This window comes from Amaricoccus tamworthensis, assembly GCF_049800875.1.
Classification (GTDB): domain Bacteria; phylum Pseudomonadota; class Alphaproteobacteria; order Rhodobacterales; family Rhodobacteraceae; genus Amaricoccus; species Amaricoccus tamworthensis.
Window position 1 is genome coordinate 57,672 of the sequence record NZ_JBNAFV010000011.1, and the last position, 56,844, is coordinate 114,515.

A 56,844-nucleotide genomic window follows, 5' to 3' on the forward strand; every position below is an offset into this window, starting at 1 on the left:
CTAACTTCTCGGCCGGTGATGGACGACATCATGGCGGCGTTGCCGGCGACCTTCGAACTGGTGCTGTTCACCATTGTCCTACAGATACTGATCTCGATCCCGTTGGGGGTAGTGGCCGCAATCTATCGCAACAGCTGGGTCGACAATGTCCTGCGAGTGGTGTCGCTGATCGGAGTCGTGACGCCCGGCTTCGTGCTGGCGATCCTTCTGCAACTGGTGGCGGCCCATTACCTTGGCTTCTTCCCGGTCACGGGGCGGCTGGATGGCAGCATCGACTTTGATGCCGATATCACCGGGCTGCTGCTGATCGACGGCACTCTGAAAGGCCGGTTCGACGTGGTTCTGGACGCCGTGCGGCACCTGTTCCTGCCCGCCATCGCGTTGGCCGCGGCGGGCATCGGGCAGGTCATGCGGATCACTCGCACCGCGATGATCGAGGTGTCGGGCCGCGATTTTATCGAGGCCAGCCGCGCTTACGGCATTCCAGAGCGCGTCGTGACGTTCCGCTACATGCTGCGGGTTGCGAGCGTCGCGCCGCTGACCATCCTAGGGCTCGAGTTCGCGTCGCTCATCGGCAACGCCTTCATTGTCGAATTCGTCTTTTCCTGGCCCGGTATCGCCAGCTATGGCGTCCGCACCATCCTGCAAAAGGACCTGAACGCCGTTATCGGGGTCGTGCTGGTGTCGGGCGTGTTCTTCGTGGTGGCGAATCTCGTTATCGACCTTCTTCTCGGTATCCTGGACCCGCGGCATCGCATCCGCGCGGCGCGTGACACCTGATGGCACTGCTTGACGATCCCGACGCCCCGAACCGGGGCCTTAGCGCCCGGCAGATGGCGTTCTACCGGTTCCGCCGCAACCCGTTGGCGGTGGTTGGTGCGTTGATCGTGTTGAGCGTGGTCATTGCCGCGATCTTCGCGCCGGTTCTCGCGCCTTCGCCAGAAAGCGCGGGGTCCTTCGTGGATTTCCGCAATCGCCACGCCCCGCCAAGCTGGGATCACCCCATGGGCACCGACAATGTGGGCCGCGACGTACTGAGCCGGGTTATTTACGGCTACCGCGTGTCGCTGAGCCTTGTGGTCGGCGTGCTGGGGCTGGCCGTGCCGCTGGGCGTCGTGCTGGGCCTTGTGGCGGGCTATTTCGGCGGTTGGACCGAAACCATCATCATGCGCTTTACCGACATCATGCTTGCCCTGCCGCCTTTGGCCATGGCGCTGGCCATTACCGCCGTTCTGTCGCCCAACCTGATCAACGCGATGATCGCCATCACGCTACTTTGGTGGACGTGGCACACGCGGCTGATCTACCGGATCGTCAAGGGCCAGATGAACGAGGACTACGTTGAGGCCGCCCGCGTTGCCGGGGCCAGCCACACCCACATCATTTTTCGCGAACTGCTGCCCAACTGCTTTTCGGCAGTGGCGGTCAAGATCTCTTTGGATGCCGGGTTCGTTATCCTGTTCGGCGCGGCGCTGTCCTTCCTTGGCCTTGGGGTGCAGCCGCCGACGCCGGATCTTGGCACCATGGTCGCCACCGGGTCGGAATACATGCCCGAGATGTGGTGGCAGGCGGTGATGCCCGGCCTCGCTATCCTCTACGCCATCCTCGGCTTCAACCTGTTGGGTGACGGGCTGCGCGACATGCTGGACGTGGAACTATGAGCCGCCTGCTGGATATCCGCGACCTGTGCATCGGGTTTTCCGCCTATGGCCAGCACCGCCGGGTGCTGCACAGCGTGAACATGCATGTGGACGAGGGCGAGCGGGTCTCGCTGATCGGGCAATCCGGGTCCGGCAAGACAGTGACCATGCGCACCATCATCGGCACCCTGCCGATGCCGCCGGGCAAGGTGGAACAGGGCAGTATCCACTATGCCGGGAAATCGCTGCTGGACCTGGGCCGGCAGGACCGCAACCGGCTGAAGGGCACGGGGATTTCCATCGTGCTGCAGGACCCGATGCTGTCCTTCAACCCGGTGCTGACCATCGGGCGGCAGATGGATGACATCATCCGCTATGCCGATATCCGCGAGGGCCGCAGCCGCAGCCGTGCGGACCGGCTGGCACAGATGGAAGACACCCTGCACAAGGTGCAATTGAAAGAAACAGCGCGGGTGCTGGAAAGCTACCCGATGATGCTGTCGGGGGGCATGCGCCAGCGGGTGCTGATCGGCATGGCCCTGCTGAACAAGCCGCGCCTTCTGATCGCGGATGAGCCGGGCACCGCGCTGGACGTGACCACGCAGGACGAAATCCTCGCCCTGCTGAACCAGCTTGTGGCCGAAGAGGGCCTGTCGCTGCTGCTGATTACCCACAATCTTGGCGTTGTGCGCGAGATGGCCGACCGCGTCTACGTGATGGAGCGCGGCCATATCGTCGAGACCGGCACGCGGGACGAGGTTTTTCACGCGCCGAAACACGACTATACCCGCAAACTGATGGCCGCCGTGCCGCCGCTATATGGCGACAAGGTGCGCACGGTGACCCATGCGGCGACGGCGGAGGCGCTGAAGGTGCAATCCGTCACCAAGGATTTCAGGGTGCGCAGCGGCTGGCTGAACCGGGTGACGGGCAGCTTCCGGGCCGTGAAAGACGTGTCGCTGACTGTGGACCAGGGTGACATCTTTGGCATCGCGGGCGAAAGCGGGTCGGGCAAGACCACGTTGGCCAAGATGATCCTGGGGCTGACCCCGGCAAGCGAAGGGTCGATCACCATCGACGGGCGGCCCGTGTCCGACTTCGCCGGCACTCAGGAATTCCGCAAGCTGATCCAGATCGTCTACCAGAACCCGGGGTCGTCGCTGAACCCACGCCGGACGGTGGCGGACCAGTTGGCTGTGCCGCTGAAGTTCACCGGGTCCGGCAAGCAGGCCACGAAGGCGCGGATCGGCGAATTGCTGGAGCTTGTGGACCTGCCGCAATCCTACGCCTCAATGTATCCGCACGAGTTGTCCGGCGGGCAGAAGCAGCGGGTCGCGATCGCACGGGCGTTGTCGGTCAATCCGCGCATCCTAGTGCTGGATGAACCGACCTCGGCGCTGGATGTGCTGGTCCAGTCCACCGTGATCGACCTGCTGAACCGGCTGCGCGAAGAGCTGGACCTGACCTATGTCTTCATCAGCCACGACCTGAGCCTGATGCGCAATTTCTGCAACCGCGTGGCGGTGATGCTGCGCGGCGAGGTCGTCGAGGCCGGGCCGGTGTCGCAGATCTTCGACGCGCCCAGCCATCCCTATACCCGCGCGCTTCTCTCGGCGATCCCGGTGATCTCGCCCGAGGAAGATGCGCGCAAACCCATCGTGACAAAGGAAGAGCGCGCCAGGGTCCTGGCGACCTCGACGGAAATGGAGGAATGAGCATGTATCGTATCGGAGTGGATGTCGGCGGCACGAATACGGATGCCGTGGTCATGCAAGGGGCCAAGATCCTCTCGGGCGTGAAATCGCCTACGACCGAGGACGTGATGAGCGGCGTCGTGGATGCGGTGGAACGCGCCATGGCCGAGGCCGGCGTGACCCCCGACGCGATCAGCGCGGTGATGATCGGCACCACGCATTTCACTAACGCGGTGGTGGAGCGCAAGCATCTGGCCCGCACCGCCGCCGTACGCCTGTGCCTGCCTGCCGCCCAGTGCCTGCCGCCCATGGTGGACTGGCCCGATGACATCCGCGAGGCCGTCGGCGGCCATTACTGGATGGCCAAGGGCGGTAATGAGTTCGACGGGCGGGCGATCTCCCAACTCGACATGGACGAGCTGGACAAGATCGCAGCCGAGATCCGCGCCACCGGGATCGACACCATTGCCATCACCTCGGTCTTTTCGCCGGTCAGCGACGAGATGGAGCGCACGGCGATGGAGCGGTTGAAGGCAGGGCTGCCCGATGCCGATTTCACCCTGTCGAGCGAGATTGGCCGCCTTGGCATCCTCGAGCGGGAAAACGCGGCGATCATGAACGCCTCGCTTCGCGCCTTGTCCGAGCGCACGGTCACCGCCTTCGGCAATGCGCTGACGAAGGTCGGGCTGACCTGCCCCTATTACATCACCCAGAATGACGGCACGCTGATGAGCCGGGAATTCGTGCAATCCTACCCGGTGCTGACCTTCGCCTCCGGCCCCACCAACTCCATGCGCGGCGCGGCGTTCCTGTCGGGCAAGACCGATGCCATCGTCGTGGATGTGGGCGGCACGACCACGGATGTGGGGGCGCTGGTCAAGGGCTTCCCCCGCCCGGCCAGCACCACGGTGGATGTGGGCGGCGTGCGCACCAATTTCCGGATGCCGGACGTGTTTGCCATCGGCCTTGGCGGCGGCACCATCGTGTCCGGCGAGGGCGACGATTTGAAGGTCGGCCCGCAATCTGTCGGCTACAAGCTGACCACCGATGCGCTGATCTTCGGCGGCAAGACGTTGACTACCTCGGACGTGGCTGTCGGTCTTGGGCTGGCTGAGTTCGGCGATACCGCCGCCGTGGCGGACATCGCGCCGGACTATCTGGCTGCCGTGAAAGCGCGGATCGACGAAATGCTGGTCAACGCGGTGGAACGGATGCGGGTTTCGCCCGATCCGATCCCGGTGCTGGCGGTTGGTGGCGGCTCGATCCTTGTCCCCGACATGGTGGGCGACCTACCGGTGATCCGGCCCGAACATTTCTCGGTCGCCAATGCGGTCGGGGCCGCCATCGGCCAGATTTCCGGCGAGGTGGACCGCATCTTCTCGCTCGACGGGCTCAGCCGCGAGGACGCGCTTGCCGCAGCCCGCAAGGAGGCCACGGACAAGGCCATCGCCGCCGGGGCCAAGCCGGACAGTATCGAACTGCTCGATCAGGAAGACGTGCCGCTGGCCTATCTTCCCGGCAACGCCACCCGCATCCGGCTCAAGGTCGTGGGTGACATGAATGGTTGATGTGTTGAGAGAGGTCACGAACGAAGACCTGGACGCCATCGAGATCGGCGCGGCCATCCTCGGCACTGGCGGCGGCGGCAATCCCTATATCGGCAAGCTGCGCTGCCGGGAGGAGTTGAAGAAAGGCCGCAAGATCCCCGTGATCCCGCTGGCAGAACTGCCCGATGACGCGCTGGTCGTGTCGCTGGGCGGGATCGGTGCGCCGGTGGTTGGGGTCGAGAAGATCGAAGAGGGCGAGGAATGCCTGCGCGCCCTACGCGCCATCGAGAAGGAGATGGGCGTCAAGGTGGATGCCCTGATCTCGGCCGAGATCGGCGGTGCCAATTCGATGGAACCGATGCTGACCGCCGCGCAGGCCGGGCTGCCAGTTGTGGATGGCGACGGCATGGGCCGCGCCTTCCCGGAAATGCAGATGTGCACATGGTCAATCTATGGCCACCGCGAGGCCCCCGGCGCCATGGCCGATGAGAAAGGCAATATCGTGGTCATCCGCGACACGCCCGACGATGTCTGGCTGGAACGGATCGCCCGCTCCGTGGTGGTGACCATGGGCGCGGCGGCAGGGCTTGCGACCCAGCCCATGCGCGGCGATTTCGTCAAGCGGGCCGCGGTGCCGAACACGATCACACAAGCGCTGCGCCTTGGCCGCGCCGTGCTGGACGCCCATGCACGGCATCTGGATCCGGTGCAGACGGTGATCGACCAGGAACGGGGGCGGTTGCTGATGACCGCCAAGATCGTCGATCTGGAACGGCATCTGAAAGGCGGGTTCGCCGTGGGGCATCTGGCGCTGGAAGGCTTCGGCAGTTTTGCCGGGAAGACCGGCCGGATCGACCTTCAGAACGAATTCCTCGTCTTCCGCCGCAACGATACGGTCGAGGTCTGCACGCCGGACCTGATCGTCGTTCTCGACAGCGATACCGGCCTGCCGATCACCACCGAGATGCTGCGCTACGGCCAGCGGATCGCGGTGCTGGGCCTGCCCGCGCATCCGCTGATGCGTTCGCCCGAGGCGCTGAAGGTCGTCGGTCCGGCGGCCTTTGGCTACCCGGAAATCAAGTTCTCTCCGATGGAGGATGCGTGATGGACAAGATGACCGAAATCACCCGCGCCGATATGGCCGATGTGGCCCTTGGCGGGGCTTTCCTTGGCACCGGCGGGGGCGGTGACCCCTATATCGGGCGACTGATGGCCGAACAGGCCATCGACGCCAATGGCCCGGTGCCGGTCATCGACGTGGAAACACTGGATGACGATGCGCTTGTGGTGCCTGTCGCCATGATGGGCGCCCCCACGGTGATGCTGGAAAAGCTGCCGCGCGGGGACGAGGCGATCAACGCCCTGCGTTCACTGGAGGCGGTTCTGGGCCGCAAGGCCGATGCGATTTTTTGCATCGAGGCCGGGGGGCTCAATTCGACCATCCCCATCGCCGTGGCTGCCAGCGCCGGGTTGCCCATTGTCGATGGTGACGGCATGGGTCGCGCGTTTCCCGAATTGCAGATGGTGTCGATGACAATGTTCGACATCCACGCCTGCCCGATGGCCATGGCCGACGAAAAGGGCAACGCGCTGGTGCTGAACACGGTCGACAACCTGTCGACCGAGAAATTCGCCCGCGTCATCACCGTAGAAATGGGCGGCGCGGGGCTGATCGCGCTCTACCCTATGTCGGGGGCCGAGGCGAAGCGGGCGATCCTGCGGGACTCCCTGTCGTTGATCGCCAATATCGGGCGGATCATCCGCAGCGAGCAGGCCGCCAACCGCAACCCCGCCGTCCGGCTGGCCGGCGACCTGAACGGCGTGCGCTTGTTCGAGGGCCGCATGACGGATGTGGATCGCCGGACCGAGGGCGGCTTTGCACGCGGTCAGGCCACATTCGAGGGGCTGGACAGCTACCAGGGGCAGACCTTCACGCTCAAGTTCCAGAACGAATTCCTGATGGCGGAGACCGGGGACGGCACGCCCCGCGCCATGACCCCGGACCTGATCTGCCTGCTGGACCTGGAAACCGGGGAACCGATAACGACCGAACAGATGGCCTATGGGTACAGGGTCATCATCTTCGGTCTGCCCTGCGACCCCAAGTGGCGCAGCGACCACGGCCTGAAATTGGTGGGGCCGGGATACTTTGGCTACGACGCCGATTACGTGCCCATCGAAGAACTCAACAAGACCAAGTGACAACACGGAGGTAAGACCAATGAAGAACTTCAAAAGCAAGGCACTGACAGCGGTCGCGGCTGCGGCGCTGTTGGCCGGGGCGGCCCAGGCCGAAAACGTGGTGACCGTGAACGCGGTGCAGATCTTTGGCACCATCGATCCCGCCAAGATCAACGACTACACGGAATACATGGCCGGCGTGAACCTCTACGAGGCGCTGACCACCCTTGACGGCTCCGGCGCGATCCAGCCGCTTCTGGCGGAAAGCTGGGAAACGTCCGAGGACGGTCTGACATGGACCTTCACGCTGAAAGACGGTGCGACGTTCCAGGACGGCAGTCCGGTCGAGGCCAAGGACGTGGTCTGGTCCGTCAACCGCCTGCTGGCGATCAACGAGGGCCCCGCCTACCTGTTCGATGGCGTGCTCGACGCGGGGTCTGTCACCGAGATCGACAGCCGCACGGTGCAGTTCGTCCTGTCCAAGACCTATGCGCCCTTCCTGACCACAACGCCGATCCTGTTCGTCCTGAATTCGGACCTTGCGATGGAACACGCGACCGATGGGGACGAATGGGCGCAGGACTATATCGCCAACACCTCGATCGGGGCTGGGGCGTTCTACCTCGACAGCTGGGAACGCGGCGCGCGCATGACGATCAAGGCCTATGACGGCTACCATTTGGGTTGGGATGACGACAGCATCGACGAGGTTCGCTTTGTCGTCACCAACGAGGAAGCCACGGTGAAGGCGCTGGCCGCCTCAGGCGAGTTGTCCATGTCCTCGGACGCGCAGGCGCAAGAGACCTATGACAGCATCGGCGCGCTCGACAGCTACCGGATCGAGGAATACCCGACCGCGACAAACTTCTACTTCAAGCTCAACAACAGCCGCGCGCCGACCGATGACGTGAACATCCGCCGGGCCATCGCCTATGCCACGGATTACGAGACCATCCGTGAGGTGATCTTGCCGGGTGAACCGCTGACCGGGCCGATGCCGCCGATCTTCGAGGCCGCCTATCCCGACGATGTCGAAGCCCTGGTCTTCGACCTCGACATGGCGCGGCAATTTGTCGAGGCGTCGTCCTATGCCGGGCAAGGCCCCATCGACATCGAGATCATGTATGTCGCCGGTCTGGCCTTTGAGGAAGAGATCGGCCTGCTGATGAAATCCACACTGGACACCATCGGTTTCAACACGATCCTGAAACCGGAGCCGTGGAACCGCATGACTGAGCTGGCGGGCGACGTGACCACCACCCCCGCGATCAACCAGGTGTTCTACGGGGCGACCTACCCGTCGCCGGACAGCTATTTCTATTCCCAGTATCACAGCCTGGCGGTGGGATCGTGGACCTCGATGGAATGGCTGCAAAACCCGGAAGTGGACGCGATGATCGAAGCGGCGCGGGAAACGTCGGACGTGGACGCGCAGAACGCCATCTACCAAGACCTTCAGCGCAGGCTGGTCGAGGATCAGGTCGATGTCTTCGTGCTGACCCAGCGCAGCCAGCAGGCCATGCATGAATGCCTGCAAAACTTCACCTGGGTGCCGATGCAGAGCTTCGAGTTCAATTTCCATACGATGAAGTGGGTTTGTAACTAGGACATACTTCCCCAGCGCCCGACCGGGCACTGGGGGGTGCCCTCTAGCCGACCTTTAAAAACGTCTGCCTGCGCTACCAAGCGCATCTGACAGCACCTCAAGATCTCCGAGCCCCGTCGCACCCCCGATCCGGGTCTTCGCCTTCCGCGCCCGGCCCGGCCTTGCCGCGCTCGCCCCGCGCCTGCGGGACTGGGTCGAGGCGGGCGGCACGCTGGTCACCCTTTACCATCGCCCGTGGGACGCCTGGGACCCGGACAGCATCCCGCCCCGGCGGATCGAGATCGGCCAGCCATCCTTGCGTTGGCGCGTCACGGACGAAACTGCGCCAGTCACCCACCTTGTCCCCGATCACCCGGTTCTGACCGGGCCAAACCCTATCGGGCCAGAGGATTGGCAGGGTTGGGTCAAGGAACGCGGGCTATACTTCGCCAAAAGCTGGGACGACGCCTACCAGCCGCTTCTGGAAATGGCCGACCCGGAGGAGGCGCCGCATCACGGTGCGCTCCTGTCAGGCGAAATCGGCAAGGGCCGCCACAGCCATGTGGCCCTGGGCCTGCATGTGCAGATGGAGAACCTCATTCGATGCGGCGTACAAAGGTCACGCAGACTTACATAAGAACAGGCGACCTGCGCGGTTCAGCTATTGTTGAGCCACACAAAACAGCCTCTTGTCGAGAGAGCACAAACGTAATGCAATTGGTCAATAATGGGTCAGACTAACGACTTCGTCATACCCTTTCATCTGATATCCTGTGTGCGTTCCCGCCGCTGGCAGTTTCGATCAGGATCCGATCCCCTGCGTGCAGCTTCAACCCGCTTGCGAACTGGTGCCGCTCCGTGCTGCCATCGGCGCGGGTGAGGACGAAGCTGTTCAGCCCACCTGGCTGACAACCATCCTGCGACCAGACCGGCACCCGCCCGCGGGTGTAGCCAACAGACACCACCGCTTCGCCGCGTAGCCCGTATTGCACGGAAACCCCACGACCGCCCACATGCGGATCGTCGGTTTCCGGTGCCTCGGCCAGCGACTTGTGATCCACGTCCAGCCCGTATCTCGCCTCGCAAATCTCCACCGGGCAGTTGAACGTGTCGCCATGGCTGGTCGAGAACATGGCCGAGATACCGTCGCGGGTCGAGGTCGCGCCCCAACCACCCATCTGCGGTTCCACCATGGTGTAGCGCCTGCCGGTATCCGGATGTTGCCCCGCGATGACCGTGCCGAAAATGGACGAGAAGCTGCCAGCAGGCAGCCGGTCGGGTAGCGCCTTGGCAATGCACTGCCAGAGAAGGTCCGCAAGCCGGATGCGGGTTTCGAAGTAGTAACCCTGCGGCGCGGTCGGTCCGGCGTGAAAGATCGTGTTCTCGCGGGTCAGAACCTTGAGCGGTCGAAACGACCCGGCATTGGCGAACCGTTCAGGGTCGCAAACCGCCTTGAAGATCATCTGGCAGGAAATGATCGCCCCGTCGCGGCTGGTGTTATAGGGTGCGGCATACTGGTTCGGGTTGTCGCGCAAATCGACGGTGAAGGCATCGTCACTGACGGTGATCCGGGCCTTCCAGACTACCCCGTCATCCTGTTCTTCCTCGATCTCGTAATCGCCATTCGGCAGGCTGGCCAGCCCCGCCTGCGCCCGCGCCAACCCGGTTTCGAACGCATCCGCGATGGCCGCATTCACCGCCTCGGCACCATAGGTTCCGAACAGGCCCAGTATCTGCTTTTCCGCAGATCGGCTGGCCGCCAGTTGCGCCCAAAGATCCCCGGATACGAAATCCGGCAGGCGGGAATTGGTGCGGATGATGTCAAAGACTGATTGCAGCGCCTCGCCCTTCTCGAACAGCCGCACCGCCGGAAGCCGCAGCCCTTCGGCAAAGATTTCCGACACATCCGTCGCCATGGACCCCGGCACCTTGCCACCGATATCGCCCCAATGAGCGATGGAGGCGGTCCAGGCCACGCGGCGACCTTCGAAAAACACCGGCTTGGCGATGACCACGTCGTTCAGATGGGTGACCCCGCCGTAATTGGGATCGTTGGTGACGAACACGTCACCCTCGGCCACACTGTCGCCATGCAGGGCGACGATGGCCTGCACCGCCTTGTCCAGCACCCCCACGAAGGTGGGGATGCCCGCGCCGGAGGACACGAGATTCCCCTCCCCGTCCGTCACCCCGGTGCCGACATCCAGAACCTCGTAGATGATCGGGCTCATCGCGGTCTTTTGCAGCACCGCGAACATCTCATCCGCGGCCGAGGTCAACCCGGCCTGGATGACCGAAAGGGTAAAGGGATCATGTGTCATGACATCGCCTTTCAAAGCCGCATCAGGTCGCGCGGCAGTTCCGAGAATACTTCCGGCCCATCGGCCCGCAGGATCACGATATCCTCCAGCCGAATGCCGAACCGTTCGGGCAGGTAGATGCCCGGCTCGATGGAAAACACCATGCCTTCCTCCAGCACCGTATCCGAGGTCGCGGTGATGTAGGGCGGCTCGTGAATTTCCACGCCGAGACCATGGCCGGTGCGATGCACGAAGAACTCGCCATAGCCAGCATCGGTGATGACCTGCCGCGCGGCGGCATCCACCGCCTTGGCCTGCACGCCGGGTCGGGCAGCCTGCATGGCCGCCTGCACGGACGCTTCGACAATGGCATGGACCTCGTCATAGCCCTCCGGCGGGGTGTCGATCACGGCCATACGGGTGATGTCGCTGGAAAACCCGTCCGAGCCACCACCGATATCCATGACCACTGGCTGCCCCTCGGCAATCACCGTCTGGCCCGTGGCATGGTGCGGGAAGGCCCCGTTGCGCCCGGCCCCGACAATGGAAAAGAGCGGCTGCGCGCCCTGCGCCTTGAAGCTCGCCTGGATGGCCCCGGCGACCTCGATCTCGCGGACCCCGGCCTTCAGATGTTCCCAACCGGTGCGCATGGCTGCATCCGCCATCAGCGCATTCTTCTTCAGCAGCGCATACTCACCCTCGTCCTTGCGCATCCGCAGAGCGCCCACGGTGGTTTCGGTGAAAATCCGCGTGGCATCGGGCAGGTGGTCCGTGACCAGAGCCGCGAAATCCGCCCGCATGGTTTCGTCCAGAACGATCTTCCTCGCCGTTGCCGCGCCGGTCTCGGCGAGAAGGCGCTTAAACGCGCTTTCCGGCCCCTGATCGTCCGACCATTCCGCCATGGGCAGGTCCGTGTGGTCGCGGCTGCCCTCGGCATTCAACGCAGGCATCAACATCATCGCACTATCCGCCGTGATGCAGACGAAACTGGGCCGCTCATCCGCATGGGGGTGAAACCCCAGCAGCCATTGCATATGCGCCCCCGGCCCGAGCACCACCAGATCGACCTGTTCCGCCGTCATGGCCTGGCGCAAGAGGGCCAGCCGTTCTTGTGTCTGTGTCATTCTTCCGTTCCTCCTCAGGCCGCCGGAACCACGATCCGGTTGCCGAACACGTCGCCCCCGTCGAACACACCCAGCGTGGCAAGTTCATCCTCGGGCGGGGCTTCGCAGGACCATTTCCGGCTGGGTTTCCAGCCGCAATGGGCCTTCATTTCGGCGGCATATTCCGCCTCTTTCAACGCGGCGACGGACACGTCGATCACCGGCACGCCCAGCTCTGCCTCCAGCGTTTCGTGGAACCCGATCTCCAGCGTGCAGCCGAGGATGATGGATTCCGCATAGCCCTCTTCGACCGCTTTCCGAGCCGCCTCGGTCAGCAGATTGTTGGTGTGGCAATGGTCCTTCTGGAAGTCGTTCACGCCCAGTTCCACATGGTAGAACCCCGCACAAGCCGGGCCGTAGCCATAGTGGCTGACCGTGGACGACATCTGGTCCACCCATTTCCGCCGCCCGACGATCACACCGAAGCGGTTCGACAGGTTCGTCGCCAACCGGCACGAGGCGAGGCACGGCGCGGTCACCACCATGTCGCCGGACATCTCCCGCGCGTCATGCAGGGCCGTGTCGTAGAAACAGCCTATCGCCAGCGCGTCGAACCCTTCCTTTGCCGCGGCGCGAGTGGCGCGGATGATCCCGTGCGTCACCATCGCCTCGTAGGCGCGGAACTCGATATGGGTGAATGCCCCCTGCGCCGGGGGGAGGGAGGCGACATGCACCTCCGTATCCGGCAGCTTGTATTTCGCCGCCATGGCGGCAAAGACCTCGTCATATCCACCGGTGCCGACCGGGTTCAGATACATCACCTTGCGTTTTGCCTTGGTCATTGTCCTGCTCCAATCGCTCAGATGTTCACGCCATAGATGTCAGCTGCCCGTTCCGCGCTCAGCAGCCCGTTGCGCACATCACGCAGCACGGCTTCCTTGTCGCGCTTCCTGGGGTCGCCAAAGCCACCGCCACTGGCGGTCACGACGCGGATCACGTCGTCCTTGTTCACCGTCAGGCCAGAGACAAAGGCGTATTTTTCGACCTCGCCATCGGTGCGGATCACCTCGACATAGTTGCCCGAACCTTCCTCGCCGCCTTCCAGCGACCAGGGCTTGATCCGCGACCGCGTGTAGCCCGCTGTCAGGAACCCGTTATCGGTGCGAATGCGGTATTCCAGCCGCAGCCCGCGACCGCCGGTGAACTGCCCCTCGCCGCCCGGCTCGGTGTTCAGTTCCATCCGGTCCACGATCAGCCCGTTGCGGCTTTCGGAGATTTCGGCGGGCGTGTTGTAGGTTTCCCCATGGAAGCCAGAGAAGATGCAGGGATTGCCATCGCGGCCTTCCCATGCGCCCCAACCACCAATCTGCGGCTCGATGATCGTGTACTGTCGCCCGGTATCGGGGTGGATACCGCCGATGAACGTCCCCGCGATGGACGAGAAGTGTCCGGCAGGCAGGCGTTCCGGCACATGCGGCGCAAGGCAGCGCCAGATCAGGTCGTAAACCCGCACCTCGGTCTCGAAATAGAACCCGATGGCAGAGGGTTCCTTGGCATGGAAGATCGAGCCTTCCCGCGTCAGCACCTTGAGCGGCCGGAACGAGCCGTCATTGGCCGGGCTTTCATAGCCGGTCAGCGATTTGAACACCATCTGCGCACAGACCATGGTGCCGTCGCGGCTGGTATTGGTCGGACCGGCATCTTGATCGGGATTGTCGCGCAGATCGACGATGAACTCGTCATCGGTGATCGTGACCTTCACGTTGAAGATGCGGCCATCGTCCTGTTCCTCGTCCAGCTCGAACGTGCCCTTGGGCAGTTGCTTCAACTCGGCCAGCGCTGCCTTTTCGCCGAAGCTCATGAACCCGTCCATGGCGCGGACGAAGGTGTCGACGCCGTATTTCGCCGCCAGTTCCTCCAGCCGTTTCGCGCCGACCCGGACCGAGGCGATGGCGGCCCAGACATCACCCAGCAGGAAATCGGGCATCCGCGAGTTAACGGTGATGATGTCCATCACGGATTGGATCGTCCGACCTTCGCTGACCAGCTTCACCGCTGGCAGGCGCAGGCCCTCCTGAAATATCTCCGTCGCCTCGCCGGAAAGCGACCCCGGCGCCATACCGCCCACATCCGAGTTATGCGCGATGTTCGCCGTCCACGCGATCAGCCGCCCCTCGGCAAAGACCGGCATGGCCAGCACGAGGTCGTTCAGATGGGTGACGCCGCCGTAGTAGGGGTCGTTGGTGATGAAGACGTCACCGGGGCGGATGTCTTTGGTGGCGAATTTCTTCAGAATCACCTGAACGGACTTGTCCAGCACGCCGATAAAGGCCGGGATGCCCGCGCCGGAGGAGGCGATGCGCCCCTCGGCATCGGTGATCCCGGTGCCCATATCCAGCACCTCGTAGATGATCGAACTCATCGCCGTCTTGCGCATGGCCGCGAACATCTCGTCTGCCGCTGCTTGCAATGAGTTCTGGATGATCTCTTCGGTGATCGGGTCGTTGGAGTTTTTCATCGGTCCGTCCTCACACGTTCAGGGCGATATGGAAGTTGCGATAGGCATCCACCGACACGGTGTTCTTGGGGTGGATCACCACGGTCGTGCCGCTGCTCTCGATGATTGCCGGGCCGGGAAATTCCATCCCCGGCAGCAACTTGTCGCCATCGTAGATGCTTGCGACATGCTTGCCCTCCAGGGCGTAGTTGACCTCGCGCTCGCCTTTCAGGGCTGGGCTGGCATCCGCATCGCCAAGCGGTTCGGGCCGCATTTCCAGCTTGCCCACCTCGGCCTTGGCCACCAGGTGAATGCCGACCATCTCGACCGGGGCGTCCAGCCGATATGTGTATTCGCGCTCATAGGCCTCGTGGAAGTCGCCTGCGATCTTGTCCAGAACCGCATCCGTAACCGCACCACCCTCCAGCAACACCTCGGTCGTGTGCTCCTGGTTCTGGTAGCGGAACTTGCCATAGCGCAGGAAAGTCACTTGATCGGCGCCGATCCCTTCCTCGCCAAAGGTTGCCAGCGCCTTGGCTTCGGCCTCGGCAAAGACGCCCTCGATGGCCGCCCCGGCCCCGTCGGCCATGTCGACCAGCTGGGTGACGAAGAAATCCCGGCGCAGGTCGGACATCATCATGCCCCAGGCCGAAAACACAGCCGCTGCGGCGGGGATCACAACCTTCTTGACCTGAAGTTCCTGCCCCAGCGCGACCGCGTGCATGGCGCCGCCGCCGCCAAAGGCCAGCAGCGTGAAGTCGCGCGTGTCGAAACCCCGGTTGAGCGAGACCAGCTTCAGCGCATTGACCATGTTGTTGTTGGCGATGCGGACGATACCCTCGGCCGCCTCGTCGGTGCTGACCCCCAGCTTTTCGCCAAGCGCGGCCAGCGCCGTTTCGGTGGCGCCCATATCGGCCTCGACCGAGCCGCCGCAGAAATAGTCACGGTTGATCCGGCCCAGCCAGAGGTTCGCGTCGGTCGTCGTCGCCTCGGTGCCGCCCTTGCCATAGGCCGCAGGCCCCGGCAACGCCCCCGCTGATTGCGGACCGACATGCAGCTTGCCGAAATCGTCCACCCAGGCGATGGAGCCACCGCCATTGCCGATCTCGACCAGATCGACCACCGGCACCATGATCGGATAGCCCGCCGATTTTCGGGACCGCTCGATCCAGTAGTCGGTCATGATCCGCACTTCGCCGTTTTCGATCAGCGAGCATTTCGCCGTGGTGCCGCCGATATCCAGCGCCAGCACGTTGTCCTCGCCGATCAGGCGGCCCAACTCCGCCGCGCCCCAAAAGCCCGAGGCCGGGCCGCTTTCGACCATGGTGATCGGGGTCTTCGACGTGGCGGGCAGGGAATCCACCCCGCAATTGGACTGCATGATATAGGGGTTGTTTTTCAGCCCTTGCGTCTTCAGCCCGTTATCCAGCTTGGCCAGATACCGCGCCGCGACGGGCTGCACATAGGCGGAGAGGACAGCGGTGTTGCTGCGCTCGTATTCCCGCCATTCCCGCGTGATTTGGTGCGAGGCAACCGCCGAGACCTCTGGCCAAAGTTTCCCGATCTCGGCCAGCACCCGTTCCTCGTGATCGGTATTGGCATAGGAATGCAGCAGGCTGACGGCGATGGCTTCGACGCCATCCGCTTTGAAATCCGCGATGACCTCTGCCAGCCCGGACAAATCCAGCAGCTGCCGTTCCTCGCCGGTATAGGTCATCCGCCCGGGCACTTCGCGGCGCAGGTAGCGCGGCACGAAAGGCGCAGGCTTTTCGTAATGCAGGTTGAAGAAATCCGGGCGATTGCCACGAGCGATCTCGATCGTATCGCGGAAACCCTCGGTGGTAATCAGCCCGACCTTGACGCCCTTGCGCTCGGTCAGGGCGTTGATGACGACCGTGGTGCCATGGGCGAAATAGTCGATCCCCGACGGGTCCACCCCACCCTTGGCCAGCACGTTCAGCACACCGTTTTCGAAATCCGGCGGCGTGGTGTCAGACTTGGCGGTGATGACCCGCGATTCCCCGGTTTCGCTGTCGGTCTCAAAGCAGACCAGATCGGTAAAGGTGCCGCCCACATCCGTAGCGACCCTGCGTGAAATCTTACCCATTTTCAGCTCCTTCATGGCGGGTGCGCTCTGCGACCAGCAGCGCCAGCACTCCGGCGGGTTTGAGGGTTTCGGCCGCGGCCACACGTTCGGGCGTGAAGTGGCCCTCGGCATCCAGACAGTTCAACGTGCCCAGAACCTTGCCATTGACGACAATCGGCAGGTTCAGGCAGCTTTCACAGCCCAGCGACTTGATGAGTTCATGATCGGGGAACACCTCGGCGATCTCGGCAATGCTGTTGGCGACGAAGGTTTCGTGCCGCCCCTCGACCTGATCGGACCAGCGGTTGTGTTCCATCGGCTTTTCACCGGACACCGGATAAGCGTCTGGCATATTCGTATAGGTGCGGCGGGCCACGCCGCAGGCGTGATCCAATTCCATCACGGTAAACAGCCGGACGCCCAGCGTATCCTTCACCAGTTTTGCCAGGGCATCGAACGTGGCCCCCGGCTGCACGCCACCGCGTGCCGCCGCCTGCGCAATCGTGTTCACTGCGCCTCCTCCTTTGCGAGTTGTTCCCGAAGTTCCAGTTCCTCGTCGGCGACCACCGGAACGGCGCCGATCAATTGTCGTGTGTAAGCCTGCTGCGGTGCACCGAAGATGGCATTGGTCGGGGCACATTCCACCAGTCGTCCGGCCTGAAACACGGCCACCCGGTCGGCCACGTTACGCACTACGGACAGGTCATGGGTGATGAAGAAGAAAGTCAGCCCCTTCTGCGCCCGCAGCTCGTTCAGCAACCGCAGCACCCGCGCCTGCACCAACACGTCCAGTGCCGAGGTCGGTTCGTCCAGCACCACCAGCCGCGACTGACAAGCCAGCGCACGGGCGATTGCGACGCGCTGCCGTTGCCCGCCGGATAGCGCCCCCGGCGCCCGCTTGCGGAACTCCGGCGGCAGGCCAACCTCTTCCAGCGCCTGTTCCACCAACCGCCAGCGATCCTTCTTCTCACCGATCCCGTATACATCCAGCCCAAGCCGGATCGACGCGCCGACCGACCTTTTCGGGTTCAGCGAGGACAGCGGATTTTGCTGCACAAGCTGGATCGCGCGGCGATGCTCCAGCTTGCGTTTGGCGGGAAGCGGTTGCCCGTCGAACAGGATTTCGCCGGAACTTTGTTCGAGGATGCCAAGGATCATGTTGGCCAGCGTGGTCTTGCCCGATCCGCTTTCGCCGACGATGGCAAGGCATTCGCCCGGCATGACGGACAGGTCCACGTCGATGGCCGCCCGCACCTGCCGGTCGCCGCTGCCGAAGGTCTTGTTCAGATTTCTGAGTTCAAGGATCGGCTGCATTACTCCTGCCCTCCGTGATCGACCATGGGGGCAAAGAAGGCGTCATCGACCTCTGCAATTTCCGGCACACCACCACCCGTCAGCTTGGGGATCGCCGCCATCAGGGCACGGGTATAGGCATGGCCGGGATCGTGGAACACCGCGTCCGTGCTGCCATGCTCGACGATCCGCCCGCGATAGATCACATAGACGCGGTCCGCGAATTCCCGCACGACCCCGAGGTTGTGCGAGATGAACAGGACCGCCGTATTCGCCTGCGCGACCATGTCGTGCATCAGTTGCAGGGTCTGTGCCTGCACCGTGACATCCAACGCCGTTCCCGGCTCATCCGCGATCAGCAACGAAGGGTGATTGGCCAGCGCCATTGCGATCACGACCCGCTGGTTCATGCCCCCCGATAGCTGGAACGGGAACGAGGACAGGACCCGTTCGTGATCGGTGATCGAAACCGAGTGCAGCAACTCCCCCGCCCGCTCCAGCGCGGCGGCATCGCTCAGCTTCGGGTCACGGCGGCGCAGGACCTCGACGAACTGGGTGCCGATCGTGAAGACAGGGTTCAGCGACGAGGTCGGGTCCTGAAAGATCATCGACATGGATGTACCGCGCAACCCCTGCCATTCGCGCCGGGACAGGGCGGACAGATCGCGCTCCTCGAAGAACAGATCACCGCTGATCCGGGCCGTGCGCAGTTCCTGCAGCAGGCCCAGCACGATCCGCGCCGTGACCGATTTTCCAGAGCCGCTTTCGCCCACCAGCGCCACCCGCTCACCGGCGCGGATGTTCAGGGAAATGCCATGCAGCACCTCTGTCACCCCGGTATAGCCGCGGAAGGACAGGTGCAGGTCGCGGATGTCGAGAACCTTGCTCATTGATCCGCCCCCAGGATTTCGCGCAGCGCGTCGCCGACGAGGTTGAAGCCGAACACCGCGATCAGGATCGCAAGCCCGGGGAAGACGGTCAGCCACCAGCTGTCGGGCAGGTATTTCGCGCCTTCCGCCACCATAGACCCGAGGTCGGGCGTCGGCGGCTGCACGCCCAGGCCGAGGAACGACAGCGACGAGGCGATGATGATGACGAACCCCATGTCCAGCGTCATCTTGGTGATGACCGCAGGCAGGCAGTTGGGCAGGATTTCCCGGAACGCCGTGTGCCAGACCGAGGCGCCGATGACCTCGGAGGCCAGCACGTAGCCCTCTTCCCGCTCGGACCGGGCGATGTTGTAGACCAGCCGCGCATACCACGGCCACCACATGGCCGTGACCGCCAACATGGCGTTCATCAGCGTCGGCTCCAGCACACCCATCATGGCGATGGCCAGCACCAGCGGCGGGATCGACAGGAACACATCCGTCAGCCGCATCAGCACGAATTCCACCTTGCCACCGACATAGCCCGCCAGCAGCCCCACCACCGTGCCAATGGGCGTGGCGATGGCAAGAACGACGACGCCCAGCAGCAGCGAGATGCGGAAGGCATAGATGATGCGCGAGAACAGGTCGCGTCCCACAAGGTCCGTGCCCATGATGTAATCGGCGCTTGGCGGCTTGTTGAAATTCACGAAATCCACCACCGCCCCGCGATGGTCCGGATAGGGCGCGATGAAGTCTGCAAAGACCGCCAGAACCACCACCAGCGTGACCAGAACGACACCCAGCAGCGACAGGGGATTGCGAAGCAGGATAGTGGCGATACGTTTCATGATCCGGCCCTCTGGGAATGGCGAATGCGCGGGTTCAGGAAGGCGATCAGCAGGTCGACCATCAGGTTCACGATCAGGAACGTGGCCGAGATAATCAGCACCGTCCCGATGATCGCGTTCAGGTCCTTGCGCAGGATCACGGCGACGCCGTAGCGCGACAGTCCGGGCCAGGCAAAGACCGCCTCGACCAGAAAGGCGTTGCCCAGCATCGCCGCGAAATCGAGGCCGATGATGGTCAGCGAGGGGATCAGCGAGGGTTTGAAAGCGTATCGCGCGGCGATCCGGCGGGCCTTGAACCCATAGGCTTGCGCCATTTCGATATAGGGTTTGTCATAGGTCTCGACCATGTTCGAGCGCGTCAGCCGCGCCGCCTGCCCGATCCCCGACACCGCCAGCGCCAGCGCGGGCAAGACGATATGCCAGGCCGCATCAGCAAAGGCCTTGAAATTGCCCGCCAGAAGCGTGTCAATCATCAGGAAGCCGGTCACCCACTCGATCTGATAGACATCCGAAATCCGCCCCGCGACGGGGAAGATCGGCAGGAAGAAGGCGAAAACCAGCATCAGGATTACCGCCCAGACGAAGCTGGGGGCCGAAACACCAAGAAGCGACACGAGGCGGATTACATGATCGGGCCAGCGCCCGCGATACCGGGCCGAGATCATGCCAAGCGGCAGCCCGATGCAGACCATCAGCACGCCCGCCACAAGGACCAGTTCAAGCGTCGCGGGCAGGAATTCGGCGATGTCCCGCGTCACCGGGCGGTTGGTATAAAGCGACTGCCCCAGATCGCCCCGCGCCAGATCGGCGACGAAATAGCCGTATTGGGTGACGATGCTTTCATCCAGATGCAGCTCGGCCCGAAGGTTGGCCACCTGTTCGGTCGTTGCATTGGGGCCAAGCGCGATCCGGGCCGGGTCACCGGGAATGACCCGCGCGATCCCGAAGATCAGCATCGATACGCCGAGAAGCACGATCAAAGAGATACCGAGCCGTCGCGCGAGAAGGCGAAGGACAGGAGACATTGCTCAGTTTCCTAGGGTTAAGGTGGTGCCGATCCCGAAGGACCGACACCGGGGAGAAAGCGTTTACTCTTCGACCATTTCCATCAGCCGGAAGCTGAAGCCCATGCCATCGAGCCCGAACGCCATGGCCGGGTCAGAGAGGGCCGGAGCCCGCACCCGGTTGCTGGCGGGAAAGACCGATTGCCGGTCGAAGCCATAGATCGTCGGCGCGATCGCCATCAGCCGGTCGTTCAGCGTCGAATAGGCCGCCTCGCGGGCTTCCGGTGACGTTTCGGTCCGGCCTGTCTCAAGCGCGGCATCGACCTCGGCATCGTTCAGGTATTCCGGCGACTGCCATGTGCCCGGCGTGCTGGAATGATACATGCCGTATAGCAGCGTATCGGGGTCGCCGGTGACCGCATTCACGAAGATCTGGCTGACATGCGGGGTATTTTCCGGGCTGGCCACCTGTTCGGTGAACAACGCCCATGGCACCTTGGTGATGGTCGAGGTGATGCCGATCTCGGCGAAATTGGCCTGCATCAGAAGCGCGAAACGTTCCTCCAGCGGCACCTCGGCAATCCAGGTCAGGTCCAGTTCGAACTCGCTGGGGTCATATTGGCATGCGGCCAGGTACTCCTGCGCCATGTCCAGATCGCGCTGCAGCGCATCCTCGGCCGGGTTGGCCCCGAACATACCCACCGGGATCGCCCCGGTCGCCGGGCTGCCTGCCGAAATCTCGTCCGTGATGGCGATCATGCGGATGGCGGTGTCGTAGTCGAACGCATAGCGCAGGGCCAGGCGGCAGTTCTCGTCATCCAGCGGCGCCCGCGCGGTGTTCATCTTGACGTAGAACGCCCCCGTACCGCTTTCGGTCAGAAGCTGCGCCCCGTCCTCGGCCAATGCCTTCATCACCTCTGGCGGCAGCCATTGCGAGGCTATGTCATGCTCACCTTGCGCGATCAATGCTCGCACGGTGGCCGCTTCCAGCCCGTAGCGCAGGCGCACGGTGTCCGGCGCCACATCGGGCACGCCCAGGAAATAGCCATCGTTCCTGACCATGACGGTTTCTTCCTGCGGGTTGTGCGACTGCACCGCGTAGGCCCCGGTCCCGGCGCTGTTGGCCGACAGGAAGGCTTGCCCCCAATCACCCATCTCGTCATCACCTTCACCCAAGTTCTCCATCACCAGCGCCTTATCGATAATGGGCAAGCGCACCAGCGAAGCGACGAAGGGCGAATAGGGTTCGGACAGGGTGAAGGTGACCGTGTGGGCATCCACTGCTTCGGCACTTTCGACCACGCCGAACAGGTAGGACAAGCCAGCCCCCAGCGCCTTCATCCGCTCCAGCGAGAAGACCACGTCCTCGGCAGTCAGCGGGTTGCCGCTCTGAAAGGTCACATCATCGCGCAAGGTGAAGGTAAAGCTGTTGCCATCGGCCTCCCAGCTTGCGGCCAGATGCGGCGCGTAGCCCGGCCCACCCTGAACGGGCAGAACCAGCGTGTCGTAAACGTTGAACATCAGGATGCTGTCGGCATAGTCCGACGCCTTGCCGGGGTCGAGTTCGCCGACGGCAACCTCGTCCAGACGCAGAACGCTTTCGGCAAAGGCCGGGGTGGACAGGGCGCTCGCAGTCAGAAGCCCCGCAAGAAGCGAAGATTTCAGTAAGTTCATTTTCATGTCTCCCATGTTGGAATGGTCGTTGGACTTATTTTTTGTCTTGTTGTTTTTGCTGGCTGCCATGGGTTGGATCGATGGTGTCTTCGCCAAAGACATCCATGGTCCCGCACCACAGCAGAGTTGCCGTTTCGGTTCCGTGGTTCCAAGTGGCGTGGACCCGCCGTGAATCGAAGTGGATCGTGTCGCCGGTCCGAAGGATCGTTTGTTCACCCTCGATCTCGACGGTGATCTCGCCATGCAGCAGGAAATACATCTCCTCGCCCTCATGGCTGATCGGCTCATGCCGGTAGCCCGGTGGTTCATGCACCAGAACGGAGCGCAGGGTGCTGCCGGGAAAATTGTTGGACAGGCGTTCGTAGCGCACCTTGCCCTGCGGTACGGAATAGACTGTCCGCTCGGCCCCGCGGGAAGTCAGCGACTGCCCCTGCGGCTGTTCCAGAAAGTGCGATATTGGCTGCCCGAGCACCTGCGTGATCGCCCGCAGCGAGGACAGGGACGGCACGGTCAGGTCGCGTTCGATCTGGGAAATGAAGCCAACCGACAGGCCCGCACCGTCCGCTACCGCCTGCATGGTCATACCTGCATTCTTACGACTGAAGCGAAGTTTTTCGCCCAGGGAAGAGGTGTCAGCCGCAAGGCTCGAAGAGGTTCTTTTTACCATGACTAAAATCGTGGAAAAGAAACCGACTTGTGTCAAGTTTTACTTTTACTAAAATTTTTAGCTCTGCTATTTCGTTGATTCCTCTCTGTTATGAAGCGAATATTAAGGTCCGGACCCATCGATTTCCGCGTAGGGTCGTGATTCACGACTCGAAATTCGAGTGGTGAACAGAAGACCGTGATGACCGACGCGACGTATCTGAAGGCCCACCGGGCAGCAACCTGCATGGGCGTCAAAAAGGTGGGATGTGGACGCCTGACTGGCCGCACTAAGGGCGGCATGAACACCAAACTGCACGCCATCTGCGACAGCCAAGGACGCCCCCTCAATCTGTTTTTTTTGCTGGCCAGGAGGGCAAACCTGTTCCCTCATGCCCCGCCTCACACAGAGCGTTCAGCTTGCTGCACGCCACATCCGGTACCGCCCCTCCCCCGTAACTTCTCGGATCAAACCTCGCTTTTCCATCCAGCTGAGGTTGCGCTGCACGGCGGCACGGCTTGCGCCGGTCAGGGTCTCGGCCATCGGCGCGGAGACAAGTGGCCATTCGGTCAGTGCCGTGCACAAAGACGGGGGCGTGCGGCCCGATAGCATGCTAATCTCGGCTTCCGCCCGCGTCGCCCACGTTTCGATATCGTCAAGGTGTCGCATCGATGTTAGGAATCCCGCCTCCATCCCGTCCAGCCACCGTATCAGACGGTCAGCGGGTGGGCCGCCGGCGCGCAGCCCTCCTGCTCCACCCATGGCCACAGGCGCGAACGCCGCTCCCCTGCTCTCACTGGCCGCGATCCGCGCAGCAGTGACCGCTGCTTCCACTCGGTCACCGTGTTGTCCGAGGCCCGCCAGGCTCCAAAGATGAAAGCCCATGCAAGCACGCGTGATCGGGTGGAGCTCGGCCGCGGCTGCTATTACGTCCAGCCATCCGCCCGCCCGATCTTCGAAACGCTCGGCTCTGTCTTCGATATTCTCGGGATCACGGCGATCCAGAAAGGCTGCTAGGTCAATCTCTGGCCCGGGACCGCCCATCAGGCGCCGAACAGCCCATCCAATCCGTGTCAAGGCATTTTGGTCATCCTGTGCGCCCGAGAGCCGCATTGATATCCAGAGCGCCAGACGATCAGAACTCACCCGATCCCCTGCAAACCAGCTGAGTTCCGCTGCCTCGATAAGAGCGAGGCGGTGCCGCCAGCCTTCAGGACCACGCAGCAGCCGGTCATCCAGAGCACCCAAGCGTCCAGCAACCCGTGCCAGTCGCGCAGCGTGAACGCCTTCTGCCTTTGCCCAGTCTTCGATGACAGCAGTGTCGGGCGGTTCTGCCCGTGGCCCAGGAGGCAAATCATCCGGTTCTTCTTCGAGTGGTCCCGGCAGAAACCAGAGATCCTCTTCGTGAGCCTCTTCATCCTCCTCGATGGTGATGAGGGGGTCATTGCAATCATCAGTCAAAGCGGATGCTTGGGTCTTCATATATGCAAAATACTGTTCTTTTGCACATTACCCAAGTAATTTTGTGGCGGTTGTCTTCGCTCTTTATATATTATGCGCGCGCGGCTGCCGGTGAAACCTCTCAGATCGCGCTCAGCGCAAGAAAACCAAGGGTTTTTGGACGAGCACGACGAGAGAGCACCTACTTGCATTCGTTTACAAATGGTCGTTTATTGGGGATACATAAAATTGCAAACGGCCTGTTTTCATGCCCCTGATAGGCTACGCCCGTGTTTCCACAGAGGATCAGACCCCCCTGCCCCAGTCTGAGGCCCTGCAAACTGCGGGTTGCGTCGAGATCTTTGAAGAGTACGCCTCGGGCGGCAATCGCGCGCGACCGGTGCTGGGACGCGTGCTCGAACGCGTCCAGAGCGGCGATACGCTGGTCGTTGTGCGGATCGACCGGCTTGCGCGGTCTCTGTCGCACTTGCTGGAGGTGATCGAACGTCTGGAGGCCAAGGGCGCCTTCTTCCGCTCCCTGCAGGATCCCATCGACACCGCTTCCCCGCAAGGCAAGTTCACGCTGCAGGTTCTGGGTGCCGCGGCCGAGTTCGAGCGCGCTCTGATCCGCGAACGCACCAAGGCCGGGCTTGCCTCTGCGCGCGCCAAAGGGCGCGTTGGTGGCAATCCTGGGCTACGCGCCAAGGATCCCGCCGCGCTGCGCAAGGTGCGGCTTGCGCGACAGGACGGCTATATGGAGCGCCTCAACGAGACCGCGCAGGATTGGGTGCCCCATGTGCGCCGCTTGCGGCCGGATATGGCCTGGGAAGACCTGCTGCGGATCATCAATGGCCCCCTGTCCCCAGATCGCCATTGGACACAAAGCCGACTGCTCCGCGCTGTGAAGGCATATGTGCGCGACGGGTTCCTTCCTGCCGAGGTGCTTGGGCGCGCCGGACGCCGCGAAACCGATGACCGCCTGCCGGCCATCGTCGCAGCGATCAAAAGCTCGGACCCCGAAATCACGCTGCAGGCGATCTGCGACCGGCTGGAATCGATGCGCGAACGGACCCCACGTGGACGCACGAGTTGGCAGCCGTCGTCCGTTAGGATGCTGCTTGAACGAGCGGAGAAGTTGGGTTTGCTGCAGCCCGAGCAGTGACTCAATCCTTGCAAATCTTCCACCTCATGGAACGATTGCAAGGTTGCAGCCCATTTTCGTTCAGGAGAATGGATTGACGATGCGCAACTGATTTTCGACGAGCAATCCGTCGTGCATGTCTTCGCTCCACAACGTCGTGCATCCAGCAATAAGAGCGGCCGACACAATCATCGCGTCATAGACCGATAGCTGGTATTTTTCTGCCAAGGCCCGGCCCACCAGATGGGTTTGCACTGTCAGGTCCTCGACTGGACACAAGGATTGGACCCCTGCGAGAAAAGCTCCGGTATCGTCCCAACTGAGCCCAGCTTTCCGTCGGCAATTGACCATCGCTTCGTTCAGGACCTGGACGCTGATCCGGGGTCCCTGCCCCAGAATTTCCTCTGCCCTCTCAGCCTTTGGGCCATCGTCGAGCAGATAGAGCACAACATTCGTGTCTGCGAACTCAACGCTCATGCGCGTCGTCGCGGCTTAGACGCGCGTCCTTGGGCAGTTTTCCGCGAAACCGCCTTAACCCTTGCAGAACTTCATCGGCGCGAGGTTGGCGCCTGACCAGAATGGCTCCATCGTCCTTTACCAGGTCGACCTGATCGCCTTCCTTTAGGCCGAGTTCCCGCACAAGATCCGCGGGTAGCCGGACTGCAAGGGAGTTTCCCCATTTGGCAACTTGCATCTCGTCCTCTCAGGTGTGGATAAACATCCGAGTATGTATATCTAAAAACATCAAAGGGCAAGCTTTGGGCCGTTCAAAGAACTCCCCTCATCTTCGTTAGGGCAACGCAGGTCCTGCCCGTTAGGTGCTGTTCTATGGTGCATCAAACTTCGTCCATGAGTGGGCTTCCGCTACTTGGCATGATCTCCGATTGAATGGCAGTCATTCGTGGACGACGACCTTCGCCCTCGATGTGGCCGGGTCGCATTTGTCACATGTCTCTGCAGTCGTCGGTTCCTAATCAGTTGTCGTTGACTCCCCTCCCCTGCCCCGCGGCGCTTCGTGTCCTGCGTGGCTGATATTCAGTCAGCTACCTGGCTGCTGCGCATCGAGACGCAACCAATGAACGATTAGGGCGACCACAGAGGGTGGAGAGATCGGAGTTACCACGGTCGGCGGCTGCACTTCGACGTTTATCTCTAGGAACAATGCGAGGTTTGAAAGGCGTGAGGGCGGATAGAACAAGGTACGAATGCTCGTTGTCACCACGTTTACAGCTGTAAACTCGGCCTAGATTGCGTTCGTGGATATAGTTCCTTGCCGTATGTTTAGACACTAAATAGAGGAAAAATCTTGACTTAGCTGCGTGAATCGCCGCTTTTATCCTCAAGTGGCGTGAAAAAGGCCACATTTTGGAAATTGAGGCAACCAGATGATTCCCGTGACACCATTGGCAAATGAGCGCCCATCGGCACTTGCGACCGAGATATCCGAACGGCTCAACGCTGCAATCAGAGAGCACCTACTATCTGCTTTTGCCCCAGACAGTTCAAAAACGCTACGTTCTTTTTCAGCCCCAGAAACTGCTGAACTCTTGGGTGTGTCCGGGCAGTTCATGCGAAAGGTCCACGCCGAAGGGACACTTCCGGAGCCCGAAGACATCCGGGGTGGCAGGCGCTACTACACAGCCCAAGAGATATGGGATGCCCGCGAAATCCTGGAAAAAACCTCTCGGAAGAAGGGGCGGTATAAGCCTCGCCGCTCCGGCGACGAAAAGCTGCAGATTTGGCAGTTGATGAATTTCAAAGGCGGTTCAAGTAAAAGCACAACGAGCGTCCACCTCGCTCACTACTTTTCTCTTCGGGGCTATCGGGTCTTGGCGTTGGACCTGGATCCACAGGGGTCGCTCACATCAATGTGTGGGATTAGCCCCGAGATCGAGTTTGATGGACTGACCGTTTATGATGCGATCCGCTACGACGATCCGGTCAGCATGGCGGACGTTGTCGTTCAGACATATTTTCCCGGGCTCTCGATTGCGCCTTCACGCTTGATGTTGTCGGAGTTTGAGACGGAGTCGGCCGTTCATTCGAATCCGGACCAACCATTCTTTACCCGCATCCGGAATGCCTTGGCGCAGGTCGAGGATGATTTTGACATTGTTCTGATGGATAGCCCGCCACAACTGGGTTTCTTGACCATTGCAGGGATGGCTGCCGCCAGCTCCCTTATCGTTCCTCTAACTCCATCGATGTTGGACGTTTCTTCAACAGCTCAGTTTCTCGAGCTGGCTGGAGCTTACATGGGTGTGATCGAAGATGCTGGCGCATCTCTGCAGTATGATTTCTTTAAGTTTCTCATCACCCGAGACGAACCAACGGACGTGCCTTCTCAGCAGTTGACCTCATTCATGCGGGCTCTGTTTCAAGACCGGGTCATGTCGGCAACTGCTTTGAAGAGCACAGCAATCAGCGATGCGACCATGCTCAAGCAGTCGATTTATGAAGTGGTGCGTTCGGAGATGACACGCGCCACATATGATCGGGCCAAGGGCTCGATGGATGCGGTCGGGCTCGAAGTGGAAACGATGATCCATCAATCGTGGGGGCGTAAGTAATGGCTAGGAAATCTCTTCGCGAAATGTCGGGAATTGCCAACACAATCGCCCGTTCCGGCGGATCAAAGTCAGAGAGAGCGCCAAAGACCAGCGCTCCGGCTTTGGGGGCTCTTCAAGGCTCTTTGGCATCTATCCGTGAGATTGATCCCAATCTGATCGACGATTGGGGGCCAGCAGACCGGCTTGAGGAGTTTACAGCTGTAAACGTCGAAGACGACGACGAGAGCTTCGAACGATTAAAGAGCAGCATTCGCGAAGGCGGGCAGCAAGTGCCTATACTCGTTCGGCGGTCAAAAGTCGCTGACGGGCGCTTTGAAGCAATCTACGGGAGGCGCCGCTTAAAGGCCTGTCGCGAACTCGGCATGAAGGTACGTGCAAACGTCCAAGATATTGATGATGCTACGGCCTTGCTGGCGAAAGGATTGGAGAATGCAGCGCGCCGCAACCTGTCTTTCTACGAGAAGGCAAGGTTCGCCGAGGCCATCCAAAATGCTGGCCACGATGGAGCAACTGTTCGGCAGGTTCTAAACCTGTCGGCGTCAGCTCAGTCACACCTTACGAAGGTGACGCAGAATGTCCCAGTCAAGATCGGTGACCTCATTGGCGCGGCGCCAAAGTCCGGACGCCCGAGGTGGACGGAGTTGGCCGAGCTCTTTCTCTCTAGGAAGCTCACTGAACGTACGGCTCTCGAAATCTTGGCTAAGATCAGGGCAACATCGAATTCAGACGAGCGCCTTGAATTGCTCATTAAGGAAGCGACTAAGCGCGGAGCGAAGAACTCGCGCGAAACTCGGGAGATCACGCCCGTAGAGGGAGTGACGATCAAAGCTGGTCGCGCAACACTGTCACTTTCGGTGAAGAAGTCTGGCGCAAACGCTGAGTTTGCAACCTGGCTTGAGAGTAATCTCGCGGAAATAATCAAGCAATCCTATGCTGAATTTACGGATGCAAATTCAGTGGATGACAACTGAGGACGAGCAGAAAGGAGGAACGGCAAACAAAGAAAACCCCCGAAACCGGAGCTTCGAGGGCTGCTGCGCAGAGCGCAATTCTTAGATTAGACACCTAGAATCTAGCAGCCAACGAATCACCACACAAGAGAAAACGCTTCTGAGCGATCGGGATTTCTTTGCCGCTTACATAAAATGACAAAATTGAATGATGCTCCGCATGGAGCGACTGGGACAGTCATGCCTCAGAACGGTGGAGGTTTGCCCAAAATTAACCAACCCTCGGGGTGGCGCAAAGCGACGGCCGGACTGGCGGTTGCTGAACAGCACGCACAAGCTGGTGAAAGATCAACCGTGCCCAAGTCACAGGCCTTTGTCGCCGTGAAACGCGTTGGTGCGCATATAGGCCTCAAGGCTGGCGACATGCTGCTTCTCGACACGCTTGGGGCCTTCACACAGGCCCAGGACTGGGAAGAGGGACAGCGTCCGATCGTCTGGGCGTCTAACTCTTATCTGATGGAGCAAACAGGGTTCTCGCTCTCGGCGCTCAAGCGCCATGCCCGGCGTCTGGCCGAGATCGGCGTGATTGCCTTCAAGGACAGCCCCAATGGCAAGCGGTGGGGCCACAGGGACGCTGACGGTCGTATCATCGAGGCCTACGGATTTGATTTGTCGCCGCTGTCGGCTCGCGCCGAAGAGTTTGAGCATCTCCATGCCGAACTACAGGCTGAACGTGAACTCTGCCAGCGCCTGAAGCGCCAGATCACAGTTGCGCGCCGAATGATCCGCGCGAGGATCGAAGCGGCCCTCAGCGGTGCTCTGAGAGGTCCCTGGACGCAGCTCACAGGTCTATTTGAGGATCTCTTGGGCCGCCTGCCACGCCGGAACACGGCCTCTGGGACGCTTGTGCGGCTTCTGGAATGGTTCAGGGAGCTCCAGGAGCGCGTCGAGGCAGCCTATCTCAAGGCGGTTCGTGCGGATGAGGTTGTGGAAAACATGCCTGAAGCCACCGAACAAGCGATTCAAAAGACTCAAGAAATGGACCCCAGGGAGGTCATTTCTGAACCTCATATACTAATTACAACCCAACTTAATCCTGTAACATGTAATCGCTCAAAAACTGAGCAAGCGGCGGCCGTGGTGCCAAATGCGCCACCGGAAGAGAAGGTGGATAGGGAGCTCGAAGACTGGGTAGCTGAAACACGTAAAAAACGTGGTGCGGCGCTTGATTTGCCGACTGTGATGCAGGCTTGTCCTGAGTTCGCGTCCTGGGCACGCAATATGGGCGGGTATTTGAAGGATTGGGGCGATCTACATCGGGTTGTCGGACAGCTCAGGCCGATGATCGGCGTCTCAGAGCACGCTTGGAACCTCGCTCAGGACCGTCTCGGGCCCCAAATCGCAACAGCAGCGCTGGTTCTCACGTTTGACAAGCATTGCGCCGGCGAAGTGGCGTCTCCGGGGGGATATCTGCGGGGTATGGTCGAGAAAGCCGGGGCAGGGGAGCTGCATCTCGAGCGCAGTTTCTATGGTCGTTTGAGCGGACAGGCGGCGTAATGAGATGGGTAGCAGGTGTCCCGCGTTTGAAGTTCCAGGTCGAGCATGCGGAGATTGCCGCTCTTAATCTCCGCACCCTCTGCGGTGTTTACAGTTGTCTTGCGGAGATTATGCTGTATAATCTCCGCAAGGAATGCGTAAAATATGACCTACATTCACGAACTCCCTGATTGGCCCCAGTTTACCTGGGATAAGGCCAAGCTGTCGTCACAACTTGCTGCGGTCCGTCACCGTCAAGGTAAGCTCTTGGGGCGCATGGAGGGTCTTGGCTTCGATCTTCGCAACGAGGCGATGCTCAGGACACTGACCAGTGATGTCGTGAAAAGCAGCGAGATCGAGGGGGAGACGCTCGACAAGGATCAGGTTCGATCGTCTATCGCAAAGCGGTTAGGTCTGGAAATTGGCGGACTGATCCCGTCTGATCGCCATGTTGATGGTGTCGTCGAGATGATGCTGGACGCAACCCAAGCGTATGACCAGCCACTGGACGCTGAGCGCCTGTTCGGCTGGCATGCGGCCCTTTTTCCGACCGGGCGAAGCGGAATGACCCGGATCAGGGTGGGACAGTGGCGTGACGGTCCCATGGAGGTTGTATCAGGACCCTATGGCCGCGAACGGGTGCATTTTGAGGCGCCTGCGGCCAATCGGCTGGAAGCCGAGATGGCGCAGTTTATGGAATGGTTTGACCAGCGCCCCGAAACAGATCCAGTCATTCATGCCGCCATCGCCCATCTTTGGTTTGTCACCATCCACCCGTTCGATGATGGCAATGGGCGCATCGCGCGCGCGATCGCAGACATGGCGCTGGCGCGATCGGAAGGCAGCGCGCAGCGGTTCTACAGCATGTCGACGCAAATCCGGCAGGAACGGAGCGACTATTACGACATGCTCGAGACGACGCAGAAAGGGTGGCTTGATGTCACGGCGTGGCTCGTTTGGTTCCTGGCTTGCCTGGATCGCGCATTTGATGGTGCCGAGATCATCCTTGAGGCCGTGTTCCGGAAGGCGCGGTTCTGGGAGGAATATGGAACGGCCAACATGAACGACCGCCAGCGGGACATGCTGAACCGCCTGCTGGATGGGTTCGACGGAAAACTCACGACGTCGAAATACGCGAAGATCGAGAAGTGTTCGCAAGACACGGCCTATCGCGACATCCTCGATCTAATCGAATTGGGAGCTCTAGAGAAAGACGACGCTGGGGGACGTAGCACCAGCTATTCCCTGACAGCGACGTAGAGATGCTTGTCACAGGCGCGGTACGCGACAAGTCCACCCCGTGATAATGTCAGCCAATCACCTCACATGCGTGACAGCCGCTCTTCGTCATCCACCACTTCCAAAGAACCTGTATTGTCAGTCCAGGCCCACAGGACGATGTTGAGGTCCGATGACGATGCACCCTTCGCAAAACTCTGGATCAGAAGCCCCGCAAACCGATCCGCTATGAGGGCGCGTGCTAGCTCCTGTGTCGGCACCAATTGGCCATCGAGCATCTTCATGCGCCATGCAGGGTCGGCAAGCATCGCCTCGGTCGCGCCATACCGGTCAAGTCCATCCTGATCGCGGGTATCGAAAATAGGCCCCAGGTCGGCCTTGTAAGACACCAGGATCGTGGGTTGCAGGCTGCCGACCTGGTTGGCTTCTCGGAGAGCGGTCGCGGGATCCAGCGAGGTGTAGAGGGCAGGGGTGCCCTTGGCATTAAAGCGCCCTCCATAGAGTTCGGCGCCTCGTCCGGACAGAGGTTCACGCGCATAGACTGGGTTCAGGGCGCGATAGAGTGGCCCTGTGTAGCGCCCATCTTTCAGCGGCATCAGGCAAAGACGCCCGCATCGACCGCATCGATGTATTCCAGAACTTGCTGAGCTTTGCCTTCCTGAACCAGCTGCATGGCTGTTCGGCCATCAAAGCCGGGCAAGGGCTCTGACCGGTACCATGCATAGGCCATCAATTCCGAGCCGAAGCGGGGTTCGACTTTGTTCAGCACCTCTACCAATTCGCGCAGGCGGCGCTGCGTCTTGTCCGAACCGATGCGGGCTCGCCTCTGCAGCGCGTCCTTGCCCAAGCCGACGGTCAATGCGATCTCTTCTGCTGATGTGCGTAGTACCGCGGCGATCTTGCGCGGTTCGAATTGCCCGGCTTCAGCAAAGTTCGTGATGTGCATGATCTATGTTCCTACAGTGATACTGACGGTATATAGCGGCAATATTGCTGAAATTCAAGCTGTCAGGAGGTAATGTGACTTCTTCTCCCATGCTAATCCGTAACGCTGCATTGCTCTGAACGAAGCAAATCCTGATTTTTGGGCTTGAGAAGTCGCCGTTGGAGCGCTTTTGCCGATCGAGAACGTCAGATAAGTTATTGATAATATGAGAAAGACTGCAGCAGCCGGACCGGAGTTGCCGATATGGCTTGCCGATCTTGGATCGGAACCGCCACTTACTGCATGCAGTCACTGGCGTCCGCGGTGGTGTTGGACCCTCGGCCATTACCCCGGTCCAGTTGGCTGGTGAAAAGGGAAAGTGGACTTCGGGTTTTGTGACTGACGGATGAGGGCCTTTGGGGTGCCTCGGACGGGTCCGGGCCGGTTTCCGGTCTGTCTTTCCTGATGAAGGACACTCCCATGCAAACAGGTGTTTTGCGCGTGCTGCGCACAACCGCTGCCTCTTGGTGGCGGCATAGAGAGCTGCGCCGAACTGGCCAGACGGCGCTGGCACATCGGCTCGAACGCCAGGCCGTCCTGCGTGATCTCGGCTATCTGAAGCAGGCGGCGTCATTGCCAAACGCGCATGTGATCTGCGGGGAGGGTGGGACGTTCCTTCATCTCGGCTGGACCACAGTGTCGAGTTTCGCGCCGATCGAGCGCTTTCCGTTGGCCGCTCTTGCGGTCGCACGAGGGACGCCCTTCATCGATCTCCGACCCGTCACCGGTGTCATCGCCTTTGCGAACCTGCCGCGGGTGGCGCAGGACGGATCTGTCGACCCTGACCCTTGCGGTCCTGGCAGGTCCGTCTCGCTGACCACCTACATCGACATGGTCGTAAAGATCGGTGCCAGCATCACCAACGATCCGCGGCGCCGTCGGTCAATCTGATCCCCATTCCCCCTCATCAACACTCGAAAGGACGCCAGCCATGGCCCGATCCCGAACGCCCAAATTCGATGCCTCCGAGGTCATCACGAACGAAATCATCCGTATCATCGAGCGCGGCGTCCTGCCGTGGCGCAAGCCATGGACCGCAGGTGGCAGCTGTCGCCCCCTGCGCGTGGGCGGGGAACCCTACCAGGGAGTGAACAACTTCCTGCTGACCATGCGCACCGTGATGGCGGGCCACAGCTCGCCCTTCTGGATGACGCTTCCGCAGGCCAATGCGTTGGACGCAAAGGTCCGCAAGGGCGAAAAATCCTCTGTCGTCGTTTATTACGGTCAAAGCCGGAAAGACGCGGGCGGCGAGGTCGACCGCAGCGATGGCGATGATCGCTCCGAGGAAGCCCGCATCTTCCGCTTCCAGAAATCCTACCGCGTGTTCAATGCCTGCCAGATCGAGGGCCTGCCCGACAGTTTCTTCCCAGATCCGGAGCCTGCACCCGAACATCCGCCGTCCGAGCCCATCCCGCACATGCAGGCGTTTTTCGACGCCATCGACATCACGACCGTCTTTACCGGCACGGAAGCCTACTACCTGCCACCCGTGGACAAGGTCTACATGCCGTCGATCACCCGGTTCCACGATCCGCGCAATTTCTACGGGGTCTGGGCGCATGAGCTGGCCCATGCCACGAAAGCCCCCCATCGACTGAACCGCGATTTCGGGTTCTCGAAGTTCGGCAACACTTCCTACGCGCGCGAGGAGATCGTCGCGGAACTGACCTCCGTGTTTCTGGGTCAGACGCTCGGCTTCACGGCCCATACGCTCGAGATGAATGCCGCCTATCTCCACAACTGGTTGCGCGTGCTGCGCTCGGACAAGAACGCGATCTTCAAGCACGCGGCCGATGCGCAGCGCGCCTGTGATTACCTGATCGCACGGTCAGAGGCGGGAAGGGCAGGGCGCAGCGCCGAGGCCGCCTGACCACAGGGAGAACGGAGAAGCCCATGTCACGCAAGGAGCCCAAGACGCTGCGAGTGGCTTGCTTTGAAGATGGCCGCCGCAAGATCATCACCTTCAAACGCGGTGCCTATTGGTGGAGCCAATCCGAGGGCGCTTATCCACTCTCGGCAGCGCTCGAGACCATCAATGAACGGGGTGGCTGGGTCGAGACCATCCCCAACCCGAATTACAGACCCAAGGGGCTGTTCGGGTAGGGCACCTTCTGCTTCGGTCCTTCCGCCAAGCGGAAAAGAAAAAGCTGGCTTTGGGAAGGGTGTTTCAACTTCTCAAAGGAGATCCCTATGTCCATGATCGTTCAACCCCAGCCGGACCGTCCAGATCCGACCGTGATCGCGGCGCAGAACGACGCGTTCCGCAAGCTTGCCTGCCTCGGGGTACCACCCGCGCAGCCCATCCAGGGCCGGATGCACGTCACCCGTTCGCTCATGGAGGCCGGCGACGGCTTCATGGCCGAGGCGGTGAAGGCCGCCGGCGAGTTTGCCACGTTCGAGCCGGAGAATGATCCAGAAGGCTGGCACGATTTCGGGGCGGTCGAGATCCGGGGCGAGACCGTGTTCTGGAAGATCGATCTCTATGAAGCAGACTCGGATTTCCGCTACGGGGCTGAGACCCCGGACAATCCTGCCACCACCATGCGCGTGCTGACCATCATGCTAGCGCGCGACTGGTAGAAGGGCAGGGGACGCCTCCCCATGACATCTCAGACGATGAAGGCCCGCTGCCCCAAGAAGGCAAAGCGGGCCTTTTGTCGTGGTGATCCCCGAAGCCGGGGATTGGTCACGCGCATGAACGCGCGGGCCGCTCCAAATCCATCGAGAAGGATATCCCATGACCGCAAGCTTCAAACCCGTCTCCGTCGCCATCGGCGATCTGGTCCCGCATCCCGCCAATGTGCGCAGCAATTCGCCGGAAACCTACGACCCCGAGAACATCGCACACCTGAAAGCCAGCATCGCCGTTTTGGGTCTCCTGCAGCCGCTTCTGGTCCAGCAGGTCGACGGCAAATACGCCGCGCTGGCCGGTGGCCGGCGCCATGCCGCGCTGAAGGAGCTGATCGCCGATAAGGCCAGCAAGGGGTTCACGGCGAAAACCAAGGTGGACTGCCGTCTTGTCCCTGAGGAGTGCGACGTCACCACGGCGCTGTCGCTCGCCGAGAACATCACCCAGGCACCGATGAATGCCATCGACGAGTTCGAGGCTTTCGCCCGGATGATGGAGGTCGACGGCCAAACGCCCGAGACCATCGCAAAGACCTTCGGCACCACGGTGGCCGCCGTGAAAGGCCGGTTGCGTTATGGCCTGATCCACCCCGACATCCGCGCCGCGGCCCGGGGCAAGGTGATCACGCTCGATACGATGAAAGCCTTCGCCGAGCACCCGAGCCAGGAGACGCAGCGCGAGGTCTTCGAGGCGCTCACAAAAGACGGCGGCTATCTGCAGGCCTACACGGTCCGTCAGGCCCTCAAATCCCGTGGGGTGAAGGTCAGCGATGATATCGGGGCCTTTGTACGCGAGGAGTACGAAGCGCGGGGTGGGGCCATCGCGGCCGATCTCCTAGAAGAGCATTCCGTGCTGGAGGATGCGGCGCTGGTCGAGACCATCCTGCTCGAGAAACTCGCAGCGGTCGCTGAGCAGGCCCGCGCAAAACAGGGCTTTGCTTGGGCCGATGCGATGGTCCGCTATGATTACGCGACCATGGCCGACTACGGCCGCGTCTATCCCGGTCCCATCGAGCCGGATGAGGCTGCCCAGAAGCGCATCGATGAGATCACCGCCGAGCTCGAGAGGTTGCAGCTCGAGATGGAGAACGAGGGTCTCGAAGACGACGCCTACAACGCCCTTTACGAGCGCGTCGACGCTCTGGAAGAGGAAGCCCGCGATCTGCAGGAGGCCTACAGCGCCGAGGATCTCGCCCGTGCAGGCGTGATTGCGTCTTGGTCGAACGGGCACATCACGCTCCATGTGGGCCTCGTCCGCCCGAAGGACATCGTGAAAGAAGAGGGCGCGCCCAGTTCCTCGACCAACACCACCGGCGGGGAGGCCCCCGACGCTGGTGAAATAACCTATCCGGCCTCATTGGCCGAGGACCTCAAGACCGAGCGGGCCATGGCCTTAGGCGCCGCGATGGCGCTGCATCCCGAGGCCACGCTCGATCTGACGCTCTTCAAGCTGGTCAGTGATGTTCTGGCCAGCGGCATGAGTGTCACGCAGGCGATCAAGATCGATGCCCGCAAGGAATACCGCAACCATGCCAAGATGGACGAGATCGACGAGACCTCGCTCGAGCAGGTGGCGGCGGCGCATGATGCGCTCGACCTTTCGTGGCTCGATGACGCCCGGTCTCCCGCCGATCAGTTCGCGGCGTTTCGCGCGCTGAAGCCGGGCGAGAAGGCCAAGCTCGTTGCCTATGCGACGGCAAGCACCACGCAGTCCTGCTTCGCGCGGGACCGACAGCGCGACAGCCTGATGCATGACCTCGAGATCGAGATCATGCCCGACATCCGGGCCCACTGGACGCCGAACGCGGCGCTGTTCAGTCGCTTCAAGAAGGCCTGGCTCCTGAAGATCCTCGGCGAGGATCTGGGCCTGGCCCAAGAGGCGGTGACCCTGGCCTCGTCAAGCAAGAAGGAGATCGTTGCCTTCTGCGACAAACTCTTTGCCGAGCCTTTCGCCACGCTCACAGATGCGCAGCGCGCTGTCGTGGCCGCCTGGTGCCCGCCGATGATGCAAACCTCCGGTGTCGCCTTTGATGAGGCGGAGCCCACTGCGGAAACCCCCGAGCCTGACAGCGAGGTCGCGCAAGCGGCCTGAGCCATCATACGACTCGCGCAAGCCCTTCCGGCCGCGCGGGTCGATCCTCTCATAACCAACCGAAAGACATCCCCATGGCTATTCTCAAGTTCTCTGCCTCCGCAGTTGCGGCACAGATCGCCCATGCGCGCGCCTGCAAAACCTTCCTGCCCAACTGGAACGGCCCCGTGGACAGGCCCGCCCTTATCCTCATCGTCGGCAATGGTGTGCATCTGCGCTCGAACGGCATCGATGGCACGACCACCCGCATCGTCACCACCGAACAGGCCGATCCCTCCTTTGCCTTCGCCGACGGCATGAATCCGTTTCGGGACACCGACTGGATGGCGCAGCGCCGCATGGCGTTTCGCGATCTGACCGGCCAGTTCTATACCGACATCCTCGACGACGTGCAGGTGCTCATCGACCGGGGGCAGGGGGCGATCCGGCTCGCCACCGATGGCCACAGCATCCGCGTCTTCGTGCGCCGGGCCTCGGACTATCTCATCGGCGGGACCTACGAGGTGCCCTCGGGCCTCGGCGGCACCTTCCGGGTCATTCTCAAGGATGCCTGCGACACCTTCGCGATCGTGCAGAACTGCGGCAATTGCGAGGATTTCGACGCCATGCAGCCCTACCGCGTACCGCTCGATGCGCTCATGGAACTCGATGATCGGAGGGTTGCGTGATGGGTTGGCTCTTCTACACGGACCGTCGCGTCAAATCCTACGCGGATGAGAAGGCGGAAATCACGCGGCTTTGCACCTTCGAGGGCGACACGCGCAAGACCGAACTGGTCAAGGCCTGCAAGGTTGGCTCCACCTGGTATGCGGCGGCAAAGGTCACAAGTCTCGACGGCACCCCTGTCGAAGACGCAACCTATGTCAGCGATCCTGACGGCTCGATTACCTTCGGGGCTGTCTTCCTCACCCGATACGATGATGGCTGCTGGGGCTACAAGGATATGGAGGAAAGCGCTGGCCCGAACGAGTCTCGCGCTCCACTTGGGCTGATCGAGCTTCTCTCCAACCTGAAAGACCCGGACAGCTATGCCCATGCCTGGCGCCAGCGCTGCAGGGATTGGGCTGCGATCCCGGACTACGAGGATGGCGACAAGATCAGGCTCGCCGCACCTGTGACGCTCACCGATGGCAGCACCTGCCAGATCGTCACCGCGACGCACTACAGACGCGGGCGGCAAAAACGTCGCTGCTATCGGATCGAGGAAACCGGTGGACTCGTGCGGCTTTCGAAGGCCTCGCTTGCGGGCTCGGAGCTGCTCAGTTCCGCGAAGGGCGCGGTCAGCCCAGTGCTGGCGGAGTTCCTGGCGGGACAGGACCCTTAGGGGCGCACTGCGAGGAGTGCGCGCACTGTCTCGATTTCGAGCACCCAGTTGCTGGTCGTTTCGTTGCGCCATCTTATGCAGCGGATGATCCGATCAAAATCATCCTGAAGGGCGCGCGGAAAAACAGGCTCATGGTGTGCGATTCTGTTGCGGAGCCTCCTCACGGCTTCAATGTCAGACCTTAATTCAGATCGGCGCTGGCTGGCCGTGACACCACGAGGCGCGTCCGGAAACACTGCGTAGAAATGATTATCCCACAGTCTGCCTTGGTGCCTGTTTGTCAGCATCTTCTCCCAAAACACGAACTTCAGTTCGGCGACGACCTTTCCGGCAGTGGGTTGCTGTCCTGCGCAGCCTTCGAGGTCTCGTTTGGGGCTGTATGCTGGACCGCGCGGGTTTGGTAACGAACGGATAAAGCCTTGTGTCCAAGGCCATGTTCCTCCATGGACAGCTTCGATTGCTTCCACGATCGCGTTTCGCAGCGCAACTTCCAAAACATGGAGTGGAACCATGAACGCAGCTGATACTTGTAGATTCCAGTGGTATAGATGGAGAGCTCGCGTCCTATCATTGCCGGTTTCGCGCAAATAGGTCGCAAACCTAGGTGCGGATAGAACGTTCGGAAGGTGGTGTTCTTCATCAGCCGTGAACGGTGGATACATTGACAGTAAAGGCTTTCGGTGCCATATAGAGTGCGAGCGTTGAGACTGCGGGCACTATGCCTCCCCTCATTGCACAAAGAAAGCAAAAGCCCGTCGCATTGCGGCGGGTTTTTCAGTTTTCCAGCCCGACTCCGGAAAACCGTTTGATTGGCCGGTCGGTGACAGCAGACCATGCGGCTAGTCTTGACAAGGCAATGCAAATGCATTACCTGTCCCAGACAGCAAAGACCCCCATTCTTTCAGGAGACTGCCATGACAGCCCTCGCACAAGATGTCTCGAAGCTCACGGACCGGTATCAGACGACCGTGCCGGCGGGTGTGCGCAAACAGCTCAAGCTGGGCAAGGGCGACCAGATTCGTTACTGCACCGAGCCGAGTGGCAGGGTCTATATCGAGCCCGTGCGCAGCGACGAGGATGATCCCGCGCTCGGCGCCTTTCTCGATTTTGTCGAGGCCGATATCAAGGCGCATCCGGATCGCATTCGGGCGTTCGATGGGGCTTTGCATGACCGTCTTGCAGCACTGGTCGGAGACGTTGACGTCGATCTCGATGCGCCGCTATCGCCCGAGGATGAATGAGCGGCGATAGCGTGCCTGTAGGGGCGCCCCTTGTCGTAAATGGATGGTCGATTTATGCGCATCCGCTCTTTCTGGACCAGCTCGAAGGGCTGATTGAGGAGGTTGAAGCGCGTAAGGCACGCGATCCAAAGACCTGGCGCAAGAAAAACCTGACGAAACGGCTGGCCGCCATCTTCAAGCTGGTCACCGAGGCCATACCGGCAGATCCGGGTGCCGCCGCCTTCCGGCAAGGCGGTACACTCGGCGATCACCGCAAACACTGGTTCCGGGCGAAATTCTTCCAGCAGTATCGGCTGTTCTACCGGTTCAACAGCGATGCGAAGGTCATCGTGGTGGCCTGGGTGAACGACGACAAGACCCTGCGCGCCTATGGCAGCAAGACGGATGCCTACGCGACCTTCAAAGGGATGCTGGAAGATGGCAACCCACCTGACAATTTCGATGCGCTCTTGAAAGAAGCTGCGGCGGCGGACAAGCGGTTCGAGGCGTCCCTGGACGCGGTACCTGATCGGTGAGTGGCCCAGTTAGCTGTGAACCTTATGGACTTGCCGTTTACGGCACCACTGTGGGTGATGTAGCATCGACCCATAGTACGGTTGGAGAAAGCGCAATGGACCCAACGGGTAAGGAACAGCCGCACCTCGGTCTCGAGGAGCATTTCCGTGGCGGCTGATGTCAATTCGTATGACGCGTGGTTTCGCGCGCAGGTACAGGCTGCGCTGGAGGATGCACGTACGGGAACATCTCAGGTTCAGGTAATGCAGGCCGCACAGGCATTGATTGATGCGAAGCGGCAGATCGAACCCAAGTCCTGACCAAGCCTTGGAGGTCAGCGCGGTCTGATCCCGTCACCCTGAAAAGTGAAAGCGGGCTTTTTGTCCTTTGGAACTCAGACCCTGATCCAAAGGAGAACACCATGTCCAGGCCCAAACCGGCAAACCCGGCTCTCTCAATCTCCCAGCCTGACCTCGCCTCTGCGCTGGCGCAAATCGGCGCGGAGGTCGACCACCAACCCCTGCGCAGCTCAGCGCTCGCGCGCATCATGCGCGAGACGCTTCATGGCAGCGATGCCGGGGGCGCCTGGGACTGGCGGATGGCCTATGACCTGATGCAAGCCGCGGCCATCCAGGTGCTGCTGCGTGGGGAAGGTGCTTCAGGTGACATCGCCGCTGCAAAGCTGCTTGCCTCACGGCTGCTGACGGAAACCCGCCGGTCAGAGCAGCAGATCCGTCTGCAACAGTTTTCCACGCCGTTGCCGTTCGCGGCAATGGTCGTGCGGGCGGCAGCCATTCGCAAGGGCGAGACTGCGCTGGAGCCCTCGGCTGGCACTGGTGCCCTGGCTGCTTTCGCCGCCCGGGCCGGTGCCACACTTGTGCTCAATGAAATCGCCCCCTTTCGCCAGCGCCTCCTGCGCGCGCTTTTCGGCGGCGAGGTGACGGACCATGACGGGGAGCATATTGACGATCTGCTGCAGTCGACGGTTCTACCCGACGTCGTGGTGATGAACCCGCCCTTCGCCTCCTCGGTCGATCGCTCGCGAGACAAGCACATCGCTGCCAAACATCTCATCGCGGCCGCGAAGCGCTTGGAACCCGGCGGGCGGCTTGTGGCGATTATGCCGCCGGGGTTCACGCCCGAACGCGATGCCGCGCATTGGTCGCGCGCTTGCGGTCTCCTGACGCCGCGCCTGGCCCTCACGATGCCGGGACAGGTCTACCGCAAGCTCGGCACCTCTGTCGAAACCCAGCTGATGGTCTTCGACAATGTGCAGGAGGACGGCGAGATGATCCGCGCCACTGTGTGCGATCTGGATGAAGCCCTTCCTTTTGTCGATGCCGTGGCCGCAACACGGACCGAGATGCGCCCAGTCCAACGGGGGGCAGCGGTTACTCCTGCGCGACCGATCGGTCCAGCATCTGTCCCGCGCAAGACCGCCGGTACGCCTGTCGCCCCCTCCAAACCCCAGGCGAATGCCGTCCGCTCGCTCAGTTTCACAAGCTTTCAGACCCCGCGCGACAACACGCCCATCTCGGACATCTATGCGCGCTACCGCCCGCAACGAATCGAGATTGCAGGCGCGCACGAACATCCCACGCCGTTGGTCGAGAGCATCGCCATGGCCTCTGTCGCGCCACCCGTGCCTTCGGGTGCCGCCAGTTCGGAATTGCGCCTGCCAGCACGATTGATCGAGGAGGGACATCTCTCAGAGGCGCAGCTCGAGACCATCATCATGGCGCATGATGCCCATGGGCGCGACCTGCCTGGTCGGTTCACCATCGATGAGGACCAAACGAGGCTGACGCGCGCCGACGATGACCCAGTCGCACGCGCCTATCGCCTCGGCTATTTCCTCGGCGACGGCACCGGTTGTGGCAAGGGCCGCGAATGTGCAGGGCTCATCCTAGTAAACTGGCTGGCCGGGCGCAGGAAGGCGATCTGGGTCTCCAAATCCGCCACGCTCATCGAGGACGCGATCCGCGACTGGACCGATCTCGGCGGCTCGCCCGCCGACATCCAGCCGCTCTCCAAATGGAAACCGGACCAGCCCATCCCGATGGGCGACGGCATCCTCTTTGTCACCTACGCTACGCTGCGGTCCGCGGGCAAATGCGGCACCACGCGACTGAGCCAGATCCTCGACTGGATGGGTGAAGACTTTGAAGGCGTCCTCGCTTTTGATGAGGCCCATGCCATGCAGAACGCCGCAGGGTCCGAGCAGGGCAGGGGGGTCAAACCCTCCCAGCAGGGCCTTGCTGGCCTACGGCTGCAACTGGCAGCACCCCGGGCTCGCGTCTTCTACATCTCGGCCACGGGGGCCACGAGTGTCCACAACCTCGCCTATGCCGCGCGGCTGGGGCTCTGGGGGCAAGGCCCCGAATACCCCTTCCCGAGCCGCGAGAGCTTCGTCTCGGCGATGGAAGCCGGCGGCGTGGCTGCCATGGAGGTGGTCGCGCGCGATCTCAAGACGCTCGGGCTCTACACGGCCCGCGCCCTCAGTTTCGATGGCGTGGAGTATGACGTGCTCGAACACGCGCTCACTCCGGCCCAGATCGAGATCTACGACGCTTACGCGGGTGCGTTTCGCACCATTCACCACAATCTTGAAGCAGCACTGACTGCGACTGGCGTCAATGACGCCTCGGGCGAGACCAATGCCTCGGCCGCACGCGCCTCGGCCAAGTCCCGCTTCGAGAGCACGAAGCAGCGCTTCTTCAATCATCTGCTGATGGGCATGAAGGCACCGACCATCATCCGCGCCATCGAGGAAGACTTGGCCGGGGGCCATGCCTGCGTCATCCAGGTGGTTTCGACCGGCGAGAGCCTGCTGAAACGTCGGCTTGAGTTGATGGACGCGGAAGACGAGCTCGTCGAGGGTGCCTTGACGCCGCGCGACTATGTTCTGGGTTATCTCGAGCAGGCCTTCCCGATTCACGCGCAAAAGCTCGTTGAGATTGACGGCAACATGGTCGCGGAACCCTTGCGCGATGAGACCGGCGCGCTGGTCGTCTCGCGCGAGGCGCTCGCCCTGCGCGACGCGGCCATGATGGAGTTGATGACGCTGGCGCCGATCCCTTCGGCGCTGGACCAGATCCTCTGGGCCTTTGGTGACGAGGCTGTCGCCGAGGTCACGGGTCGATCTATCCGACCCCTTAAGGCTGAGGATGGCCATCTCTTCATCGAGAAGCGCGCCGCCAGCAGCAATTCCTCCGAGACCCAAGCCTTCATGGACGGGGAGAAGAATGTCCTGATCTTTTCTGACGCGGGCGGCACGGGCCGCTCCTATCATGCGGCGCAAACGGCGAAGAACCAGAGGCGGCGGCGGCATTACTTGCTGGAGCCCGGCTGGCGCGCCGATGCGGCCATCCAGGGGCTGGGCCGCACGCATCGCTCTGCCCAGGTCAGCGCGCCCTTCTTCCGGGTCTGCACCTCCGATGTGCATGGCGAGAAGCGCTTCACCTCGACAATCGCCAAACGCCTCGACCAGCTGGGGGCGCTCACCAAGGGCCAGCGCGAAACCGGCTCGCAAGGCATGTTCCGCGAGGAGGACAATCTCGAAAGCGCGATTGCACGGGCGGCGCTGCGTGGGTATTTCGCCGATCTTGCCGCCGGGCGCGCCGAGGCGATGAGCTATGAAAACTTCACCGACTGGACGGCCCTGCGGCTGATCGACAGGGATTGTGTGCTGCTCGAAGAGCTTCCCCCGATCCAGCGGTTTCTGAACCGGGTGCTGGCGCTGCCCATCCACATGCAGAACGCGCTCTTTGCCGAGTTCATGCGCCGGATTGCCGATCAGACCGAACGGGCGCGGGCGGCGGGCACGCTCGATCTCGGCGTAGAAACCCTGCGTGGCGAAAAGATCGAGCAAGTCTCCACCGAGGATCTCTGGACCTGCCCGAAATCCGGCGCCGTGACTCGGGTCATCGGGCTCGAGGTGACGGACCCGGTCCATGTCCTGGACGCTAAAGAGGCCGTATCTCGCAATCTGGACAAGACCACGATGGTGAATCGCGCCTCCGGCCGCGCGGCACTCATTTCGGCCCGCCCCATGCAGATGTATGACGAGGATATCGTGACGCTGATGCGCAAGGCGGTGCGGCCAAACGGGTCCAGCTATCTCGAAGAGACGCGATTTGAAGCCTCTGCCTGGGAAGAGATCGGCAAGCCTGAGTTTGCGCAGCTTTGGGATGCCGAGGTTGCGTCCCTGCCAAAAACCACCACAACCAAGCTTTACCTGCTCACTGGTCTCTTGCTGCCGATCTGGAAGGACATTCCGACCACCAATGAGCGTATCTACCGTGTGACGCCAGACGGGGCGACCGCCATGATCGGGCGGACGCTGAGCGAAGAAGGGGCAGCGGCCTTGCGCGCCCGCTTCCTCGTCTCCGACCCGCAAACGCCGCAGGAGATGCTGACAGCTGCCCTCGGCACCACCGCGCCGGTCGATCTGGGCCGGGGTCTGACCCTGACCCGCCGCCGGGTCGCTGGCGAGATGCGCCTCGAGCTTAGCGGCGCCGACAGGGGCATGATCGAAAGCCTCAAGGCTCTCGGCTGCTTCACGGAGATTATCGCCTTTCAGCTACGGGTGTTCCTGCCGCATGGGGACGGGATCGACACATTGGCCATACTCTCCCGGATTGTTGGAACTCGACCAGACGCCGCGCAGGGCGTGGCTTCAGTGGCTGCGGAATAGATGAGGGGGGACGGCCATGACACTCGAAGACATCAAGGCTGCGGTCGATGCCGGTCAGACCGTGCACTGGGCCAATACCGGCTACGTTGTCCACAAGGACAGGCTCGGCCAATACCTGATCACCTATGTGCCGAACGGCAACTGCATCGGTCTGACCGACCGGGGCGGGCACCGGTTGAACGGCGAACAGGTGGAATTCTTCATAGCGCGATCGGAGGACGGCGTGGAAAACCCGGGCGGCCAATCAAGAACAGACGGGCAGGGGAGGGGCATAGCACCCGGAGGCGCGGGGGCATTCCCACTCAGACGGTAGCTCTGACCTGTGGGCGGGGCTGAAAGGAAAGCGAGCTTTCTGATTTGTGATCCCATGAGGGGTCGAGAAAGCAAACCCGGATGCGCTGGCAAGGACGTCAGGCACCGGCCAATCCAAAAGGAACCATCCCATGTTCGCAGGAACCCTCACCCGCAATGTCGAGACCGCAGCCGCGCAGTACACCGGCATGATCCACTCGGCGCGCTTTGACATCGCCATCCAGTTGGAGGCACGGGCCAAGATGTCCGAACGCAGCCCGGATTATGACGTGACGGCGATCAACAACTCCGGCCGCAAAGTGCGCATCGGCACCGCCTGGAACGAGACCGGCAATACCAGCGGCAACCCCTACGTCTCGATGCAGATCGATGTCGGCTTCGGCCCTTTTCGGGTCAACGCGGTGCAGACGAAAGAGGCGCGCGCGGCCCAGAGCGGCGAATTCGAGATCATCCCGCTCGTCTCGAACGGCCTGATGAAATCCGGCTCGATCTCAGGCGAGCTTACCGCCATGGACGCCGACAACGGCTTCACCGGCTACATCGCCAACATGATGTTCGATCTGGAGTTCATGCTGATCGAGAACAGCTACAAGACCGAGGAGACCCATCCCGACTACCGGATCGAGGTCAGCTCGCCCCGGGGCACACCGATCCGCGTCGGCTCGGCCTGGATGGCGAAAAGCAACCGCACAGGCAATGACTACCTGTCGCTGCTGATCAACACGCCCGATGGCGACCTGCGCGTCAACGCGGTGCAGAACGAAGAACAGCGTGGCGGCCAGACCTTCTCTATCATCCCGTTCATCGACAGTGGTGAGCCGCAGCAGGACGCGAGCTCGGGATTGTCGCTGGTCGCGTGATCAGCGCGCGAGACTGGATGAATTGAATCGAAAGGGGAGCCGTGGGATCACGGTTCTCTTTTTTTGTGCTGGTATGTTTGAAATTACCTAGTGTGCATCGGAGACGTTCGTTTCGCCCGCAGCTAATGATACCGAAGAGCCCAGTTTGTGAATTCGGTTTTCTCGCTGCGCGCTTATGCAGCACGAAGATCGCTGCAACTGTACGCCTCATCACGTATCCAGGCGCATGACTCTGTACAGTGAACCCTGCAATGACTGACAAGAAAGGAGGCAGACATCCGATAAGCCATTGAAAATTTGAAGTTTGTGGGTGGCAGAAATCGTGGGGTCTTTGTCCTAACGGACGATTGATGAAATCGGGTATTGTCTGCCCATGACACAGAAACCCGACATTCAGACAGAGGCGCGGAACCGCAAGGTCCGGATGGTGGCCTATCCGGGGGTACATCACCTCGACGTCATAGGCCCGCTGGAGATCCTTGCGACGACCCAGTTCTTCATTGGCGACGCGGATCTGCCATATGACTTGAAGATCGTTGCAGCGCAGGCGGGGCCTGTGAAAGCCAGTTCCGGACTGACGATCACGGCAGAGACGTCTTTCACCGATGTCATAAAGACTGACGACAAGATCGATACTCTGATGGTGGCCGGTGGCCATGGCTCTTCATCGCAATTGAAGAACCCAAAGTTGTTGGAGTTCATGCAGACGATGGCCCCGCGCGCCCGGCGCATCGTATCGATCTGTACAGGCGCGCTGATCCTGGCCGAGGCTGGCCTTTTGAAAGATAAGCGGGCCAGCACGCACTGGTTCTGGTGCCCGATTATGGAAAACGAATATCCGGATGTGACGGTGGACCATGAGGCGATTTATGTGCGCGATGGGAACGTCTGGAGCTCTGCCGGCGTGACCTCCGGCATGGATCTCGCACTGGCATTGGTTGAGATGGACTGGGGCCACAAAATCGCGCTAGAGGTTGCGCGATTTAGCGTGATGTACATGATGCGGCCGGGTGGGCAGTCACAGTTCAGCGCGCATCTGGTGGCCCAAAGGGCCGAAGACCCGGCGATCAACGATGCACTAAGCTTCATTCTAGAAAACCCAGCCGATCCTCTGACTGTGACCAGTCTCGCTGCGCGCGCGATGATGTCTGAACGGACGTTTGCTCGGCGGTTCAAGGACGAAACTGGCGTAACGCCTGCAGCTTATGTCGAGACTGCACGGGTACAGGCCGCACGCGTCATATTGGAAACGACAGACCACACGATTGATCAGGTTGCCCTAGAGACCGGGTTTCAAAGTGCCGAACGGATGCGCCGCGCGTTTCACCGCCATGTGGGCATATCTGCTGGCGAATACCGAGACCGCTTCCGCATGACGGCTGACCCGGGTGCCCGCCCGCGTGCAGGACCCAGCTAACCCCTTCACCTGACCTACACCAAAACAGAAATTCCCGCGTCTGCGCGCACCCCTGCGCGTGGCCACACCCTCCCTTGTTCAAACGAAAGGACATTCCATGAAAAAGACATTGATGATTGCAGCGCTGCTTCCTGCCTTGGCTGCATGCGCTGATAGCGGAGCAAACTATCAACCGATCCTGGATGGCCAGCCTAAGGCTGCATTTCAATCTGATCTCGCAGCCTGTCAGGCCCTTGCTCGCAACCAAAACCAATTCGATAAGGAAAGAGTCGCTGCGACCGTTCTGGGCGCCGGAGCTGGCGCGATCCTCGGAGAGGCCGACAGCGACGACGCGCTGGGTGGTGCAGTCGCAGGTGCCTTGGCTGGTGGCGTCGCCAGCAGCGTTGATGTGAATGAGCGGCGTGAAGCCATCGTCATCGAGTGCTTGCGGGGCCGCGGCCACCGGGTTGTCGGATAGGGGGTGCAAGATGTCAGAGTTCTTCACCCTACGCGCACGACGGTTTCACGCGCTTCATGATCTCTTGACCGGGCGCCTGCGGGATCACCCGCAACCACTTCCAACATTTCTTGCCAAAGATGTCGGGCTGCCCGCCTCAAATTCAACTGATTATGTCGCCGGCCCGTGGGGTACGTTGACCCGGAGGCCAAGCAAATGAAACACGTGATGATTGCCGGTGCGACCGGCTACCTTGGCCAGTTCCTTTGCGCCGAATACCAGCGGCGGGGGTGGCATGTGTCTGCACTCGTCCGGTCTGCAAAAACTGACGCATCTTTGCCAGCTGACGCCATTGTGACGGCAGAGGCAACGGAACCAGAAACACTTAAGGGCGTGATGCAAGGCGTTGATCTTGTGGTTTCAGCCCTTGGGATCACGCGGCAAACCGATGGCCTCAGCTATTGGGACGTCGACTTTCAAGCCAACCTCAACCTACTGCAAGAGGCTCTAGCCTCTGGTGTTCAACATTTCGCTTACGTCCATGTTCTGAATGCAGATCGCATGGCCGATGTGCCTCTCGTCGCAGCGAAATCAGCTTTTGTACATGCCCTTCAAGCCAGCACCCTCGGCAGCACGATCATCGCGCCGTCGGGGTATTTCTCGGACATGGAGGATTTCCTCAAGATGGCGCGCAACGGGCGGGTCTGGTTGTTTGGTGACGGGCAGCTTCAGATCAACCCGATCCATGGCGCAGACCTTGCCTCGGCGATCTACGATGCCGTGGACCGCAAAGAGACGTGGCTGGACGTTGGCGGGCCGGATATACTGACCCACCGTGACCTGGCGAAACTCAGCTTCGACACACTGGGCGCACAGAACCGGGTCACGTTCCTACCCGATATCTTTCGGCGGATTGCGCTGCGGGTGCTCCTACGGATCACGCCCCGCCATGTCGCTGGCCCTGCACAGTTCTTTCTGACGGCGTTCGGCATGCATATGGCTGGCCGCCCCGTAGGGACGCACCATCTGGCCGAGTATTTTCAAGATCTCAATTCCCGTCACGCCGAATGAATGGAGGCCAAAGTGAAACCAGTTCGAATTCCGTTCATCTGCCTCCCTTTCCTTCTGCCTACTGCGGCAACAGCCCATGTCCGTTGGTTTGTTGAGGACGGGCATGATCTGGGAACGGTTCCTTACACGCTTTCGGATCCCGCCGTATGGGCCTGGGCCTTGATTGCAATGGCACTCGTGGCCACTGCGGTTGTTCTGGATACGAAGCTCCCCGCATTTGCTGTTCCTCATACGAAAGTCCGGCATGATGTGATGGAGCTTATGCGGATTCTGACCGGTATGTCGCTCTTGCTGACCGCCTACGACGGCAGCCTGATCGCGCCCCACTTAGAAGCCGTCGGCGGATTTGGTTTAGCGCTCGTCCTGCTGCAAGCCGGGATCGGTCTCCTGCTCCTCAGCAATCACGCCCTGCACCACGCAGCCCTTCTGCTGTTGCTGCTGTTTCTGGGCATGTCGATCCATTTCGGGTTCGGCCTGGCGGTCGAATACGTCAACATCGTCGGGATCGCGCTGTTCATACTGTTCAACGCATTGCCAGACCCCGCATTGAGAGACCGCCTGAAGCCATACTCGGTTGACGTCTTGCGGATTTTCACCGGGCTGTCGCTGATCATCCTCGGGATCGCGGAAAAGCTGCATCCAGCAGCACTTGGGCAGGCCTTTATCGCGGAATACGCATGGAATTTCATGCCGCTGCTGGGTTTTGATTGGTTCGACGACCGCCTGTTTGTCCTGTCCGCTGGCGTGATGGAGGTCGTGTTTGGCACAATCCTCGTGCTCGGTGTCTTGACGCGGCTCAACATCTTTGTGGTGGCCGTTCTGATGCTGACCTCCAACATCGTGTTCTTGATCGAGGGTCGGAACGAAGAAGCAATGGTTGAGCTGATTGGCCACCTGCCCATCATCGCAACCGCTTTGATCCTGCTTGTTCTGGGCTCTGGCCAACGGTTGAAGGTGACGCTGCGACGGCAGAACATCTCGGACATCGCCGCCTACCACAATGTGGAGCGACGGGCATGAGACCGCGCAAAACCCTCCAACTGAGGCCGATCTATCTCGTCTACTGGACCGTGGCGGCACTCTTGGTCGGAATGCTCTTGCCGCCCTCAGCAACAAAGGGTCCGACAGGCGATCACCATGGGCCGACACATATCCATGCAACGCAAGAGGTCGATCCAGACAAACCACCAGAGGTGACACTGACCGTCACCCAAGATGCCTTGTCAGGCTGGAACGGACGCGTCTCCACGCGAAACTTCGCCTTCGCACCAGAGATGGTCAATCAAGCCAACGTTCCCCACCACGGACATGCGCATCTCTATGTGAACGGTCAAAAAATAGCACGGCTCTATGGCCCGGCGTTTCATATCGCTGACCTGCCCAAGGAGCGGAATATCATATCGGTCAGTCTAAACGCCAATGACCATTCTGACCTGGTTTTGAACGGTCAGCCGATCGCCGCAGAAGTCGTTGTGATGAACCCGGTTGCTGCCGAGACAGCAAACCGTGCCGTCCCCGCCAATAGGCTCACCAATCACTCTATTGAAACGAAAGGTTAATACGATGACACTTCAAAAGATCGGTGGCTTTGCAGCCCTCATTTGTGCCGCGACCTACTTGTTTGGGTTTGCCTTTCTCGTCACCACGCTCGCACCGCTCGGCTTCGGTACCAGCAACATTGATGGCCCTGCGGTTGTGGCCTTTATGCAAAGCCAGCCGGGCTTCCTGATCCTGTGGAACACAGTGATCTACGTCATCAACGCCATTGCCCTCGCGGTCCTCGTCGCAGCATTGCACGGGCGACTAAAGGCCAATACGCCCGATTTCGCCATGATCACATTGGTGCTGGGCATCATCTGGGCCACACTTGTGATCGGCGCGGGCATGATCGGCAATGTTGCGGTCGAACGCGCGGCCCATCTGGCCCAAACCGATGTCACCCAAGCCGTACAGGTCTGGCTAACGTTGCACGCGGTCGAGCTGGGTCTCGGCGGCGGGAATGAGATCGCGGGTGGTGTCTGGATCGGCTGCGTCTCGCTTGCTGGCTTGCTGGGGCGGGGTCTAGGACGGATCGCGGTTGGCCTTGGCTTACTTACTGCTGCCGGCGGCCTGCTGACGCTGATCCCCGCAATTGGCGATGTGGCCGGTGCCGTCTTTGGGCTGGGTGCCATCGCATGGTTCATCGCGGTTGGGTGCTCCTTGCTGTTCACCCGCTCTGCCGCTTTGCGTCCACAAGCGGAGACGGTTGCATGACCAGCGTAGCGTCAACCCTCCAGCGCCAGCTTAAGAAAGAGCGGGCGCAAACAAGCGCCCATGCGCTTTTGCTGCGGGTTGAATCCGGCGATGCTGGCCTGACCTTTGATGGCAGTGCAGGTGACGCGGAACCTGGCATGCGGTTCCCAATTGCGAGCATAAGTAAGACATTCACCGCCGCGCTGACCCTCAAACTGGCTGATTTGGGCCAGCTTGATCTCGACCAGACCGTACAGAGCACTTTGCCGCGCCACGACCTGTCCGACTTTCATGTGGTCAAGGGCGTGGCCCACGGGCCGGCCCTGACGATCCGCCATTTACTGTTCCAGACCTCGGGTCTGGCTGACTATTTCAAGGGCGGTGTCGAGGCTGACATGATCCATAACAAGGATCGGGCGATCGACTTGGCAATGGTCTTGGCGATGGCGCGATCACTGCCTCCGATGGCAGCCCCAGACAGCGGCAAAGCCTATTATTCGGACACGAATTTCCAGCTTCTCGGGGCGGTGCTCAAGGCGGTGTCCGGCAAATCCTATGCCACGCTTTTGCAGGATTACATTTGTGAACCGTTGGGTTTGCGTCAAACCACAACATTCGATGCAGAGAACCTACCTCTGCCGCTCTTCCACAAGTCACAGCAACTGACGTTGCCGAAGTCATTGGCGAGCATGGACCCGGACGGTGGCCTTGTTTCGACGCCAGAGGAGTTGATCGGTTTTCTCCGGGGGTTTCTTGGCGGTCACCTCTTTGATCCCGCCTGGTTGGATGATGTCCGGAATTGGAAACCGATGTTTTTCCCACTCCAGTACGGCGGCGGTTTGATGCGGTTTCAACTGCCCCGATGGATGACCCTGTGGCGGCCAACACCGGAACTGATCGGGCATCTGGGAAGTTCCGGGTCGTTTGCGTTCTATGCGCCGGTGCCGGATATCTATTTGGCAGGGACGTTCAACCAAACAGACCTGCCGCGCCGCCCGGTGGCGTTCATGCTCAAAGTTCTTCGCCATCTCGAAAAGGCGGGCGTGACATGATCAGGCACGTCCTCAAAGTGTTCGGCATCCTGACCGCAGCCTGCATCGCTCTCGTCGTCATGCTGTTTTTCGGAACACGTGGGACCTACGTGGTCGCACCTCTTGTCACACAGGACGACGGACTGCCATCCGCCATGGTCGGCGGCGTCAAACTGCATCTGCGTCAGATCGACGGCCCTGCTGACGCACCAACGATCATCGTTTTGCATGGCGGGCCGGGTGGCGACTTTCGGTCACTTCTGGCGCTCAGCGCCCTTTCTGAAACGTACAATGTCGTCTTTTTCGATCAGCGGGGGGCCGGTCTTTCGGAACGTGTTCCGGCCGAACAACTCACGCTCAATGACTACGTCAACGAACTGAATGGCGTGAAGCGACTGGTCTCTCCAAACGCGCCTGTTGCGTTGATCGGGCATTCTTGGGGGGCGATGCTGGCCACGGCCTATCTTGGTCACCATCCTGAGGATGTGACGGCAGCAGTTCTCATTGAGCCGGGATATCTGGACAGCACAGGCAAGTCAGCCTGGGACGAGGTCGCAAGCCGCTACATGTCTGGCGCCGGGTACTGGGCCGAGGCGGTTGTGACGGGATTTCGCGCTCAGCACGTAGACCGACCAGACCCGGCGGCGGCAGACGACTTCTTGTTTGGTCACATGGTAGGTGTGTTCACCAATCACCCCGAAAATCCCTACCATTGCGGCGATGGATACACGGCCCCAAACTGGCGGTTCGGTGCAACGGCAAGTCGAACCTGGGCGGATACTTCAGATGCCATTGTTGATCGCATGGTTTCAGGTGTACGCAGCTTTAGCGGGTCCGTCCTACTGCTCGCCGGTGACTGCAACGATTGGCTCGGCCCGCTGCAAAACACCCATATGCAACTCATCGCGAATGCCAGTTTCCAGGTCATCCCTAACGCCGGTCACGATGTGACCTGGGACAACCCGGAAGCGACCCTGAAAGCAATTCGTCGGTTTCTGGATACGGAAAAGCAGGAGTGAATCCGATGACGAAACGGATGAACTCAACCGGGTTTGACAGGGTCGCGGCCTTGGATGTGCTTTTGGTCGTGACTGTGCTGGTTGCCGTCAAACAGACCCTTCTGCCGTATAGCCAACTTTACGCCGGACCCATTTCAACACTGACCGCGATATGTGTCGCGACTGCTTTATTTCACCATCAGGGTTCGGCTTGGCGCGATCTGGGGTTCGTTTGGCCGCAAAGCTGGTTTTCAGCAGGCGGACTGACCCTCCAGACCATGAGCGTATTCATCGCTGCAACTCAGTTGATGGGGCTCATTGCAGATGCCTACTTCGTGTGCGTGAACGACGGGTCAAGGTTCGACCACGTCGAAGGCAATTTGATCGCCTATCTGACGATCATGCTTCTCGTCTGGACACATGGGTCTTTCTTTGAAGAGCTTCTTTTTCGCGCCTTCCTCATCACGAAACTGGGCGAGACGTTTGGCAGAACACGGGCCGCGATGGTGGTCGCTCTGATCACATCCTCTGCCTTCTTTGGCTATCGCCATGCCTATTATCAGGGCTGCATGGTGCGCTCATCACGGGTGCCGGCGGCTTTGCCTTTGGTCTGATGTACATGTGCTTTGGGCGGACAAACATCATCCCGATTATCCTTGCTCATGGGGCCCTTAACACGCTCGGGCAGACATTTCGCTTTCTCGGGATCGAAGACTGATGGCACATCAAATCCCCCGAGTTTCAGACCGTCATAAACCCGAAACTTCGACGCGCGAAGCCTTGCGAAATATGATGAGACCTTACGAAGGGCCAAACCACACGGTGGTCGGCTTCAGCCTTCGGGACGGTGCTAGCGAGGTTCTGCACACTGGGACAATACCCGCGACCGACCCGTCGGGGGACTGGATCTTTGAAATCGGGTCCATCACCAAAGTTTTCACTGCAATCCTGCTTTGTGTCCTTATCGAAGAAGGCGCAGTGGACCCAAAGGCCCCGTTGTCAGAGATGTCGCCAGACCTGTCCGCCGTGCCCGAATGGATAACGGCTGAGAGCCTGACGACACATACAAGTGGTCTGCCGAATTTTTATCTTCCGCTCTGGAAGGTTCTGTTCAGCCCGTTGCAACAAAACCCATACGCCAATTTCAGCCGCACTGATTTGCTTTCTTGGTTGCGAAATTGGTCTGGCAAAGACCCCGGCGCCAAGCGCAGGCACGCGTACTCCAATCTTGGCGTCGGGCTGCTCGGCGAGGCGATGGCTATGAAAACGGGCATGTCGTTTCCTGACTTGCTGGCGCAAAAAGTCACGGGTCCGTTGATGCTCAAGGATACGACTACCAGATTGACTTCAACGCAGGCGAGTCGTTTCGTGCAGCCTCGGAACACAAAAGGCGACGATGTCCCGGTCTGGACTTTTGACGCGCTGGCCGGCGCGGGCGCGCTTAAGTCATCTGCCAATGATTTGATCCAGTTTTCTGCTGCGGTTCTGCGGGCGTTAGATCAGCCACGGAGTGTGTTGGATCGGGCGATGTGTCGGTCTGTCGAACCCCTTGTCGGCTTGGGACGGCGCGGGGCGCTGGAACCGATGGCACAATGCGCGGGGTGGCTCTCGTTGAAACTGGATCGTGCCGCACCTGGCATGCTTCATCACGACGGAGCAACGGCAGGTTCAACCTGCACGCTCTACATCTGCCCTCGACCTTCGGCTGCGATTGGCGTTCTGTCGAACAACTGCGTCGCTGGGAATCTTTGGGCAAGTACCAAGCTCAGCTGGTCAAACCCTGGACGACAGGCGCTGAACTACTTTGTTTCTGGGCCTATGCGCTCAGGCTCCAGGCTGGACAACGCCTGATCAAGCCAAATTGCCCAGAATGACCCAAAGCTGGTTCGACGATGAACAAGTTGTCCGGGAACAACGCAGCGAAGCTATGAGTTTGATTCTAATAGAGTGTATCTGAATGACCGGATCGACGATAAGCAGTGCCACGAGGAGCGCCGCCTGCTGCAAGCGCGAACGATTGCTGCGTCAGCAATAACCGCAGCTGCACAAGTCCGCTTTGTCCGTATCTTGTCCATTCAACTCGAGCGCAGCGAAGGTCCGGTCTACAACTTCACCGCCACTCCGTGCCTCTTAGGCTAGTCTGCGAACACCTGTCTTGCCGACGCGAGCCTCATCCAGTCTCGACCGCCGAATGCGACGAGAGCGAGATAAACAACTCCGGCATCTAAGTCCGGTTTGAATACGATGGTCAGTCGGTGACCTGCGCCGCCATGGCGCACTAGCCATCCGTCCAGCTTGCCCCGAAGGCGAGCACCTGATTTTGGGTTTTCGGCAATTTCTTTGATAAGGGCATCGATTTCATCGAGCCTGCGGCTTGCTGCAGCAACGTCACCGTCAGTCACGTCGACAATGTGATTAATGATACCGATAAGGTCCCGTTCAAAGAACGGATGCCGGATAAAACGCATCAGGTCTTCTGAGCCATCGCCGCAAGATGGACCCGCGCGCCTGCGGTGACGTCTGAGGCTTCGCCGACGGGTTCCCAGTGGTCGAGTGGCAGGGACAGGCGGCGTTCCAATTCTGCCTCAAACAAAGACCTTTCACGATCCCGCTCTGCCTTGGCCTTCGCCAATTCACCCGAGACCGCTGCGCTCACATTGGGGTACTCGCCCGCGTCGACCAGTTCCTTAGCAAAAGTGTAGGCCGTGTCGGTAAAACTGACAGATTGCTTTTGAACGCTCATGGCAGCCTCCTTGGTGCTCCAATAGACTACCAAGTATCGCGATTTCTGACAAGCCGTTTAGGCCGACCAAGTGTGGTGCATCAGCAGCCTTCCCGCCTCCCCTGCTCGGCTGCGCGTGTCGCAGGCGAGAACGGCCCTTCGGTCCGTCGCGCATTCGGCCATGCGGCCTCACCGCGGCGTCGCGCCTGGCATCCCGGTTTGCCCGCCTCGCGAGCACGTCCCTCCCCGGCCGCTCCGCCGGATTGCGCTCTGGTCTGTTTTGGCCTGAGGCCAAAACGATCCCGCCGCTCCATCCGTCTTACGCGTCCGGTCTGGCCGTTTGCCTGCTCGGGTCGGGCAAACCTACCGTCAAAACACACACACATGAGCGCGGAAGCATATCCTCCGGATGGCCCCCAAATCAGCCCGCGTCAAGGATCGCAAAACTTTTCGGCAAG

General features: G+C 60.9%; 55 protein-coding genes and 1 pseudogene (1 of these 56 cut by a window edge). 37 read left to right on the forward strand and 19 right to left on the reverse strand.

The genetic code is table 11. The features are described 5' to 3' along the window. From ACP15P_RS15840 to ACP15P_RS15875, 8 genes are all read left to right on the forward strand, one after another. Window positions 1–780, forward strand: the 3' portion of a protein-coding gene (locus ACP15P_RS15840) for an ABC transporter permease (protein WP_424929430.1). 243 nt of this gene lie to the left of the window's left edge; only the last 780 of its 1,023 coding nucleotides appear in the window; its start codon lies off the left edge, out of view; the stop codon is at window positions 778–780. Further along, window positions 780–1,661: an ABC transporter permease gene (locus ACP15P_RS15845; RefSeq protein ID WP_424929431.1), complete on the forward strand. Its 882-nt coding sequence runs from the start codon at window positions 780–782 to the stop codon at window positions 1,659–1,661. The genes ACP15P_RS15840 and ACP15P_RS15845 overlap by 1 nt, the downstream gene beginning before the upstream one ends. Continuing rightward, window positions 1,658–3,355, forward strand: a complete 1,698-nt coding sequence (locus tag ACP15P_RS15850) for a dipeptide ABC transporter ATP-binding protein (protein ID WP_424929432.1) — start codon at window positions 1,658–1,660, stop codon at window positions 3,353–3,355. Before ACP15P_RS15845 ends, ACP15P_RS15850 begins: the two co-directional genes overlap by 4 nt. 2 nt (window positions 3,356–3,357) lie before the next feature. Next, entirely contained in the window at window positions 3,358–4,902 is a 1,545-nt protein-coding gene (locus tag ACP15P_RS15855; RefSeq protein WP_424929433.1) for a hydantoinase/oxoprolinase N-terminal domain-containing protein, read from the forward strand. Between the two features lies 1 nt (window position 4,903). Next, complete coding sequence (locus ACP15P_RS15860; RefSeq protein WP_424929434.1) at window positions 4,904–5,986, forward strand: DUF917 domain-containing protein; 1,083 nt, start codon at window positions 4,904–4,906, stop codon at window positions 5,984–5,986. Further along, window positions 5,986–7,083: a DUF917 domain-containing protein gene (locus ACP15P_RS15865; protein ID WP_424929435.1), complete on the forward strand. Its 1,098-nt coding sequence runs from the start codon at window positions 5,986–5,988 to the stop codon at window positions 7,081–7,083. The genes ACP15P_RS15860 and ACP15P_RS15865 overlap by 1 nt, the downstream gene beginning before the upstream one ends. Window positions 7,084–7,102: 19 nt before the next feature. Beyond that, window positions 7,103–8,668 (forward strand): ABC transporter substrate-binding protein, encoded by a 1,566-nt coding sequence (locus ACP15P_RS15870; protein ID WP_424929436.1) that lies wholly within the window; start codon window positions 7,103–7,105, stop codon window positions 8,666–8,668. Between the two features lie 295 nt (window positions 8,669–8,963). Continuing rightward, a complete protein-coding gene (locus tag ACP15P_RS15875) occupies window positions 8,964–9,284 on the forward strand; it encodes a hypothetical protein (protein ID WP_424929437.1) in 321 nt (106 codons plus the stop codon). Window positions 9,285–9,396: 112 nt separating this feature from the next. Here ACP15P_RS15875 and ACP15P_RS15880 read toward each other — a convergent pair whose 3' ends face one another. The 12 genes from ACP15P_RS15880 to ACP15P_RS15935 all read right to left on the reverse strand — a co-directional run bounded on the left by ACP15P_RS15880 (window position 9,397) and on the right by ACP15P_RS15935 (window position 23,027). Continuing rightward, entirely contained in the window at window positions 9,397–10,968 is a 1,572-nt protein-coding gene (locus ACP15P_RS15880; RefSeq protein ID WP_424929438.1) for a hydantoinase B/oxoprolinase family protein, read from the reverse strand. Between the two features lie 11 nt (window positions 10,969–10,979). Continuing rightward, window positions 10,980–12,071 (reverse strand): M24 family metallopeptidase, encoded by a 1,092-nt coding sequence (locus ACP15P_RS15885; protein ID WP_424929439.1) that lies wholly within the window; start codon window positions 12,069–12,071, stop codon window positions 10,980–10,982. A gap of 14 nt (window positions 12,072–12,085) precedes the next feature. After that, window positions 12,086–12,892 (reverse strand): aspartate/glutamate racemase family protein, encoded by an 807-nt coding sequence (locus ACP15P_RS15890; RefSeq protein WP_424929440.1) that lies wholly within the window; start codon window positions 12,890–12,892, stop codon window positions 12,086–12,088. A 17-nt stretch (window positions 12,893–12,909) separates the two neighbouring features. Further along, on the reverse strand, window positions 12,910–14,568 hold the full coding sequence (locus ACP15P_RS15895) for a hydantoinase B/oxoprolinase family protein (protein WP_424929441.1): 1,659 nt from the start codon (window positions 14,566–14,568) through the stop codon (window positions 12,910–12,912). A 10-nt stretch (window positions 14,569–14,578) separates the two neighbouring features. Beyond that, the gene (locus ACP15P_RS15900) at window positions 14,579–16,654 is read right to left on the reverse strand and encodes a hydantoinase/oxoprolinase family protein (RefSeq protein ID WP_424929442.1); all 2,076 of its coding nucleotides are present in this window, start codon (window positions 16,652–16,654) and stop codon (window positions 14,579–14,581) included. Next, window positions 16,647–17,144, reverse strand: a complete 498-nt coding sequence (locus ACP15P_RS15905) for a GAF domain-containing protein (protein ID WP_424929443.1) — start codon at window positions 17,142–17,144, stop codon at window positions 16,647–16,649. The genes ACP15P_RS15900 and ACP15P_RS15905 overlap by 8 nt, the downstream gene beginning before the upstream one ends. After that, entirely contained in the window at window positions 17,141–17,947 is an 807-nt protein-coding gene (locus ACP15P_RS15910) for an ABC transporter ATP-binding protein (RefSeq protein ID WP_424929444.1), read from the reverse strand. The genes ACP15P_RS15905 and ACP15P_RS15910 overlap by 4 nt, the downstream gene beginning before the upstream one ends. After that, window positions 17,947–18,816 (reverse strand): ABC transporter ATP-binding protein, encoded by an 870-nt coding sequence (locus tag ACP15P_RS15915; RefSeq protein WP_424929445.1) that lies wholly within the window; start codon window positions 18,814–18,816, stop codon window positions 17,947–17,949. Before ACP15P_RS15915 ends, ACP15P_RS15910 begins: the two co-directional genes overlap by 1 nt. Next, entirely contained in the window at window positions 18,813–19,646 is an 834-nt protein-coding gene (locus ACP15P_RS15920; RefSeq protein ID WP_424929446.1) for an ABC transporter permease, read from the reverse strand. Before ACP15P_RS15920 ends, ACP15P_RS15915 begins: the two co-directional genes overlap by 4 nt. Continuing rightward, window positions 19,643–20,671: an ABC transporter permease gene (locus tag ACP15P_RS15925; RefSeq protein WP_424929447.1), complete on the reverse strand. Its 1,029-nt coding sequence runs from the start codon at window positions 20,669–20,671 to the stop codon at window positions 19,643–19,645. The genes ACP15P_RS15920 and ACP15P_RS15925 overlap by 4 nt, the downstream gene beginning before the upstream one ends. 63 nt (window positions 20,672–20,734) lie before the next feature. Next, a complete protein-coding gene (locus ACP15P_RS15930) occupies window positions 20,735–22,324 on the reverse strand; it encodes an ABC transporter substrate-binding protein (RefSeq protein WP_424929448.1) in 1,590 nt (529 codons plus the stop codon). 34 nt (window positions 22,325–22,358) lie between these two features. Then, complete coding sequence (locus ACP15P_RS15935; protein WP_424929449.1) at window positions 22,359–23,027, reverse strand: helix-turn-helix domain-containing protein; 669 nt, start codon at window positions 23,025–23,027, stop codon at window positions 22,359–22,361. 126 nt (window positions 23,028–23,153) lie between these two features. Between ACP15P_RS15935 and ACP15P_RS15940 the strand changes: the two are divergent. Beyond that, window positions 23,154–23,327 (forward strand): annotated as a pseudogene (locus ACP15P_RS15940) (IS5/IS1182 family transposase); the annotation flags it as partial. Between the two features lie 57 nt (window positions 23,328–23,384). Here the strand turns inward: ACP15P_RS15940 and ACP15P_RS15945 are convergent. Further along, window positions 23,385–24,452, reverse strand: coding sequence for a hypothetical protein (locus tag ACP15P_RS15945; RefSeq protein ID WP_424929450.1), 1,068 nt, complete (start codon window positions 24,450–24,452; stop codon window positions 23,385–23,387). A gap of 226 nt (window positions 24,453–24,678) precedes the next feature. On the opposite strand from ACP15P_RS15945, the gene ACP15P_RS15950 reads away from it, so the two are divergent. Further along, window positions 24,679–25,572 carry a recombinase family protein gene (locus ACP15P_RS15950; RefSeq protein ID WP_424929451.1) on the forward strand — a complete coding sequence of 298 codons (894 nt, stop codon included), beginning with the start codon at window positions 24,679–24,681 and terminating at the stop codon, window positions 25,570–25,572. A 60-nt stretch (window positions 25,573–25,632) separates the two neighbouring features. Here ACP15P_RS15950 and ACP15P_RS15955 read toward each other — a convergent pair whose 3' ends face one another. Together ACP15P_RS15955 and ACP15P_RS15960 are read right to left on the reverse strand one after the other, a co-directional pair. Continuing rightward, window positions 25,633–26,028 carry a PIN domain-containing protein gene (locus tag ACP15P_RS15955; protein WP_424929452.1) on the reverse strand — a complete coding sequence of 132 codons (396 nt, stop codon included), beginning with the start codon at window positions 26,026–26,028 and terminating at the stop codon, window positions 25,633–25,635. Next, entirely contained in the window at window positions 26,018–26,245 is a 228-nt protein-coding gene (locus ACP15P_RS15960) for an AbrB/MazE/SpoVT family DNA-binding domain-containing protein (protein ID WP_424929453.1), read from the reverse strand. Before ACP15P_RS15960 ends, ACP15P_RS15955 begins: the two co-directional genes overlap by 11 nt. A 691-nt stretch (window positions 26,246–26,936) precedes the next feature. Between ACP15P_RS15960 and repA the strand changes: the two genes are divergently transcribed. The 4 genes from repA (at window position 26,937) to ACP15P_RS15980 (ending at window position 31,867) form a co-directional block, all read left to right on the forward strand. Further along, window positions 26,937–28,121, forward strand: coding sequence for a plasmid partitioning protein RepA (gene repA, locus ACP15P_RS15965; RefSeq protein ID WP_424929454.1), 1,185 nt, complete (start codon window positions 26,937–26,939; stop codon window positions 28,119–28,121). Beyond that, window positions 28,121–29,092: a plasmid partitioning protein RepB gene (repB, locus tag ACP15P_RS15970; protein WP_424929455.1), complete on the forward strand. Its 972-nt coding sequence runs from the start codon at window positions 28,121–28,123 to the stop codon at window positions 29,090–29,092. Before repA ends, repB begins: the two co-directional genes overlap by 1 nt. A gap of 219 nt (window positions 29,093–29,311) precedes the next feature. Then, on the forward strand, window positions 29,312–30,628 hold the full coding sequence (gene repC / locus ACP15P_RS15975) for a plasmid replication protein RepC (RefSeq protein WP_424929456.1): 1,317 nt from the start codon (window positions 29,312–29,314) through the stop codon (window positions 30,626–30,628). A gap of 144 nt (window positions 30,629–30,772) precedes the next feature. After that, entirely contained in the window at window positions 30,773–31,867 is a 1,095-nt protein-coding gene (locus ACP15P_RS15980) for a Fic family protein (RefSeq protein ID WP_424929457.1), read from the forward strand. A 62-nt stretch (window positions 31,868–31,929) separates the two neighbouring features. Here ACP15P_RS15980 and ACP15P_RS15985 read toward each other — a convergent pair whose 3' ends face one another. After that, a complete protein-coding gene (locus tag ACP15P_RS15985) occupies window positions 31,930–32,442 on the reverse strand; it encodes an RES family NAD+ phosphorylase (RefSeq protein WP_424929458.1) in 513 nt (170 codons plus the stop codon). Then, complete coding sequence (locus ACP15P_RS15990; protein ID WP_027264271.1) at window positions 32,442–32,792, reverse strand: MbcA/ParS/Xre antitoxin family protein; 351 nt, start codon at window positions 32,790–32,792, stop codon at window positions 32,442–32,444. The genes ACP15P_RS15985 and ACP15P_RS15990 overlap by 1 nt, the downstream gene beginning before the upstream one ends. A 459-nt stretch (window positions 32,793–33,251) precedes the next feature. Here ACP15P_RS15990 and ACP15P_RS15995 point away from each other — a divergent pair, with 459 nt between their 5' ends. The 23 genes from ACP15P_RS15995 to ACP15P_RS16105 all read left to right on the forward strand — a co-directional run bounded on the left by ACP15P_RS15995 (window position 33,252) and on the right by ACP15P_RS16105 (window position 55,515). After that, window positions 33,252–33,722 carry a hypothetical protein gene (locus tag ACP15P_RS15995; protein ID WP_424929459.1) on the forward strand — a complete coding sequence of 157 codons (471 nt, stop codon included), beginning with the start codon at window positions 33,252–33,254 and terminating at the stop codon, window positions 33,720–33,722. A gap of 40 nt (window positions 33,723–33,762) precedes the next feature. Continuing rightward, window positions 33,763–34,701, forward strand: a complete 939-nt coding sequence (locus tag ACP15P_RS16000) for an ArdC family protein (protein WP_424929460.1) — start codon at window positions 33,763–33,765, stop codon at window positions 34,699–34,701. 23 nt (window positions 34,702–34,724) lie between these two features. Next, complete coding sequence (locus tag ACP15P_RS16005; RefSeq protein ID WP_424929461.1) at window positions 34,725–34,934, forward strand: DUF6330 family protein; 210 nt, start codon at window positions 34,725–34,727, stop codon at window positions 34,932–34,934. An 87-nt stretch (window positions 34,935–35,021) separates the two neighbouring features. Further along, window positions 35,022–35,411: a DUF3768 domain-containing protein gene (locus tag ACP15P_RS16010; RefSeq protein ID WP_424929462.1), complete on the forward strand. Its 390-nt coding sequence runs from the start codon at window positions 35,022–35,024 to the stop codon at window positions 35,409–35,411. A gap of 157 nt (window positions 35,412–35,568) precedes the next feature. Further along, entirely contained in the window at window positions 35,569–37,551 is a 1,983-nt protein-coding gene (locus tag ACP15P_RS16015; RefSeq protein WP_424929463.1) for a ParB/RepB/Spo0J family partition protein, read from the forward strand. A gap of 74 nt (window positions 37,552–37,625) precedes the next feature. Then, window positions 37,626–38,219 carry a regulator gene (locus ACP15P_RS16020; protein WP_271118278.1) on the forward strand — a complete coding sequence of 198 codons (594 nt, stop codon included), beginning with the start codon at window positions 37,626–37,628 and terminating at the stop codon, window positions 38,217–38,219. Continuing rightward, window positions 38,219–38,875, forward strand: a complete 657-nt coding sequence (locus ACP15P_RS16025) for a DUF6927 domain-containing protein (protein ID WP_424929507.1) — start codon at window positions 38,219–38,221, stop codon at window positions 38,873–38,875. The genes ACP15P_RS16020 and ACP15P_RS16025 overlap by 1 nt, the downstream gene beginning before the upstream one ends. Window positions 38,876–39,789: 914 nt before the next feature. Beyond that, window positions 39,790–40,116, forward strand: a complete 327-nt coding sequence (locus ACP15P_RS16030; protein ID WP_102859868.1) for a type II toxin-antitoxin system PrlF family antitoxin — start codon at window positions 39,790–39,792, stop codon at window positions 40,114–40,116. After that, entirely contained in the window at window positions 40,113–40,631 is a 519-nt protein-coding gene (locus ACP15P_RS16035; RefSeq protein WP_424929465.1) for a type II toxin-antitoxin system YhaV family toxin, read from the forward strand. The genes ACP15P_RS16030 and ACP15P_RS16035 overlap by 4 nt, the downstream gene beginning before the upstream one ends. Before the next feature lie 147 nt (window positions 40,632–40,778). Next, the gene (locus ACP15P_RS16040) at window positions 40,779–40,931 is read left to right on the forward strand and encodes an antitoxin PaaA2 family protein (RefSeq protein ID WP_326299016.1); all 153 of its coding nucleotides are present in this window, start codon (window positions 40,779–40,781) and stop codon (window positions 40,929–40,931) included. A 101-nt stretch (window positions 40,932–41,032) separates the two neighbouring features. Next, the gene (locus ACP15P_RS16045) at window positions 41,033–45,307 is read left to right on the forward strand and encodes a strawberry notch-like NTP hydrolase domain-containing protein (RefSeq protein ID WP_424929466.1); all 4,275 of its coding nucleotides are present in this window, start codon (window positions 41,033–41,035) and stop codon (window positions 45,305–45,307) included. Window positions 45,308–45,323: 16 nt separating this feature from the next. Beyond that, window positions 45,324–45,620, forward strand: a complete 297-nt coding sequence (locus ACP15P_RS16050; protein WP_424929467.1) for a hypothetical protein — start codon at window positions 45,324–45,326, stop codon at window positions 45,618–45,620. 130 nt (window positions 45,621–45,750) lie between these two features. After that, on the forward strand, window positions 45,751–46,479 hold the full coding sequence (locus tag ACP15P_RS16055; RefSeq protein ID WP_424929468.1) for a DUF736 family protein: 729 nt from the start codon (window positions 45,751–45,753) through the stop codon (window positions 46,477–46,479). A gap of 373 nt (window positions 46,480–46,852) precedes the next feature. Beyond that, complete coding sequence (locus ACP15P_RS16060) at window positions 46,853–47,896, forward strand: GlxA family transcriptional regulator (RefSeq protein WP_424929469.1); 1,044 nt, start codon at window positions 46,853–46,855, stop codon at window positions 47,894–47,896. Window positions 47,897–47,993: 97 nt separating this feature from the next. Further along, a complete protein-coding gene (locus tag ACP15P_RS16065) occupies window positions 47,994–48,353 on the forward strand; it encodes a glycine zipper family protein (RefSeq protein WP_424929470.1) in 360 nt (119 codons plus the stop codon). 195 nt (window positions 48,354–48,548) lie between these two features. Beyond that, window positions 48,549–49,403, forward strand: coding sequence for an SDR family oxidoreductase (locus ACP15P_RS16070; protein WP_424929471.1), 855 nt, complete (start codon window positions 48,549–48,551; stop codon window positions 49,401–49,403). Between the two features lie 12 nt (window positions 49,404–49,415). After that, entirely contained in the window at window positions 49,416–50,423 is a 1,008-nt protein-coding gene (locus ACP15P_RS16075; protein WP_424929472.1) for a hypothetical protein, read from the forward strand. Next, a complete protein-coding gene (locus tag ACP15P_RS16080) occupies window positions 50,420–50,962 on the forward strand; it encodes a hypothetical protein (protein WP_424929473.1) in 543 nt (180 codons plus the stop codon). Before ACP15P_RS16075 ends, ACP15P_RS16080 begins: the two co-directional genes overlap by 4 nt. A 4-nt stretch (window positions 50,963–50,966) precedes the next feature. Then, the gene (locus ACP15P_RS16085; RefSeq protein WP_424929474.1) at window positions 50,967–51,656 is read left to right on the forward strand and encodes a hypothetical protein; all 690 of its coding nucleotides are present in this window, start codon (window positions 50,967–50,969) and stop codon (window positions 51,654–51,656) included. Next, on the forward strand, window positions 51,578–52,687 hold the full coding sequence (locus ACP15P_RS16090; RefSeq protein ID WP_424929475.1) for a serine hydrolase domain-containing protein: 1,110 nt from the start codon (window positions 51,578–51,580) through the stop codon (window positions 52,685–52,687). The genes ACP15P_RS16085 and ACP15P_RS16090 overlap by 79 nt, the downstream gene beginning before the upstream one ends. Further along, window positions 52,684–53,685, forward strand: a complete 1,002-nt coding sequence (locus tag ACP15P_RS16095) for an alpha/beta fold hydrolase (protein ID WP_424929476.1) — start codon at window positions 52,684–52,686, stop codon at window positions 53,683–53,685. Before ACP15P_RS16090 ends, ACP15P_RS16095 begins: the two co-directional genes overlap by 4 nt. Window positions 53,686–53,690: 5 nt before the next feature. Further along, window positions 53,691–54,278: a CPBP family glutamic-type intramembrane protease gene (locus tag ACP15P_RS16100; protein ID WP_424929477.1), complete on the forward strand. Its 588-nt coding sequence runs from the start codon at window positions 53,691–53,693 to the stop codon at window positions 54,276–54,278. A 103-nt stretch (window positions 54,279–54,381) separates the two neighbouring features. Then, complete coding sequence (locus tag ACP15P_RS16105; protein WP_424929478.1) at window positions 54,382–55,515, forward strand: serine hydrolase domain-containing protein; 1,134 nt, start codon at window positions 54,382–54,384, stop codon at window positions 55,513–55,515. Window positions 55,516–55,799: 284 nt separating this feature from the next. Here the strand turns inward: ACP15P_RS16105 and ACP15P_RS16110 are convergent, their stop codons facing one another. Beyond that, window positions 55,800–56,132 (reverse strand): type II toxin-antitoxin system RelE/ParE family toxin, encoded by a 333-nt coding sequence (locus ACP15P_RS16110; RefSeq protein WP_424929479.1) that lies wholly within the window; start codon window positions 56,130–56,132, stop codon window positions 55,800–55,802. After that, on the reverse strand, window positions 56,132–56,407 hold the full coding sequence (locus ACP15P_RS16115) for a hypothetical protein (RefSeq protein ID WP_424929480.1): 276 nt from the start codon (window positions 56,405–56,407) through the stop codon (window positions 56,132–56,134). The genes ACP15P_RS16110 and ACP15P_RS16115 overlap by 1 nt, the downstream gene beginning before the upstream one ends. Between the last annotated feature and the right edge of the window lie 437 nt (window positions 56,408–56,844).

Excerpts from the sequence above, each read along its gene's own strand:
- ACP15P_RS15910 (WP_424929444.1), bottom strand. The coding sequence starts at position 17,947 with ATGCAGCCGATCCTTGAACTCAGAAATCTGAACAAGACCTTCGGCAGC.
- ACP15P_RS16060 (WP_424929469.1), top strand. The coding sequence starts at position 46,853 with ATGACACAGAAACCCGACATTCAGACAGAGGCGCGGAACCGCAAGGTC.
- ACP15P_RS15950 (WP_424929451.1), top strand. The coding sequence starts at position 24,679 with ATGCCCCTGATAGGCTACGCCCGTGTTTCCACAGAGGATCAGACCCCC.
- ACP15P_RS16000 (WP_424929460.1), top strand. The coding sequence starts at position 33,763 with ATGGCCCGATCCCGAACGCCCAAATTCGATGCCTCCGAGGTCATCACG.
- ACP15P_RS16035 (WP_424929465.1), top strand. The coding sequence starts at position 40,113 with ATGAGCGGCGATAGCGTGCCTGTAGGGGCGCCCCTTGTCGTAAATGGA.
- ACP15P_RS16090 (WP_424929475.1), top strand. The coding sequence starts at position 51,578 with ATGGTTCATCGCGGTTGGGTGCTCCTTGCTGTTCACCCGCTCTGCCGC.
- ACP15P_RS16025 (WP_424929507.1), top strand. The coding sequence starts at position 38,219 with ATGGGTTGGCTCTTCTACACGGACCGTCGCGTCAAATCCTACGCGGAT.
- ACP15P_RS15990 (WP_027264271.1), bottom strand. The coding sequence starts at position 32,792 with ATGCACATCACGAACTTTGCTGAAGCCGGGCAATTCGAACCGCGCAAG.
- ACP15P_RS16065 (WP_424929470.1), top strand. The coding sequence starts at position 47,994 with ATGAAAAAGACATTGATGATTGCAGCGCTGCTTCCTGCCTTGGCTGCA.
- ACP15P_RS16100 (WP_424929477.1), top strand. The coding sequence starts at position 53,691 with ATGACGAAACGGATGAACTCAACCGGGTTTGACAGGGTCGCGGCCTTG.
- ACP15P_RS16030 (WP_102859868.1), top strand. The coding sequence starts at position 39,790 with ATGACAGCCCTCGCACAAGATGTCTCGAAGCTCACGGACCGGTATCAG.
- ACP15P_RS16045 (WP_424929466.1), top strand. The coding sequence starts at position 41,033 with ATGTCCAGGCCCAAACCGGCAAACCCGGCTCTCTCAATCTCCCAGCCT.
- ACP15P_RS15885 (WP_424929439.1), bottom strand. The coding sequence starts at position 12,071 with ATGACACAGACACAAGAACGGCTGGCCCTCTTGCGCCAGGCCATGACG.
- ACP15P_RS16005 (WP_424929461.1), top strand. The coding sequence starts at position 34,725 with ATGTCACGCAAGGAGCCCAAGACGCTGCGAGTGGCTTGCTTTGAAGAT.
- ACP15P_RS15855 (WP_424929433.1), top strand. The coding sequence starts at position 3,358 with ATGTATCGTATCGGAGTGGATGTCGGCGGCACGAATACGGATGCCGTG.
- ACP15P_RS15865 (WP_424929435.1), top strand. The coding sequence starts at position 5,986 with ATGGACAAGATGACCGAAATCACCCGCGCCGATATGGCCGATGTGGCC.
- repA (WP_424929454.1), top strand. The coding sequence starts at position 26,937 with ATGATTCCCGTGACACCATTGGCAAATGAGCGCCCATCGGCACTTGCG.
- ACP15P_RS15880 (WP_424929438.1), bottom strand. The coding sequence starts at position 10,968 with ATGACACATGATCCCTTTACCCTTTCGGTCATCCAGGCCGGGTTGACC.
- ACP15P_RS15850 (WP_424929432.1), top strand. The coding sequence starts at position 1,658 with ATGAGCCGCCTGCTGGATATCCGCGACCTGTGCATCGGGTTTTCCGCC.
- ACP15P_RS15920 (WP_424929446.1), bottom strand. The coding sequence starts at position 19,646 with ATGAAACGTATCGCCACTATCCTGCTTCGCAATCCCCTGTCGCTGCTG.
- ACP15P_RS15925 (WP_424929447.1), bottom strand. The coding sequence starts at position 20,671 with ATGTCTCCTGTCCTTCGCCTTCTCGCGCGACGGCTCGGTATCTCTTTG.
- ACP15P_RS16020 (WP_271118278.1), top strand. The coding sequence starts at position 37,626 with ATGGCTATTCTCAAGTTCTCTGCCTCCGCAGTTGCGGCACAGATCGCC.
- ACP15P_RS16080 (WP_424929473.1), top strand. The coding sequence starts at position 50,420 with ATGAGACCGCGCAAAACCCTCCAACTGAGGCCGATCTATCTCGTCTAC.
- ACP15P_RS15945 (WP_424929450.1), bottom strand. The coding sequence starts at position 24,452 with ATGAAGACCCAAGCATCCGCTTTGACTGATGATTGCAATGACCCCCTC.
- ACP15P_RS15995 (WP_424929459.1), top strand. The coding sequence starts at position 33,252 with ATGCAAACAGGTGTTTTGCGCGTGCTGCGCACAACCGCTGCCTCTTGG.
- ACP15P_RS16055 (WP_424929468.1), top strand. The coding sequence starts at position 45,751 with ATGTTCGCAGGAACCCTCACCCGCAATGTCGAGACCGCAGCCGCGCAG.
- repC (WP_424929456.1), top strand. The coding sequence starts at position 29,312 with ATGCCTCAGAACGGTGGAGGTTTGCCCAAAATTAACCAACCCTCGGGG.
- ACP15P_RS16015 (WP_424929463.1), top strand. The coding sequence starts at position 35,569 with ATGACCGCAAGCTTCAAACCCGTCTCCGTCGCCATCGGCGATCTGGTC.
- ACP15P_RS15985 (WP_424929458.1), bottom strand. The coding sequence starts at position 32,442 with ATGCCGCTGAAAGATGGGCGCTACACAGGGCCACTCTATCGCGCCCTG.
- ACP15P_RS16095 (WP_424929476.1), top strand. The coding sequence starts at position 52,684 with ATGATCAGGCACGTCCTCAAAGTGTTCGGCATCCTGACCGCAGCCTGC.
- ACP15P_RS15955 (WP_424929452.1), bottom strand. The coding sequence starts at position 26,028 with ATGAGCGTTGAGTTCGCAGACACGAATGTTGTGCTCTATCTGCTCGAC.
- ACP15P_RS16070 (WP_424929471.1), top strand. The coding sequence starts at position 48,549 with ATGAAACACGTGATGATTGCCGGTGCGACCGGCTACCTTGGCCAGTTC.
- ACP15P_RS15915 (WP_424929445.1), bottom strand. The coding sequence starts at position 18,816 with ATGAGCAAGGTTCTCGACATCCGCGACCTGCACCTGTCCTTCCGCGGC.
- ACP15P_RS16105 (WP_424929478.1), top strand. The coding sequence starts at position 54,382 with ATGGCACATCAAATCCCCCGAGTTTCAGACCGTCATAAACCCGAAACT.
- ACP15P_RS15980 (WP_424929457.1), top strand. The coding sequence starts at position 30,773 with ATGACCTACATTCACGAACTCCCTGATTGGCCCCAGTTTACCTGGGAT.
- ACP15P_RS16010 (WP_424929462.1), top strand. The coding sequence starts at position 35,022 with ATGTCCATGATCGTTCAACCCCAGCCGGACCGTCCAGATCCGACCGTG.
- ACP15P_RS15930 (WP_424929448.1), bottom strand. The coding sequence starts at position 22,324 with ATGAACTTACTGAAATCTTCGCTTCTTGCGGGGCTTCTGACTGCGAGC.
- ACP15P_RS16110 (WP_424929479.1), bottom strand. The coding sequence starts at position 56,132 with ATGCGTTTTATCCGGCATCCGTTCTTTGAACGGGACCTTATCGGTATC.
- ACP15P_RS16115 (WP_424929480.1), bottom strand. The coding sequence starts at position 56,407 with ATGAGCGTTCAAAAGCAATCTGTCAGTTTTACCGACACGGCCTACACT.
- ACP15P_RS15845 (WP_424929431.1), top strand. The coding sequence starts at position 780 with ATGGCACTGCTTGACGATCCCGACGCCCCGAACCGGGGCCTTAGCGCC.
- ACP15P_RS15960 (WP_424929453.1), bottom strand. The coding sequence starts at position 26,245 with ATGCAAGTTGCCAAATGGGGAAACTCCCTTGCAGTCCGGCTACCCGCG.
- ACP15P_RS15900 (WP_424929442.1), bottom strand. The coding sequence starts at position 16,654 with ATGGGTAAGATTTCACGCAGGGTCGCTACGGATGTGGGCGGCACCTTT.
- ACP15P_RS16085 (WP_424929474.1), top strand. The coding sequence starts at position 50,967 with ATGACACTTCAAAAGATCGGTGGCTTTGCAGCCCTCATTTGTGCCGCG.
- ACP15P_RS15895 (WP_424929441.1), bottom strand. The coding sequence starts at position 14,568 with ATGAAAAACTCCAACGACCCGATCACCGAAGAGATCATCCAGAACTCA.
- repB (WP_424929455.1), top strand. The coding sequence starts at position 28,121 with ATGGCTAGGAAATCTCTTCGCGAAATGTCGGGAATTGCCAACACAATC.
- ACP15P_RS15890 (WP_424929440.1), bottom strand. The coding sequence starts at position 12,892 with ATGACCAAGGCAAAACGCAAGGTGATGTATCTGAACCCGGTCGGCACC.
- ACP15P_RS16050 (WP_424929467.1), top strand. The coding sequence starts at position 45,324 with ATGACACTCGAAGACATCAAGGCTGCGGTCGATGCCGGTCAGACCGTG.
- ACP15P_RS15870 (WP_424929436.1), top strand. The coding sequence starts at position 7,103 with ATGAAGAACTTCAAAAGCAAGGCACTGACAGCGGTCGCGGCTGCGGCG.